A 57,671-nucleotide genomic window follows, 5' to 3' on the forward strand; every position below is an offset into this window, starting at 1 on the left:
TAGCGGTACATTAAATCTTATGGATAATTTATAGAAAGTATCTCCAGCCTTTATGGTATAAGGAAATGTCCCCGTTGGGCAACTTTTTTGCTTTTCATAATTCTCCAATATACTAACCACCTTTCTTTATATATTTACTTCAATATATTTTATGCATATAGGTATTTAAGTGTTAAAAAAATAGACATATTCTCTAAGAAATATGTCTATTTTGATCTTTATTTTATGCTCATCTTGGTATACAAATTACTTGACCTATCTGAAGTCTGTTTGGATCTATCCCTGGATTTGCTGCTATTAATTGTTGTAGTGGAATATTGTATCGTTGAGCTATCAAATATAATGTATCTCCACTTCTTATAGTATAGTAAAATCCCCCTGGGCATGATGGAGTTGGAGGTGCTGCCATAGGGATGCAAATTACTTGGCCTATTTGAAGTCTATTTGGATCTACTCCTGGATTTGCCCTTATCAATGCATCTACAGAAATATTATATTGAAGTGCTATTCTATAAAATGTGTCACCAGGTCTGATTGTATAGTAAAATCCGCCTGGACATGAAGGTACTGGAGGTGCTGCAGTTGGAACACATATTATTTGACCTACTCGCAAATTATTTGGGTTTATTCCTGGATTTATAGCCATTATAGCTCCTACAGTAGTTCTATTTGCAATAGCTATATTATATAATGTATCCCCAGCTTTTATGGTATAAGGAAAACTTCCCAATGGGCACGCTTGCTGAGTTCTATTCTCATTCATGATTTTAATCACCTTCCTATATTTGAATTCAATATATATTATGCAAATATAGGTTCAAGTGTTAATGAAGGTTTTGTATTAAGTTTATTTAAAAATTCCATTATATCCTATAAAAGCAGCAGCTAAATAAGCAACCGTCTTTGGAATCATAAGTAATCCTATGGTTGGATTATATCTAGCAAATAATATTACTGGAATATAGAAAGCATAGGATATAAAAATCATAATGCTAAACCATCTGAACGTATTATCCCTTGAATCTTTTGAATCTTTAAATATAAGTATAGCTGCTCCTAATCCTAATACCATAAGAGGAATATTTCTATACATTTCAAAATTCATAGGTGCAATCTGACTGCCCCATTGATTTCCCGGCAAAAATAGTATTATAAGCCTTGCTATTCCACAGAGTAACAAAATAATAGTAACAATATTATGTTCTTTGTCAAATCGAGCTCTCCAAACTTCCACCAACAACATATAAAATATAGTCACTGTGAGGGAAGTAAACATCTTCCCCATACCTAAGAGATAAGCATTTTGGGTAAGTCCTCCTTTTAAATATGCAAGTACTCTAAATCCAACATGGCCAGTATCTCCTAGTGCAAGAAGAAGAAAAGCCAAAACTAACAATTTACCTGTTTTTCTATCCTTAGAATTTAAACTATCTATATTTTTATACATCTTAATAGCCAAATACCATATGGCAACCAAATAAAATACATTAAATATTATTTCCATTACATCTTTCATTTCCATAATTCAAAAATTCTCCTTTCTATTATCTATCTACTATATTTTTTAGTATTTGAAGTCCTGTAATTATAGTTTCTAATTCTTCCTCTGAAGAATTGGAAAACAAATCATGAAAATAATTATCAATGACATTTTTAAAACCTTTTGCAATATTGTACCCATCTTCTGTAAGAGCTATATAGACAACCCTCCTGTCTCTTTCACTTCTAGTTCTAGAAACTAGTTTTTGTTTTTCTAATCTATCGATGATACCAGAAACTGTCCCATTAGTGATATACATTTCTTCACTTATATCACTAACTTTCATACTTCCATTTTTATACAGCATACTCATGATTGTAATCTGCGGAACCGTCAATCCAATATCTTCAAACTTTGCTTTTATGCTATTGTTTAACTTAAAATAAACTTCCTTTATAAGATAAGCAATGATTATGCCTTTGTCTGTACTAGAAATTTTTATCCCACCTCTCAATTTACTTTGCATGCTAATATTTTGCATCCAAACTAATTATAGTTTAATACTAAAATAAAGAAATGTAAAGAAAAAAACCTTATTTAAATAAGGTTTTTTAATCAAATAGAGTTATTTCAGTTACATATTTGTTATAACAGTCGACTTTTATGAATGCACCACTGTTTTCGTTGTCTTTTTCATTGTATTGAAATACATAGTATTCAATATTGTTTGAATTTTTTTCGACTTCATATTCTGTATTAGTAAGGGCTAATTCATCTTTTATACCTTTTAATTTTTCATTGATGAAATTCAAGCTTAATTTTTCTGCTGCTTTTTCATCCAATAATTTGCCGTCATGATTTTCTGGCAACATCTGCTGTAAATAAAATGCCTTTTCTTCACCTTTTCCTACTCTTATATCAAAAGTATTGGAATCATTCCAAAATAGATATTGATAATATCTACTATCATTCCCATAGTCGAAATAATTTACCTTCAAGTCATAGGAATCATCTATATCTATTCCAAAATAATGTTTTATCTCATTTATTGCAATTTTCTTTCCTTTTTCTTCAATATCTTTGTCAACATTTTGATTTGCTTCTTTTCCCATTTCAGATGCTACCACAGTTTCTTTTTGTTGTGATGTATTCGCCTTTGAGCCACATCCCGAAAGCCCTGCAACTACTAAAATACACATTAAAATTAAGAATATCTTCTTCTTATTCATACTCTCACTCCCTATACATTACTTTCTTTTTCACAATTTCTATATTTTAATTATATATAGCTTTATAAATAAAGTAGTTACAAAGGGTTTACAAAAGTATGTCAATATTTATTTAAGAAACACTCTTAGTTCTACTAGTTTTACTAATAATTTTTATGAATATCATATTTATTATAGGTATGAAATAAATGTAAAACGCATAGGGCAAATATTTAAGACTACTGACACCCAATGTCATAGCAGGTATAACACCAGATATATTCCACGGTACCATGGGAGATAATACAACTGCTGTATTTTCAATGTTTACAGCAAATTGGTATTTATCTATCTCCATTTTGTCATAAAAATCTTTCATTATTTGAATAGTAAGAACTATAGCTATTGATTGATTGCCCCCAAAAGCTGCTGTTAAAACACTTATTATAGCGGTAGCTATAAATAACCTGCATCTCGAATTTACTCCATCAAACAAACTATGAATACCTTTCAAAAATCCTGCACTATCCAATAATCCCGCAAGAGAACAAGATACAAAAGTCATAAATATTGCTTTAAGCATAGATATAACTCCTCCTCCTTTTATTATGGAGGAAAGAAAAATTTCTTTAGGAATACTGTATCCAAAGAAAAGATATTTCATAAAATCTTGAATTTTTATTCCCTGATAAAAACAACTTATAAAAAAGGCTAAAACTATGCTCAAACTCATAGATATTTTTACATTTACTTTAAATACACTCAATGCAAGTATTAAAATTGCAGGTAGTAGTACCAAAAAACTTATGTTGAAATTTTTAATTATTTCTTCATTTATTTTATTTTGTGTAAAATTTAAAGGATACTTAGTAGAAATAAATATATATATAAATAAAGAAATTCCATAAGGAATAATTGCAGTTTTAAACATATTTTTTATATTCTCATAGAGATCAGTCTCGGTTAAATTAGCTATTAAGTGAGCACTGGAAGACATAGGGGAACATCTATCCCCAAAATATGCCCCTGCTACAATAGCTCCTGCAGCTATATTTGAATTAAGACCTCCGCTTTTAGCCATAACCATAAGGCTAAGACCTACCGTGCCTACAGTACCAAAGGCTGTTCCCAATATAAATGAAATTACAGTACATATCATAAAAGCATAGACCACAAAATATCTTGGGTTCATAAATTCTATACCATAATAAACCATGCCTTGAACAGTGCCAGAAGCCATCCATGATGCTGTAATCATTCCAATGAGTATTAGCACTTCTGACACAATAAAAGATTTCTTTCCACCTTCGTAGGACATTTTCATTATTTCTTTAAAAGAATATCCTCTTTTATAAGCAATAAAACAAAAAATAAAAAAACATATAGTCAAAGGAATTCCTATGAACATGTCTCTATAAATAGAATAAATAAGTAAAATAGAAGATATTACAAATCCTAGTATTAAATCCATATTTTCTCTCCCTTATGATTGCCACTATAGTGAATTGATATGAAACCACAAATATTATAACATAAAAAAGTTCTTTTCTACTCTCTCAGAAAAGAACTTTTACCACTAATTTTAATGTCTTGGATTTGCTATTTCAATATTTATTTTTTTACCCTTTATTTTGTGGTTTTTAAGTCCCGCAAGAACTTCTTTTACATATTCCTTTGGAACTTCTACGAACGTAAACTTATCATATATATCAACTTTTCCTATACTCTTTCTTGGAAGACTTGTTTCCCCTGTTATTGCTCCAACAATATGTCTTGGGCTTATGTTTTCTCTTCTTCCAATATTTACAAACAATCTTACCATTCCAGCTTCTGCACCAGTATTTACTGCATCTAAGTCTAAATCCTCATGACCATCCTTTTTGTTTTCATCCATATACATTTTAAGTATTGCTGAAGCTATGTCTATAGAATTGTAATCTTCCTCCAACAAAGTATCTATAATATTTTGATACTTTGAAATTTCTTCATTATCTAGTTCATGTCTTATTTTATCCAATAGAATATCAATTTTCTTTTCCTCTACATCACCTAATGTAGGTAAATCTTTTCTCATTATCTTGGTCTTTGTATATTTTTGAATATCTTTTAACTTATATATATCCCTACCTACTACAAAACTAAAAGCCGTACCTTCCCTTCCTGCCCTTGCAGTTCTTCCTATTCTATGAACATAGTATTCTTCATCTTGTGGAATATCATAATTAAATACTATATCCACATCATCTACATCAATACCTCTAGCTGCTACATCTGTTGCAACAAGAATGTCTATATTTCCACTTCTAAATGTAGACATGACCTTATCCCTTTGAGTTTGTTTTAAATCTCCATGAAGTCCATCTGCAAAATATCCTCTTCCTTGAAGTTCCAATACAAGTTCATCTACTTTTCTCTTTGTATTGCAAAAAACAAGAGAAAGCTTTGGGTTATATATATCTATAAGCCTACATAATATCTCTGTTTTCATATTTGGCTTTAACTCAAAATAATATTGTTCTACCTTAGGTACTGTAAGTTCCTTATGAACCACTTTTATGATCTCAGGGTTTTTTTGAAATTTTTTTGCAAAACTCATTATTTCTTGTGGCATTGTTGCTGAGAAAAATACAGTTTGTCTATCCTCAGGCATTTTACCTAGTATAAGTTCAATATCATCTCTAAATCCCATATCAAACATTTCATCTGCTTCATCAAGAACTACCATATTTATATTTCCAGGTTTCAAAGTATGCCTATTTAAATGATCTATAACTCTTCCTGGTGTTCCGATGACAATTTGTACTCCCTTTTTCAGCGCTTTTATCTGTCTTTCAATTGGTTGCCCACCATATACAGGCAATATATATACGTTTTTTTTGTATTTTGCCAATTTACTTATTTCTTCTGCCACTTGTATGCATAGTTCTCTAGTAGGACACAGTACAATTGCTTGCAGTTGTCTGTTCTCCTCGTCACACATTTCTAAAATAGGTACACCAAAAGCTGCAGTTTTTCCTGTTCCCGTTTGAGCTTGACCTATTACATCTTTACCTTCAAGTATATATGGTATAGCTTGTGATTGAATAGGAGACGCTTCTTCAAATCCCATATCTGAAACAGCTTTTTTTATCTCCTGTGAAAACTCCATGTCTTCAAATTTTAATTTTTTCATATAAATTTAAATCTTCCTTCCATAATTTATTAGCGTTTTAAGTATATCTTTATTGTTCCAAAAATGCAACTTAAATATTATAATTCTTTCCTTGAAAACTATCACGTCTTTTCAATTCCATATCTATGCCTGACAGTACCCTTAACTTATCAAGGCTCCAACGTGGTTCTACCAAAAGTTCCTTTTTCCCATCTCCCGTAAGGCGATGAATGACCATATTTTCTGGCAAGAGTTCAATAGCATCACAGACGAGATTTATATACTCATCCTTGGACAAGATATGAAAAGGATTTTTTTTGTAGTATTCATACAAATCCGTGCCTTTTTGTACATATAAAAGATGAAACTTAACTCCCCAAGTATTAGTTTTGGCCACATATCTTACAGAGTCAAGAATATCTTTTGTAGATTCTTTTGGAAGTCCAAATATAAGATGAGTAACAACTCGTATATTTCTCTTTTTTAGTTCTCTCACTGCATTTTCATATACTGACAAGTCATATCCTCTTCTTATAAATTTAGCTGTATCTTCATGAATAGTTTGAAGCCCCAGTTCAACCCACAAAAAAGTTTTCATATTAAATTCTTCAAGCAAATCCAATATATCTAAATTCAAGCAATCTGGTCTAGTAGCTATTGAAAGACCTGATACATCATCTAATGAAATAGCCTCTTCGTATTTTTGTCTTAAGTCTTCGCATGTAGAATAAGTATTGGTGAAATTTTGAAAGTAAGCTATATACTTTCCTTCAGGCCATTTCTTTGATAAAAACTCTTTTTGATTTCCAATCTGTTCACTAATAGATAAGCATCTTTCGGCAGCAAATTCTCCTGAACCTTCTTCACCGCAAAATATACATCCCCTATTCCCTACTGTACCATCTCTATTAGGGCAAGTAAATCCACCGTCAAGGGAAAGCTTTATGGTCTTTCTACCAAATACCTTTCTCAATTCATAATCTAATGAGTGGTACCTTTTATCTTTCCACACAATTTATCACCTTTCAACAAATTAATAAGTCAGGGGCAACCCCTGACTTGTTCTAGTTAAATTTCCATAGTATCAACTACAATTATATCATCACCAAATTGAATATCAAATTCAATCAACATATCTTCTCTTGTAGCACCATAAGATTTAGGCATTTCAATTATATCTAGTACATAATCTTCATTTAATTTTTCACGAATTTTTTCTTCAAAAGATTCCAAATAGATGTATATTCTCTCGTTAAGACTAAATGTTCTTCCTGAACTTACATGTTCATTTAAAACTTTCAAATCATCTTTATTATCTACATGATATACAGAGTACTTTGTCAAAATATCTACTACATTTTCATCTAGATTTTTATAAGCCACTAAATAAACTTTATACTTGACAGTTACTTCTTTTTTCCTCATTATTTTCCCTCCTTTTATTTCATCTAATCACATAACAAATACTTTATTAAAAGTTCAGTAGTATTATTTATAGATGATATATGAGTCCTTTCATAATGATGAGAAGCATCTACTGCGGGGCCTAAGCTAGCAAAATTTATATCTTTTCCTTGACCAGCAACATGAGTAGAATCTGAACTATAAAAATTATATAGATCTACTTTATATCTAATATTGTTTTCTTCAGCTATATCCACAAGTTTATTCCTAAATTCAAAATTGTAAGGGCTTCTCCTATCCATAGCTGCAATGCTGACACTATATTCATCTGAATGTTGTCCTTCTCCTACAATTCCTATATCCACAGCTATCATCTCTGCTACTTTTTCAGGTTCTCCTGCTACTCCATGACCTATCTCTTCATAATTGCTAATGAAAAAATGTGTTGTATACTTAGGCTTTAATTTGTTTTCACTGAAATATCTAGCAATTTCAACTAATATTGCAACAGCCAATTTATCATCTAAATATCTAGATTTGACAAATCCTGAATCTGTTATTTCTGTTCTAGTATCCATACAAATAAAATCTCCAATGTTGATTCCTAAATCTAGTACATCTTCTTTAGAAGCAACAATCTCATCAATTCTAACCCTCATACTTTCCTCGCTTCTAGGATCATTTTTAGCCTCGCCATATATATGAGCAGAAGCCATTGTAGGAATAATAGACCCACGAATTTTTTTACCTTTTCTGGTGATTATGTAACAATTCTCTCCTTCAATCGAACTCCAACTACTTCCTCCAACTTTTTTGTACTTCAATTTGCCATCACTAGTGATATCATTAACCATACAACCTAATGTATCAATATGTGCTGTAATCATTACATGTTTCTCATCATTTTCTCCTTTTAATGTACCAATCAAGGCTCCTTTGTTTGTCAATTTTGTTTTTACTTTAAACTTTTCAAAATCTTTTTTTACCTCTAATATAGCCTCTCTTGTATATCCTCCCGGACTAGGAATTTGAAGATACTTTTTCATAGCTTTCAAAATAAATTCTGTATTTATTTCCATGTCCTTTCCTCCTCATGTATGTAGAAAATATTTTATTATATATTTATTATACCAAATATTCGTTAAATATTTAATTTGTAGAAATATTATTTAAGAAATTTTTCAAATTCTTCTGATGAGACAGGCTTGCTATAATAATATCCTTGGACCTTGTCACAATTGTTTTCCTTTAAAAACTGTATATGTTCTTCTGTTTCTGCTCCTTCAGCTGTAACCTCTAAATTTAACTCATGAGCTAAATGTATTATAGCTTTCACTATTGACATATTTTTAGTATTAGTGTTTACATCCATGATAAAAGTTCTATCAATTTTCAATTCATCAACACTCATCTCTTTTAAATAGCTAAAACTTGAATAACCCGTACCAAAATCATCTATCGATATATATACACCTAAACTTTTCAATTTTTTAAGAACTTCAATAGTGTATTTTATATCAATCATTGCTATACTTTCTGTAATCTCAAGTTCTAAATATTGAGATTCAATCCCCGTATCTTCCAGTACATTTTTTACAATATCAACAAAATCTTTCTGTTGAAATTGCATACCAGAAATATTAACTGAAACCCTTATAGGTTGATACCCTTTATCCAGCCATTCCTTATTTTGTCTACATGCTTCTCTCAATACCCATTCACCTATAGGTAGTATAAGTCCCATTTCTTCTGCTATAGGTATGAACTTATTTGGCCCTATAAGTCCTTCATCAGGATTATTCCATCTAATTAAGGCTTCCATACCATGAACTTTTCCTAAATTCATATCAATTTTTGGTTGATAATACAATTCAAATTCATTTCTTTCTACTGCTCTTCTTAACTGACTTATAGTTTTTACTTTGTTTATCTCAATATCACTCAATTCTTTGTTGTAAACATAAAAATTATTTCCTCCACCTTTTTTAGCCCTATACATAGCCATATCTGCATTTTTAACTAATGTTGTAAGATCTTTTCCCCCTTCTGGATAAATACTGACCCCTACACTAGCCGTTAAGAAATGTTTATATCTGTTCATTAAAAAAGGTTGACTCATTTTATCTAAAACTTGTTTGGCAAATTCTACTACTTCGTTCTCATCTTCTATATCTTTCATGAGTATGAGAAATTCATCCCCTCCAAATCTAGCTAATATATCTCCATCTTTAATTATATTTTCTATCCTTTTACCTACTAAATTTAATATATGGTCTCCAGTATCATGACCTAATGTATCATTTATATCTTTAAATCTATCAATATCAAAATAAAGCACTGCTAATTTATTTCCCTTTTTTTTAGTTTCCTCTAAAGTATCTGTAAAAATTTTTGCCAAATATAATCTATTTGGTAAATCAGTTATTGCATCATAATAGGCCAATTTATATATTTGTTCTTGATGAGAAATAAGATTTTTATTCGCCTCTTCTAACTCACTAGTTCTCTTTTCAACTTCCGTTGCTAGTTGTTTGTTCCACCCCGACAATATAAAAAACACCAGCAATATAACAAAAACTATAACCACTATTTGTTTTTTATACACTTTAAATAGATCTTTCTTTCCATAGTATTCTTCCCCAAACCATTTTTGATATATTTTATCATAGGTTCCATTCCTTTTTATTTCTTTTATACCTCTATTCAATATATCTGCAACCTCTTGCTTGTCTTTAGTAGTCACAGGTCCATATTCTACTTCTCCCATTGGTTCTCCAACTATTTTGACCATATCAGCCTTTTTCATTTTCTGTAAATAATACAGTCCCGTCTGTCTATTTCCTAGAAAAGCTTCTACTTCCCCATTTAACAAGGCTTCCATCCCATCTTTTTGATTGTCTTTAGGCCTTAAAATAACTTCAGAAATCTCATTTAATAATTCTTCATTTATGTCACTTTTTTGAAAAGCTACCTTGATTCCGTTTAAATCCTCTATCCCTGAAATATAATTTGTATTTTTAAGCACAAATATAGCTTGTGAATTTTTGACTACAGGAACTGTAAATAAAAATTTGCTCTCCCTTGTTGGTGTTTTAGACATGCCTTGGATAGCATCTACTTTTTCAGCTCCAAGCGAATACATTGCTTGATTCCAAGGCATGGGAATTATTTCTATTTCTATTCCCTCTTCAATAGCTATAGCTCTCATGATATCTATATTGAAACCTTTATAATTTCCTTTTTCATCTACAAATTCATAAGGAGGGTGATTGTTGTCTCCTGCTACTCGAAGAACCTTTATTTCTTCTGCAAAAACAGGTTTACAAGTCATTATAAATATAATTGAAATGAATAAAACTGAAACTATAGACCTGCTCCTTTTACATTTCATGACAATCATCCTTCCTTTCAATTTAATACATGTATATATGTTTATTCTACATAAATTGACTATTTCCTCCTAATAAAGACATTTTAATAAAATATTTGTCTAAAAAATAAAACCTTATGAGAATTTCCTCTCATAAGGTTTATAATCTACAACTATCTTCTAAATCTTCTATCGTTATTTCTTTCTTTTCTCTTCTTTCTACAATCTGGACATCTTTGAGGTTCATTTTCAAATCCTTTTTCTTTATAAAAAGCTTGTTCACCTTCAGTAAAAATAAATTCTTTTCCACAATCTTTGCAAACAATAGTCTTATCTGCCATTTCAACATTCCTCCTTTACCTTGATTTTAGATTTAAAACAGATTCACATGGGATTCCCAAAAGAGGAATGCTGTTAATCTTTTAAATCTTTAAATTCATAATTAGCATATCATTTTTATAATCAATATGCAATAAAAATTTTAACTATATTTACTTATTATTATATTGCTAAAATGAGCAAAATTATACATTGATTTATACTTATTTGAAATATTTTTTTAGTTCTGATAAATATATGAACTCTATACCTCTTTTCTTCATTTCCTTGGATTTTTTATTTATTGCAGCAACAGTTGTTTTCCCTCCTTGCCCTCCTATATGACCTATTCCAATTGAATATCCTCTATTAAAGGCTATGTCAGCAAGCTTATCCATTGAACCTTCTATATCTTCAATATTTTTAGAATTATCTAAAAACACATCTCTAGCAAAATATACCACACCTAAATTCGATGTTATTTCTTCTGCAACAGAATATTCTCCCGTCTTGCTATCTAAAAAAAACAACTCTTTTTCTTTGGCTATTTTTAAAACCTCTGTCACAATTCTCTCATCCTTCATGACCTTTGAACCCATATGATTATTTATACCTTTAGCCCATTTCACTTCCTCAAGACCATCTTCAACAATCTCTCTAACTTCTTCATTGGATTTATTGCAAGTTATAGGTCGTGGTCCAAGCCAGCTAAGAAGCCCTTTTTCAGGTTCCATAGGTAAATGCAATATGACTTCAAATCCTGCTTCATGACTTCTATTTGCATCTTCTTGTGTATACTCCAAAAAAGGCATCACTGCAACAGTTATTGGAATATCCAGTTTCATAAGTTCATCTATCCCATCCCCATGATTTCCCAAGTCATCTATTACCAATGCTACATATGCTTTTGGACAAGAACTAGTACAAGTAGTTTTAGGTTTAATAAACAAATTAAATAAGCCCAATCCAATAAAAATAAGTATAACAATTAAAATCATCAATGTCTTTTTATTGAAGTGAATATACATAAATTACTCCTCCACAATTTTTGCTTTTATATTCTACTTATGATTATGAAAATAAAAAGTATATTATTACATTTATATTTGGATAAGATATGATATAAGAACAGCAATTCTATATTTAATTCTATTTAATTTATAAATATATATTATAAGCAAAAGTGGGAATATTAAATTCCCACTTTTTCATTAACTATTCATCTAGCATATTATCTCTAAAAAATTTAATCAATCCATATTGTGCAAGTATGTCCATGAACTGATCATAAGTAGAACCCTCCACGCCTTTAATCATGGAATTGTCTTTATACCTCTGTTCATTTGCTTTTATTTCTTTTCTAAATATTTCATAGTACTCTTCCTTAGTATTGCAATCTTTTAAAATTTCTACATATCTGTCATAATCCTTTGAAAGCTCCTCCATAAAAAAATTATCCAATTCAGAATATCTACTTACATATTCTTTAAGTACCTCTTCCTTTTTTCTCAATTTTATCATATTCTCACCCTCTTCTTATATTGTCAAAATAATAAAATTGTTTATATATATATATTACCACATTCTTGGTATAATTGCGAATTTTCTAAAAACTTTTTTTAATAAATATTGACATCTCAGCATTAGCTAAGATGTCAATATTTATTAATTTCCCTTTTTAAATAAATTCTTTAGCCAATTAAAGAATCCACCTTCATTTTTCTTGTTGTTGTTTGTCTCTACTTCTACTTCTTCTTTTTCTACTTTTAACTCTTCAGTTTTCATAACAAATTTTACGCTTCCATCCATTTCATCAGCTATTCCAGTAAAACTCTTATAATCATTTGATAAATCTAGTATTTTATCTTTTGTGTCCATTATATCATCTATATTGAAATCACTATCTTGAACTTTATTGCTCATCTCAAGAATTCCTTCTTCATAGAATTTTTTCATTCCTTCATCTAATTCTTTTGAGCCATCAGTCAATTTTTGTGAACCTTCTTTCAATGCTCCACCAGCAGTTGAAAGTTGATTGGTCCCATTCGCTAATTCATTTGCCCCTTTATTTAAATCATTAGCTCCTACATTTAATTGTCCTAATCCATTTGTCAATTTTCCAGTTCCTTGTACAAGCGTATTAGAGCCTTCACTAAATCCTTTAACTCCTTCATTAGCTTGTTTTGCACCTTCATTCAATTGGTTAGCTCCAGCCATAAGTCCTTCACTACCAGCTACTAATCTTTTTGATGCATCTTCTAATCCACTAGTTCCCTTAGCAAGTTCGCCTAATCCATACGCTACTTTCTTTTGTCCTTCATTTACTTTCCCAAGATTTTCACCAAGTTGTGAACTAGCCATCTGTGCTTGTTTTATTCCTTCTTCTACTTGATTTAATCCAGATATCAATTGATTACTTGACTGTTGCAATCCTTCTAGCGCCATCTTTTGTTTTCCAAATCCCTCAAGCATTTTAGCTGCTATTCCATCAGCTCCTGGTACTTTTGCAAGTCCATTTGCTGCAGCTTCTAATCCTTCAACACCTTTTAACAACGCATTTACGACTCCTAATTCTTTTTCTTTGCCTTTCTTTATTTGCTCAATAGCATCTAAACTGTTCTTCAATCCTTCAGTCAACTGTTCTTGCCCATTTTGTATCTTTTCTGTTCCTTGAACTAACTCATTCATGCCACCGCTCATCATTTGAGTTTTTTCAGGAATTTGGCTCACTCCATTGGCTACCTGTTCAGCACCTTTTGAAAACTCTTGAGCTTTTGAACTAAATTCCATAGAACCTTGACCTAATCCAGTAAATCCTTGCCCTAATTTGTTTGCACCATCATTTAGTGCCTTAACTCCATTGTTAATTTCTTTGCTTCCTTCATAAGAAGCATTCACTCCATCCTTTAATTTAGCTGAGCCATCTTTTAATACATTGGCTCCTACATTTACCTTATCCACACCATTTACAAATTCATTTATACCATTATTTAATGTAGTTTGACCTTCATATAACTTTCCAGTAGCATCACTTAATTTTTCACTAGCATCCTTTATCTTTTCAATTCCATCGATCAATTCATCAAAATCTCCTGCATTTTCAAAATCGTTAACTTCTGGCAATTCAGAAGTTACAGTTAAAATCACTGAACCCATTTCAAATTCTTCCACATCTGCTGTAACAACTAAAGTCTCTGGAATATCTATAATATTTGTATCTAAATCTAAACTTTGCTTTAATCCAGGAAGTGCAACATAAGTTACTATTTGATTGTTGCCATCTGAAACAAGCTTCCCACTATTTATTTTCACATTGCTAAATATATCTATTGGCAAATTCATAACTACAACACTACTAAATGGTGTATACACATCTTTTTCTTTTCCACTATCTAATTTAATAATATGACTATCTTTGTTAACTACGGAAACATTTATTTTAACCTTTCCCGATTTTCCCAACATATCTTTTGGATCCATTCTTTTACCATCTAAATAATATTGAATTCTAAGTTCTACTGGCAATTCTTTATCTGTAATTCCTTGATAAAATATATCCTTTTTATCTGTATTCCAAGTAATATTGTCTTCTTTTATTTCTGGTACTTCATCACCTTTTACATTTTTTATATCTTTTAATGAAGTCTTATCCTCAATTTTCCCAAGAGATGAATCAGAATGTAACCATATACTTGATATTTTTTCAACAGGAGCTCCCTCTGGATCCAAATTCACAAAAACTGTTTCGTCTTTACTTACAACTCCTTCAGCAAATGCTGCAGTTGACATTACCATCATCAAAACTAACAATAAACTCAATGCTCTCATAAGTTTTCTATTTGTTTTCATATATAATCTTTCCTCCCTTTATTTTGTCAACAATACTTTTGTTCCAGTTTTTTGAAGTCGCTTTAATAAATCCTTCAAAGGCAAGCAATACTCCTGGTAGTATAAATAGTATAACACCAGTACTTACTAATGCTCCTCTTGCTATCATGACACTCATAGATTTAATGATTTCTATCTTCGATATAACACCTACTCCAACAGTTGCTGCAAAAAAAGTAAATCCACTTGTAACTATTGATTTTGCTGATTCTCTTACAGCTATTTCCATAGCTTCAAATTTGTCATGACCATTTCTTATCTCTTCTCTAAATCTTGTAGTCAAAAGAATCGCATAGTCAACCGTTGCTCCTAACTGTATAGAACCTATAATTATTGAGGCTATAAAAGGTATTGAATTTCCTGCATAAAATGGTACGCACATATTTATAAATATTGCCAATTCAATAACCAATATTAAGAAAATTGGTATTGATATTGATGTAAACACAAACATTACAATAACAAATATAGCTAGAGTAGATATTATATTTACTTTTTTAAAATCTGTATCTGTAATCTTTATCAAATCTTTTGTAAGTACTCCTTCTCCAGTCAATATAGCTTTGTCATCATACTTTTTTACAATAGCACTTATTGCATCTATTTGAGCATTTTCTTCATCTGTTGCTGCTTTAAAGTTCGAGTTTACAAGTATCAATTTATATCCACTCTGTTGAAATTTATCCTTTACCTCTTGTGGTATGAAAGTTTCTGGGACACTAGGTCCTACAAATTTTTCATAACTTACAGCTCTTTCTACACCATCGAGTTTCTCAATTTCATCTATCATCTGTTTCATTTCAAAATTGGGTACTTCTTCAGAAACTAAAACCATATGAGTAGTTATCATATTGTATTCATTTTTTAACTTTCTAAAAGCAATTACTGATTCTATATCATCTGGCAATGATTCGTCTATATTGTAGTAGACTTCATTGTGACTTTGCCCATAAAATGCTGGCAAGAATATAAGTATTGCTATAACTATGAAAGCTTTGTAGTGTTTTGTAACCAATTTAGCTAATCCATCAAATTCAGGCAATATTGTCTTGTGACTAAATCTATGAATTAACTTATCAAACAACAACATGAAAGCTGGCAATGTAGTTATTACAGAAATAAGCCCTAATAGCACTCCCTTTGCCATTACGATTCCTATATCCTTGCCTATAGTCAATTCCATAAAACATATAGCCAAGAAACCTGCAATTGTAGTAAGTGAACTTCCAACAATTGAAGCAGCAGTTTTTTGGATTGCATTTGCCATAGCTTGGTTTTTATCATCTAGTTTTTCGCTTTCTTCATCATACCTATGAAGAAGGAATATTGAATAGTCCATTGTAACTCCAAGTTGCAATACTGCAGCTAAGGATTTAGTTACATAGGAAATCTCTCCAAAAAATATATTGGTTCCAAAGTTGTACATTATGGCATAAGCCATACTTAAAAGTATAATAAAAGGAATAAATGTTGATTCAAGAGTTAAAGCCAACACTACAATTGCAAATATTACAGCCATAAATACATATATTGGAGTTTGTTTATCTGCTATATCTATAGTATCTCTCATCGCTGAAGCTGTACCGCTTAAAAAACATTGTTTGTTCAACAATTTTCTTATACCCACTACAGCCTCTTGAGTAGTATCTGAAGAAACTTTATCACTAAATTGAATCATCATAAGTGTAGAGTTTTCTCTATAAAAAGCATCTTTTAAATCCTTTGGAAGTATCTCTTCAGGTATTCCAGTATCCACAAAATCATCTACCCAAATTACCTTTTCAACACCCTCTACATTTGTAATCTTTTCTTTTAATTTTGCAACATCTTTAGACTCCATATTTTCTACAATTAAAAAACTAAGACCAGAGTTTTTAAAATCATCACTTAATATTCTTTGACCTTTTACTGAATCCAATTTTTCAGGTAAATAAGTCAATATATCATAGTTTATTCTAGTCTTTGCCATCCCATAAAATGATGGCAACAACAAGAGTGTGGCCACTATTATCACTAGCACTCTATTCTTTGCTATGAAATAACCAAATTTATTCATATAATCATCTCCTATATAATTTTCTTTATAATTTCAAATAATATTGGTTTCATTTCATCTATATTTGTAGGTTCCCTCAATACTATACAACTATAGCAAACTGACCCAACCAATTCTAAAATAATGAATATAATTTTTTCAATATCACCTTCTTTCAAATCATGGTCCTTAAGACCCTCCTCAAACATATAGTAGATCTCATTTATTCCTTTATAGTCCTTATAAGCCTTTCTAACCACTCCCCAAGAAAGATTTTTATAAATAAGCTTAAGTAGTAGTTTGTTTTCTTTCAAATACTCTATTATGGAATCTATAAAATACAATAACTTTTCTTCAAAACTATCGAATTCCTTTATATTGGTATTTTCAATAGCTTCAACAAGTATTTCAGAACTTTTATCTAAAATTATCTTGTCAAGTACGTCATATTTGTCTTTGAAGTATAGATAGAAAGTTCCTTTTGCCACTCCTGCTTTTTTAACTATATCGCTAATTGCCGTATTATGTATACCCTGTGTGGTAAATAATTCATAAGCAGCAGCATATAGAGAATCTTCCTTTTGCCTTTTATTTATTTCAACCTTTGACATGTGTTTCATATTTCACCTCCAAATATGACCATCGGTCAGTACAAAAGATATTATACCCTTATAATGACCATTAGTCAACTTTTTATGAGAATTTTTTTATTATTTTTTTGGCATAGGCCATTGATATAATCTACATTGCAAAAATTGTTAAAAAAAATTAACGGAATGAAATTTCATTCCGTTAATTTTTAAATCTACTTTTATATACAATTTTTTACTTATTAAAATACTCCTGTAGTAAATATTATAACCAATGCTACTGGGATAACAAATTTAACTAATATAGCCCACCAATCATATACTTTAAATTTAGCTGCTCCAATATTTGTCTCTTCTTGATATTTATCGAATTTCCAAACAAATAATGTATATAAGGACAATATCAATGCACCTAAAGGCATCATAATATTCCCAGATAAATAATCTGCGAAATCAAAGAAATTTCTTCCTCCAATTTTTATATCTGCCCATGGTCCTTGAGCCATTATAGTTGGAAATCCTATGATGAATATAAGAGCCAAACTCACCCATACAGCTTTTTTCCTATCCATCTTAAATAGTTCTGTTCCAGTTGTAACTATAGGTTCTAAGTATCCTAATGCAGAAGAAAGTGCAGCAAAGAATACCAATAAGAAGAACATTCCACCAAAGAAACTGCCTGCTGGCAAATGTGAAAATAGATTTGACATAGTAACAAATAATAAACTTGCTCCTGCATCTGGCTCAAGTCCTAATGCGAATATTGCTGGGAACATAACTAATCCTGCTATCAATGCCGCCAATGTATCAAATCCTATTATAATAAGTCCGTCTGTTGGTATATCACTATCTTTTTTAAGATAACTACCATATATAAATGCTCCACCACTAGCTATACCTATAGAGAAGAAACATTGACCTAGTGCATCAAGCCAAACCTGTCCATTTATCTTTGAAAAATCAACTCTTAAATACCATTTAAGTCCTTCCATTGCTCCAGGCAAAGTCAATGATCTTATAGCTAATATGATAAGCATTGTGAACAATGTAGGCATCATTATTTTACATGCTTTTTCTATACCTTTCTCTAGCCCCTTAGCTGAAATAAGTCCAACAATTATAACACATGCTAATGTAGCCCCAGCTACTGCACCAGTATTGGATGTAAAATCAGCAAAAGCTTGTGTATATCCTTCTGCCGTAAGACCAGCCAAACTGCCTGAAATCATCTTAAATAAATAAGCTAATATCCATCCCATTATTTGCATATAATAAGTCAAGATAATAAAAGCTGAAAGTACTCCAAACCAGCCAAACAATACCCAAGGACTACCCTTTTTAGTAAGGGATCTCATACCTTCTACTGAACTCATTTGAGTCTTTCTTCCTAAACTCATTTCCATTGTAAACAAAGGAATACCTATCAATACACAAATTATTAAATATACAAATACAAAAGCTCCTCCACCATTGACACCTGTTAAATATGGAAATCTCCATATATTTCCAAGGCCTATAGAAAAACCTGCAGCCGCCATTATAAATCCAAATCTACTTCCCCAACTTTCTCTTTTCTCCATTTTCCTCACTCCTCTATTTTTTTGTATACAAACGTTTACAGAATATTAGAGCATTAATTTCCAACTTGAACCCTCTAAAGAGGGTCCAAGTGTATTAAACTTTTTATTCAAATTGAGTAGGTTCGCTAACTTCTGTTTGTAATGCATCTAATGCCTTTTTAACTAGTTTGCGTCTTAAATCCATTTCTTCTTCATGTGGAAGACTTGGATTCCCTACTGGATGAGGAATTGCAACTGTTGGAACTATTCTATTTGCTCCTACAGATTGAGAAATTGTCGTAATAGTAGCCATATGAACTATAGGTAGACCATATCTTTCAATTTCTTTTACCATTGTTGCACCGCAACGTGTACAAGTGCCTCAGGTAGAAGTTAAGATAACTCCATCTACTCCAGCTTCTTTTAACTCTTTACCAATTTCTGTTCCAAATTTCATAGCATTGCCAACAGATGTTCCTGTACCTGTAGTAGTATAGAAATATTCATAAACCTTTCCTATAACTCCATCTTTTTCATATTGTTTTAACAAATCTAATGGTGCAACCCTGTCAGGTATTTCATTTGCATATACTGGGTCATAACCACCATGAATAGTACAATAATCTGCTCCAAGGCCATCTTTCCCACTTACGTCATATTTGCCCCATTTTTGAGCACTTGCAGATTGAATTCTATCAGGATTTCCTTTTGGTACAATACCTCCACTAGTAACTAATGCTATAGTTGCTTTACTTAAATCCTTTATAGCTTCAGCAGGATTTACTTTGTCAAATACAGGCATTGGAAGTTCAGTTTCAAAAGGCTCATCATTCAAGCGAGCTAAAAGCATTTCTACAGCTCTTTGTGATCCTCTCTTATCTGAAAAAATAGTAAGTCTCTTTCCTTGTGGTATATAACCTTCTTCTTCTGGAAATCCTAATTTTTCACCTTTAACTACCTTCTTAACTATATTTGCCATAACTGGTAATGCTTTTCTCATTCCTGCTGCTGAATCAGATGTACTAGCAATTATTACTTGTCCCTTACAAACATCTACCCCTGGGTTTTCAGCATACATTCCAGTCACTGCAGGAATATTTAATTGTTCTACAATAGCTTTTGCAATTTCCCCACAAGCCATTCCATATCTCCCTGCATTGAAAGCGGGTCCTGTAACTACTATATCTGGATTAGTCTTTTTAACTATGTCAAGAATAAATTTCATAGCTTCTTCTTTGTTTTCATTGAAATAGTTGTCTCCACAAATAATAGTACCTATTACTTCTCCCTCTTCACTTATAAGTCCATTAAATCCTAATGCTGGCCCTACGGTTTCTTCTTTATACATAGGCTCTATTCCTGCCTTATCCTCTCCACCTATTTGACCAAAAAACTGATTTACATAGTATAGTACTTTGTATTTCTCTGCCATATTCTACATCCTCCCTTCCATATGATTAGTACAATTTAACTGTACAATTATGATATCCTATTTCTGAAGTAGCTCCTATTACAGCATTTAGCTCGCACATCAAAGTTCCATCTTCCAATAGAGCTCCATCCCATCCACCTGCTAGAGTAGCTATGCTTTCAGCACTTCCTATTACTTTATCAGCAGGTGGCAATGTAACAACATGGCTTACATTTCCTGTGGATACAACAGCTACCGCTTCACTTGCTGTATCTGTCAAAGGTTGACTCATTCCATCTCTTCCTGAACATTCATCAGTGATTAGAGCAGTTTTTATTCCTGCATTTTCCAATCTCTTACAAATCATAACTAAGTCTGAGTCTGGATTTCCATAACCTTCTTCTGATACGATAACGCCATCTGCTCCAAGAGTCTTACATAATTTTGCCGTATAATCACAAGTTCTAAACTTACCTTCCAAAGTAGTAAGCTCTGGAGTTAATATTACTCCTAAAAAGTTTATTGTCTTTCCATGTTGTGCATATAAATCTAATATTACTGAATTGTTTTGATGTTGATAAGTTGTAATCTTGTCACAAGCCGCTACACAATTTCCACTGATTACAGCACCATCAAGTTCTTCATTTGGATGAATAAGCGTAGGTAATATAAGTTGACTATTTACACCATATATATATCCATCATGAAGCAATCCTTGTGAAATAAGCATTTCTACATATAATACCTTTGGCAAATTTGGATATTTTTTAGTTTCTACAGCATTGCTTTCCATTCCATAAGTTAAAACTTCATCTGGTTCAACTGCTCTTCCTGCTTCACCAATAAATTCTGCTGCCTTAAGACCAGCAAGTCTTACAGTAGCCTCATGAGTATGTGGATCCAATCCTTCAACAGGAGTTATATCTACAACTAGATTATAAGTTTTGGAAAAAGGTGTCCATTTTGCTCCTTCTCCCCACATATCAACAACACCTTCTTGGAAACCTACAATATCTCCAACTGTAACAACAGCTGCACCATATAGTACATTGACTTTTCCATCTCCAAGTTGAGCTATCTTAGTTGATGCTCCAGGGAAACCATTTCCTGCTCCTTCAATTTTTACTCTAGGCTCTATTACGTCTTTTACTGGAATAATTCTTACCTTTTCTCCTGGTCTTGCAATATCAACTTTTACATCTTTGATTCTTTCATCTTCCTTAAGCTTTTCAATTAAATCCTCTTTGTTTACAGTTAGAACCCCATTTTCTACAGCAAGTTTATCCCCAAACTGTATATCTTTTATGTGGATTCTTCTAAGTTCTAATTTCAAGCAAATCACCTCCGAATTTTTTAAATAAAACTTTCATAAGAATTGCTATTTAAACTTTTTATTGTTGATCCCAAAAGTTCATTGTCAATTAATTGGTAGTCTTCCTTGTTGTCCCAGTCCACTTTCCTTTTTTCCATATGTTTTTTATAGCTAATAATGCTGTTTTCAATGATCTCTACACTAAAAATATTGATTTCTTCTACTTTTTCTCCAACTATTATAGAGCGATAAGGAGAAAAAAGCATTCTAATACTTGCGCCAAGTGGATGACTCACCAATACAAAACCTTTATGAACCAAATCTCTAACACTTATCAGTACATCTAGAAATGATCCTTCTACAAAATACACATTCTCATACTTTTCTTTTACGCGTGGATTGTTCGTAACTATTAGAAAATTCGCTTTTCTTCGCCTCCTTTCAAAATAAAATAAAACATTTTGTATTTTACTTGTATACTACAAATATTTGATAAGTATATTATATATATGTTTAAGGAATCCTTCAACCCCTTTTGAGAATTTTGTTAAAAATTCTACATTCTTTTGTTGGAGTTTTTGACAAAAAAAGTCCTAGAATTATTTTAAAATAAAACAATTCTAGGACTTTCCCTAAAAAAATTTTTTTAAAGCATTTCTTGCTTTATTTTTTCCACAAACGCATCAATATGTTCTCTTGCATATTTTTCTGCCATATCCATATCTTTTTCTTTTATAGCTTCCAGGACTTTCCCCAATGTATCAGTAAATATATCCATGGAATCTATATATTGTTCAGAATAATGCCATAATCTTTCAGTGTGTATATGGAGACTATTGAGAACCTCACCTAAACAAGGATTTTCACTGCTTAAAAATATGATGTTGTGAAATCTTTCATCATCATTTATTGCCTCTTGATAATCTTCAACTATATCGTAAGATTCAAGACGATATAGTATGGTTTCCAACTCATGAATATTTTCATCTGAAATCCTTTCTGTAGCTAACCTTGCTGCATAAGGATCTAATATTCTAGTTACTTCAAAAACTGATTTCATATATTTGAAATCAATAGATGTAACCTGAGCTCCAAACCTAGGAATTATATTGAGTAATTTGTCATTGCTCAATTGTTGAAATATTTTCCTTATAGGAGTTCTACTTATATCAAATTCATTAGCCACGTCGATCTCGTTTAATACCTCACCCGGTTCATACTCTAATTCAATTATTCTTCTTTTTAACACTTCATAAATTTTATCTGTATCAATTTTACCCACAGTACATAACCCCTCATGAATTATATTTATAATACTACTCATTATTATATAAATATATAACTTTTTATGCAATGAGTAAAATTAGAGTATCAAAAATTTAAATAATTAGTCTTCTAACATAAGTTTTTCTAATTTTAATGGTTCTATATACTTACCGTTTTTATATGCCCTCATATTCCCACCTGATATTTCATCTATTAGAGCAATTTCATCCTTTTGACCTATTCTACCAAATTCAAATTTTATATCATATAATTCAATACCTTTTTTAGCCAACTCTTCCTTTACAATATCTCCTATTTTCTGTGTTAAATTTTTTAATACTTTGTATTCATCTTTAGATAATATTCCCAGCATATCAAGTGCATCTTCAGTAATAGGAGGATCTTGACGAAGATCATCTTTAAGAGTCACTTCAACAAAAGCATCTAGAGGCTGACCTTCTTCTGTATACATGCCATATCTGCGTAAAAAACTTCCCACTGCTCTATAACGGCATATTACTTCAATGCCATTTCCAAACACTTTAGCTGGTTTTACTGTCATAGTTGATTCTTCGATATTTGCATCTATATAGTGAGTAGGTATTCCTTTTTCATTTAGCAATTCAAAAAAATGTTTTGTAAGTCTAAGTCCAGCTTTACCTGCTCCTTCCATAGTAAGCCCAACTGTATTTGCCCCTGGATCAAATACACCATTTTCACCTGTCACATCATCTTTAAACTTAAGTAAATAATTTCCGTCTTCTAAAGAATATACATCTTTTGTCTTACCTTCGTAAACAATGTTCATGGCTATTAGCTCCTTTTTTAAAATTTTTATCTATAATGTTTTATATGTTATATTATATATCATCTTTTTTCTAAAAATCAATTACAATATATTTAAAATATTATTTTAGTTTTATCCCTTTTCAAAATAAATATGTAAATATATGATATAATATTGTCAAAACAAGGTAATATCTAGTTATAAAATAAAAGGTGGGTAATATGAATATTAGAAAAATATCGCTAATCCTCATCATCTCTTTGATTGCAATATGTATTGTTAGTTGTAACACAAGGGATGCCAATTCAAAAGAGACATCTGTATGTAAATGTAATGAATGTATATCCTTTTTTGTAGCAACAGATATTCATTATTTAGCTCCTGAATTAACTGATAAAGGAGAAGCTTTTCAAAAATTCATGAGATATGGGGATGGAAAGCAATTAAATTATATTGATGAAATAGTAGAAGCCTTTATATATGATATAAAGGTAAAGAAACCAGATATTCTAATCATAAGTGGCGACTTGACAAATAACGGTGAAAAAGAAAGTCATATAGAACTTGCAAAAAAACTTAAAAGGATTGAAAAGGCTGGTACTTCTGTATATGTGATCCCAGGAAATCACGATTTAAAAAACCCTTGGGCCAGAAGTTTTAAAGGCAATGAAAATTTTAAAGTAGATACCATAACTAAAAGAGATTTTGTCAAAATATATGGAGACTTTGGCTATGATGAAGCTATTTCAAGAGATAAAGGCTCTTTAAGCTATCTTGCCTCTCCTACAAAACATCTATGGATATTGATGTTAGACACTACTAAATATAAAGATAATATGATATTAGGTTTCCCTGAAACATGTGGATATTTAAGTGAAGAAACCTTTGAATGGATAGAAGAATGCAGCAATATGGCAAAAAAAGAAAACGCAAAACTCATAGCTGTGATGCATCATAGCCTGTTAGACCATTGCCAAATCATAACCAAAGGATTTACATTGGAAAATAACTCAACGGCAGTAGAAGTATTTCAAAATTGTGATATAGATTTAGTCTTGACAGGACATATACATATACAAGACATTTCCACTTATGAAAAAGATGAAAAAAGTATTTACGACATTGCTACAAGTGCCTTATGTGTATATCCTCAACAATATGGAGTTCTTAATTATTCTCTAAAAAATGGATATGACTACAATACATGTAGAGTAGATATAGAAAACTGGGCAAATAAAAAAGGTATACAAGATGAAAATCTCTTAAATTTTAAAAGCTACTCTAAAGAAGCTTTTATGGAACAGTCCTATCACAATTTTTATGATAAATTGTTGCAGATGGGAAAATATACCGATGAAGAAATGCAAAAAATATCCAAAACCCTTGCTATGCTCAATTTAAATTATTATAGTGGTGTAAAAAACACAAATGTTGATGAAATTAAAAATACAGAAGGATATAAATTGCTAAAAAAAGCGTCTCCAAGCCTGTTGAAAGATTATGGCATACACATGTTATGTGAAAAGAAAACAGATAACAATAAACTCCACATTCCAAATCATCAAAAATAAAAGGTCAACAAATTGCTGACCTTTTATTTTATCTCAAGGACTACAGGGCAATGATCGCTACCCATAATATCTGAATGAATATCTGCACCTATGAATCTATCTTTAAGCTCTTTAGATGCAAGAAAATAATCAATTCTCCAACCAGCATTTCTTTCTCTGGCTTTTGTAATATATGACCACCAAGTATAGGCATCTTCCTTGTCAGGGTAAAAGTATCTAAATGTATCTATAAAACCAGAATCTAAAAGCTCCGTCATTTTTCCTCTTTCTTCATCAGTAAAACCTGCATTTTTCCTATTTGAACTTGGATTTTTTAAGTCTATTTCCTTATGGGCTACATTCAAATCCCCACATATAATGACAGGCTTTTTGGAATCTAATTCTAATAAATAATTTCTAAACATATCTTCCCAATCCATTCTATATTCAAGTCTTGCCAGTTCTCTCTGACTATTTGGTGTATATACATTGACTAGATAAAAATCTTCATATTCCAATGTTATAACTCTTCCTTCTTTGTCATGTTCTTCAATACCTACTCCATATTTAACAGATAAAGGCCTGTCCTTTGTGAATACGGCTGTACCCGAATAGCCTTTTTTCTCTGCATAGTTCCAATAGTCATAGTATCCTTTTAAATCTAGCTCTATCTGACCCTCTTGCAATTTCGTCTCTTGAATACAAAAAATATCTGCATCTACTTCTTCAAAGTAGTCTAAAAATCCTTTTTTCACGCAAGCTCTTATTCCATTTACATTCCAAGAAATAAGTTTCATACTCTGCCCTCCTTTTTCCTATAGGTATGCTTTATTTTATTATAACATAATATTTTAAAACTAATATCAGCTAATATGATAGAATATACTTATATGATATTAGCAATCTAAAAGGAGGTTTGCTTATGTTCAATTTCCCAAAAGATCTATATACAGATGTGCGCATAGAAGATGTATATGAAACAAAAATTATCTACGCTATGGGAGAAATTGAAGAATCTAAAATCAGAAGTTATAAAGCAGCTTTTATAAGGATATTTGATGGAGAAAGATGGTATTATAGTTCTACATCAAATATAGAAAATATCCAAAAAGAAATAGATTCTCTATCTTCCTATGCAAAGCCCAATGAAAAAATAAACGAAAATCCCATTGTTGCAAAATTTCAAACAAATGTAGAAAATTTAATTAAATTTAAAGATAATGATGTAGCTAAAATTGGAATTGATGAAAAACAAAATTTACTAAAAGAATACTTCCCAATACTAAAAGAAAATGAACTCATTAAACTTTGGAAGACCATCTATGTAGATAAAAAAACAAACAAAGAATTCTATTCCAGCAAAGGTGCAAAGGTTCTATATGATACACAAGTTGTTGGTCTCTCCATAAAGATGCAATTTGTTCAAGATGAAAAAAGATTTTCAGAGAGTTTTCAAAAGTCTTCCAACAACTTTGATGATATAAAAAGCAAAACAGAAGAATGTAAATCCTATATCAAAAAATGTAAAGATTTTCTATTGAATTCTCAAGCTGTTGAACCAGGAAAATATACAGTCATACTATCTCCATTAGCTGCAGGAGTATTTGCCCATGAAAGCTTTGGACATAAAAGTGAATCTGACTTTATGATAGGCGATGAAACCATGAAAAAAGAATGGGCTATAGGAAAAAAGGTAGGAAGCAATATACTCTCTATTGTAGATGATGGCAATGTAAGCGGAAGTGGATATATACCTTTTGATGATGAAGGGACAAAGGCAGAAAAAACCTATCTCATAAAAGATGGTATACTTAGTGGACGACTTCACAGTGGCACTACAGCTTATTATTTAGAAGAAGAATTGACGGGAAATGCTAGGGCAATAAATTTTGAGTATGAGCCTATAGTTAGGATGACAACCACATATATAGAAACTGGAAATAAAACAAAAGATGAATTGTTCTCTGAAGTCAAAGATGGAATATATATCGAAACCATCAAACACGGTTCTGGAATGTCAACTTTCACAATAGCACCATCCCTTGCCTATTATATAAAGAATGGAAAAATTGCAGAGCCAGTGAATATTTCAGTAGTCACTGGAAATGTAATGGAAACTTTAAATGAAATAGACGGACTTTCTGATGAAGTTGAAATACTTTGCTTTATATTGGGCGGATGTGGAAAAATGGAACAATTCCCTCTACCAGTAGGCTTTGGCGGACCTTTCGTCAGAGTTAAAAATCTAAATGTTCAATAGGAGGTGGAAATAAGTGGTGAAAGAAAAATATATAAGTAGAGTTAAAGAAGTATCAATCAATGTCAATCAAACCAGAATAGATTCTATTAGACACAAAGATATTGAAAAAACAGGACTTAGAATATACGACAATGGATATATCGGATATGCAGGTGCTATTGGAAATTATGAAGAAACCGAATTGGAAAAAAGGGCAAAAGCTACCCTTGACAATAAAATCCCTTATGAATATGAACCTGAAGAAAACAAAATAAAAAATGAAGATTTTTCTTTAAGAATAATCGAAGAAGATAAATTGGTAGAAGAACTTGAAGAACTGTTGAGTGTACTTAGAAAAGAGCAATCTGACTTCTATTTCTCTCATAAATTTAATCTCAATGAATATAATATTAAACTCATAAATGACAAGGGCCTTAATTTAGCATACAAAGATAAAATCATATCTTTAGAATTGTTATTTAAAGAAAAAAAATCTGTAAACATAATGGATGGCTTTGTAGGTTTCTGGGGAAGAAAATATGATCGCTCTTTGGCATTAAAAGATATCAACCATGTATGTAATGCTTACAAAAACAAAGTGGATCTTCCAAAAAAAGAAATATTCCCTGTTGTATTTGCTACAGATGAAACTTTGCCTATTAAAAAACTTGTTCAGGATTTAGATGGAAATAACTTTGGCAGCAATAGTTCATTGTTAAGCGTCAAAAAAGGAAAAAAGGTATTCAATGAAAACTTTACATTATATCAAAACAACAATCCTTTAGACACCTTCCTTCCATTCTTTGATGCAGAAGGAGTTATAAATAAAGACTATAGATATACTCTAATTGAAAATGGTGTTGTTGTGACACCCTATACAGATAAAAAAACAGCTAAAAAATATAATCTAGATTTAACCGGAGCTGCAACTAGCGAATATGACGGAGTACCTACATTGGGAATTCCAGAATTGAAAATTAAAGAATCAGAAAAAACTGCCAAGGAATTGTTGGGCGGTGAAATGGGAATCTTCGTACTAATGGCCTCAGGTGGAGACTTTACCCCTGAAGGGAATTTTGGGACTCCTGTGCAATTGGCCTTTTTGTTTGATGGAGAAAAATTTGTAGGAAGACTTCCTGAACTAAATGTATCTTCAAATGTCTTTGATATGTTTGGAAATTCTTTTAGAGGTGTAAGCAAAAACACTATAAGTCCTGTTTTAAATAGCAGATTCTTAATAATGGATATGAAAGTATCGGAAATATAAGCTGTCTTTTAAAAAAATATCTTAGTGCAAAGCACTAAGATATTTTTTTATTTATGGTATCCCATATGTTTTCTCCAAACTTATTTTATAGATTCTGCAATCCTTATTAATTCTGCTCTAGTGATTTCCCCTCTACCTAATATATTATAAAGTACACCATTAGCTTCCCAAGCAATATCCCTATCATCAGATATAATAGTATCTACACCATTAATTTTTACTTCTTCAACCTTATTTGCACCTGTTACATACCCAGTTTCTTCATCAGCAAATCTCTGTTGCATAAAAATATACTTTCCTGTTTTCTCATTTGTAAAATATAAATCAATATACTTACTATTTTCAACAGTACCATCTTCATCCTTATACAATTCTGCTCTATCAAATGTAAAACCATCTGGTAAATAGCTTGGAAGTATAACATTAAAACAAGTATAGTCATTTAATTCATTAGAATCTTTAACTACTAAATACTCTTCTTCCCTCATCTTCTCGTCTTCAGCTACAGTTATTATCTCTCCATTTGAACCAATATAAGCAATTTCTTCACCATCAACAGTATATATTTTCTGTAGCTTATCTACTGAAAGCTCTTCTACTGGCTTTCCATCTTTATCAAATATCTTACCTTTCAATTCAGCTGGAACAGGGCATGATTTTACATCTGAAGGCTCTTCTTGCACTATTGTTATATGCCCAAGAGATATTGTCTTTACTATTTTATTTACAAAATCCTGTGCAAAGGATGTTTGCATTATAGAAAAACCTAATATACACACCAATGCAAAAGATGCAACTTTAGCAACATTATGTCTGGTTTTATTTGATTTTTTCACATTATCCTCTCCTCTATACTTATTAATATTTTTTAAAGTTTTATTAAATACTTCTTCTTTGTTGCTATTTTTACTAAAATCATTATCTGTTAATTTTTTACCTAGTTCTAATAGTTCATTGTATTCTTCTGATTGTACTTTTTTTGACCTTTCTATTCCATTAGCATAAGCATCCATCTCTTTAGAAAACATACCTTCAATATTTCTTTTATTCATATATATCCTCTCTTTCCAATTCACTTTTTAACTTTCTCATAGTACGGTAAAGTATCACTCCAACATTACTTTCAGTAAGCTCTAATATCTCTGCAATTTCAATGTTTTTTAAATTCGCACCAAATTTAAGTGCCACAATATTCCTTTCTCTCATATCCAAAGTATTTAAAGCCCTTAAAAGTTTGTCATTTGTTTCTGCTATTTCTAATACATCTTCTGGAGTTTTCCCCTTTGATACCAAATTTTTAATTGTATCAAGAGAAAAAAACTTATGCTTTTTAAAACTTCTATAATAATCATTTACTACGTTCCTAGCTATAGCAAATAGCCATACTTCAAATGGAGATTTATTTTCAGAATATGTGCTTATTTTCATCATTACCTTTTCAAACACCTGACTAGTCAGATCTTCTGTTGTGTATTGACAACCAACCCTATAATATATAAAGTTATAAACTCTTTTGTAGTAGGTTTCAAAAATGTAAGCTAGGTCTTTTTGTTCATATGAATCTTCTCTAGTTTCCTTTTTGTCCAAAGAATTGATCAAAGTAAGCTGCTGCATCTTTTTAAAATCCTCCTTTAAAATCCTCCTTAACTCTCTACTTGGCACCAAGTATTTTAACTTACTCATATGTTAATACGAAAATTTTTAGGTTTCATTACATATATTATGAATAAAAAAAGATTTCAAGTTTGACCTTGAAATCTTTTTTTATTCACTATGCTCTTTTAACAAATTCTCCTTCTTTCATTATAACTTCCATTTTTTCAACAGCAATATTATGAATGTCTTCTAATGGATTCCCATCAAGAACAAGTAAATCAGCAAACTTACCATTTTCAAGAGTTCCTGTTATATCATCTATTTTAAGCATTTCAGCACCATTTTTAGTTGCAGCCATTATAGTTTCCATTTCTGTTAGTCCTGATTTGTTAAGTGTATATATTTCAGTAATAGCATATTTGCCATATGGGGTCAAACTACTACAGAAAGAATCAGAACCTACTGTGATTCTAATACCCTTTTTATTGGCATTTTGCAAATTGTCAATAATGCGATTTAGTTCTTTTTCAGCAGTAGTTTTCCCTGGATACTTGTCATGAATTGGTCTATATGGTGGTTCATATACAGTAAACCATTCATAGAAGAATTGAAGAGTCGGACAAAATGTAATATCTTTTTCTTTCATTATTTGGAGACATTCTTCATTTAGTTCTTGACCATGAATGATAGCTGATACTCCAGCCTTACAAGAATTTAGTGCTCCTTCATACCCTTCGGCATGAGACCATACAGGTAGTCCTACCATATTAGCTTCATCAACAACTGCTTGAATTTCTTCCATACAATAATGAGGATCAGCCTTTGCGTCGTGCCTCCATATTCCTCCACCTGTTGACCAAATTTTGATAGCATCTGGATTTTCACGAATTCTTCTTCTCACAGCTTTTCTAAGTTCCCAAGGACCATCTACACGTTCAGCCCAAGGATGAGAAGCATCATTGTATTCTAGTGGCAATCTATGAGAATCTCCATGTCCTGCTGTTCTGCAAAATCCAAGTCCAGAAGTAACTACTCTTGGTCCAGGAATAACACCTGCTTCAATCATATTTCGAATATGTATACCCGAACGAGAAATTTCTCCTACAGATGTAAGTCCATGCTCTAGTGCTTCACGAGCTTGCGCTACAGCAACTATTGTCTTTTGGATAACTGGTTCAAGAACCCAGTCTGAATCATCATCAGTTAGATTTCCACTAAAATGAAGATGAGTATCAATAAGACCTGGCATAATAGTTTTTCCAGTAATATCTATTTTCTCATAATCTTCTCCAAATTCCACCATCGGTCCAGCATATTGAATTTTTTTGTCTTCAACAAGTACCAATGAATTTTTAACTGGTTCTCTTCCAGTACCATCTATCAGTAAACCACCTAAAAATGCAACCTTCTTCATTTTTCTCCCTCCTGCTGTTTCTTGATTTCATTCCAATTTATATTGTACTCTATTTAAGAGTCCTTATCAATAACCTTGTATAGGTATTAAAAGTTAGAAGAAGATGGCATATACCATCTTCTTCTAGTTTCCTGCTACTGTTAAACTATTTAGTTTTATAGAGGGGGAGCCAAAATAGTTCATCATTGGGAAAGAAAATTTAGTATCATTCCCTATAGCAGTTATATTAACTAACAATTTATAGAAATTTCCTGCAATAGTTATTTGGCAAATTGGTTTAGAAATTTGACCTTTCTCTATTAAAAATCCGCTAGAAGACAGTGAAAAATCTCCTGATGTTGGATTGATTCCTGCATGTAGTCCTTGTATGTCTGTAATCATAATTCCCATATCCATAGAATCTATCATATCTTCTAGAGTAGAATCTCCTTTTTCAATATACATATTGGTTGGTAAAACTCCTATAGATCCTTTATGAGAAATTCTAAATCCATTTCCCGTTGATTCTAATCCTTCTTTTTCAGCGGTTTTTGTATTGTGAAGAAAAGTCTTAAGTATTCCCTTCTCAATTATATATTTAGAAAATGTAGGATTGCCTTCATCATCAAAGGTTCTAGAAATCATTCCATTATTAAGTAGAGGATCTTCCACTATATTTAGTAAATCACTACCTACTTTTTCTCCAATCTTGCCTTTCATCATAGATAAATTTCTTTGTACTACATCCCCAAGAAAAACTCGAGACATAGAATTAAATAAATTAGCCACTACATTGTTTCTAAGTATTATTTCATAGTTTCCCGATGCTATAGTTGTAGCTTTAAGCATATTTATACCATCATTTACAGCATCTCTTACTAAAGTATTTTTATATTCATCTGACAAATCATCAATAACCATATATGAATAGCCTGTTTGAACATCTTCTCCATCTTTAGCTACAACAGAAAGATTTAAAATTCCAATACTATATTTATCTTCTAATTCTAATCCCTTTGTATTTTTTATAAATACAGAATTTGTATATTCTTCATAGCTACAATTTTCAACTATGCTTATCCTTTTGTCAAAATTAAGAGCTTCTTTTTCAATAGATTTTAGAAAATCTATTTTTTCTTCTTCTGTATACTTGCTCAATTTATCATTTTTTTCTTTTGCATCTTTGTATTGTTCTTTTGGTTCCGCCAATACTTCAATATATTCTTTTTCATTGCTTTCTGCATATTGAATCAAATTCCCAAGAAGCTCTTCTATAGAATCCTCTTCTATCTTTTCAGTGTAGGAATATCCCATTTTGCCTTTATATATTCCTCTTATAGACAAAGCATTTTCTTCCGCTATGCTGTAACCTTCTAAATTTCCTTCATATATATTTATGTTCATAGAAGAATTCTTCACCATATAAACTTCCATGTCTTCAATTCCACATTCTTTGCCTCTATCAAATATCAATTGGATATCCACTTATGCGTCCTCCCTTCCACCTACAGTCATTGATTTAACTCTGATGGTAGGTTGTCCCGCTCCTATGAATATTGCTCCACTAGCTGCAAAACAATAGCCTTGACCTATTTCTAAATTGTTTCCTACCATATCTACATCTTGGAGAATCTTGCTTCCATTTCCAATGAGAGTAGCACCTCTCACAGGCTTAGTTATCTTGCCATTTTCAATCAGATAGGCCTCTGAAAGGGAAAAATTAAAATCTCCTGTAGCAGGATTTACAGATCCGGCATTTATATATTTTGCAAATAATCCATATTCAGTGCTCTCTATGATTTCCTCTCTCGTACTACTTCCATTATCTATATAGGTATTTGTCATTCTTGAAGTTGGTGCAAATCTATAAGATTGTCTTCTTCCTGAAGCTGTAGACTCCATGCCCATTCTTCTTCCATTTAATTTATCAATCATATAACTTTTTAGGATTCCATTTTGAATAAGAACATTTTTTTGGGTTTTCTTGCCCTCATCATCTACACCAAGAGATCCCCAGGAGTTTTCAATGGAACCATCATCCACCAATGTAACAACATTAGAAGCTATTGGCTCTCCTATTTTATTTGAAAAAACAGATATTCCTTTCGATACAGATGAAGCTTCTAAACTATGACCACAAGCTTCATGAAACATTAGACCACCAAAACCATTATCTACTACAACAGGCATCACTCCTGCAGGACAATAGTCTGCGTGTACCATAGTTTTAGCAGTCCTGGCTGCTTCTCTTGCATAGTCTTCAATATCTATAGTGTCGTAAAACTCCAATCCCATCAAAGCTCCAGGACCTACATAACCAGTTTCCATTTGCCCATTGTACTCCGCTGTCACCAATATCAAAGCCCTTGTTCTGACTCTTTTATCTTCTACAAAAATTCCTTCCGTATTAGCTATAAGCACATTTTGCTCTTGATCCAGATAATTAACTGTCACTTGAGATATTTCATCATCATAATTTTTTGCCGCAGAAGTAGCTCTTTTCATAAGCTCTACCTTATGCTTCATTTTTACATCGCTAGGAAGTATTTTGTACTTGTGAACATTGGGCTCTACCACTTTGTCAAAGTTCACAATCAAGTCTCTCTTATTTCCTTTAATTGCTTTTGACGCTTTTTCCGTAATTTTCATAAGATTGTCCTTTGATAGATCATTTGTATAAACATAAACGCTATTGAGCCCACTAAAAATTCTAATGCCTATACCATAATCTCTGCCACTCATTCCATTTTCAATACAACCTCCAACAGTGGCAATTTCTGTAGTAGCATTGTCTTCTATAAAGACTTCTGCAAAATCACCACCATTGGAAAGTGCCATATAAAAAATATCGTCTATAATAGATTTATTTAACATTTATATCTCTCCTAATCTGTCCGTCCCTAAAAAAGATGACAAGCAACAAAATGATTTTTTTCTATTTCTTTTAGCTCCGGAGTTATTTTCCCGCATATTTCTTTTGCATGAACGCATCTTTTCATAAACTTGCAACCTTCGGGAGTATTGATAGGGCTTGGAACTTCTCCTTCAAGTTTTATCCTATTTCTCTTATCCTCTATCACTGGATCTGGTATAGGAATTGCCGATATCAACGCTTGAGTATAAGGATGCAATGGTTTTTCATACAAATCATGATTGCTGGCTAATTCTACAATTGAGCCAAGATACATTACCCCTACTCTATCAGAAATATGTTTTACCATTGACAAGTCATGAGATATAAACAAATATGTCAAACCTAATTCTCTTTGCAATTTAATCAATAAATTAACTATTTGAGCTTGAATAGATACATCTAATGCAGAAATAGGTTCATCGCATACTATAAACTCTGGTTCCACCGCCAAAGCTCTAGCAATGCCTATCCTCTGTCTTTGACCACCGGAAAGCTCGTGGGGAAATCTAGCACTGTGCTCACTAGTTAAACCAACCTTTCCCAACAAGTTGTCAATCTTTCCTTGTCTTTCCTTGTGGCTTAATTTTATATGAACATCCATACCTTCACCTATAATATCTCCTATAGTCATTCTAGGGTCTAATGAAGCATAGGGATCTTGAAAAATCATTTGAGCACTTTTCTTGAACTTAAGTTTTTCTTCTCTATTCATAGCATGGACATCCATTCCATTGTAATATACATGACCAGCTGTTGCTTGATAAATACCCAATACTGTTCTTCCACAAGTAGTCTTGCCACAACCAGATTCTCCTACCAGTCCAAGAGTTTCACCTTTTTTGATACTAAAACTAACATTGTCTACAGCCTTTAAGGTTCTATCTTTCCCTACAGAAAAATACTTTTTTAAATCTACTACTTCTATTAAATTTTCATTATTCATTTCTTTCACCTCTCAATACCTCTGGCCTTTCTGTTTTAGGAGCATAGGGGTGTTGTAACCAACAAGATAAACTATGAGTATCAGATAATTTTGTTATCTCTGGCTTTTCTTCTAAACATATTTCCATACAATGTTCACATCTTGAACTAAAAGGACAACCTTTTAGAGGAAGTATCAAATCTGGTGGGGTTCCTCCTAATGCGTAAAGTTCTTCTTTACCTTTAGTATCTAATCGTGGAACAGAACTCAACAATGCCCAAGTATAAGGATGCATACTATTTTGAAAAATTTCATCCCTAGTCCCTCTTTCCACAACTTGACCTGCATACATGACTTGAATTTTATCTGCAAAGTTGGCAACAACCCCTAAATCATGGGTTACAAGTATTATAGCCGTTTCAAAATCTTTCTTTAATTCTTTCAACAAATCTAATATTTGTGCTTGTATAGTCACATCTAAAGCTGTTGTAGGTTCATCGGCTATTAATATTTTAGGATTGCAAGATAGGGCAATAGCTATCATAACCCTTTGCCTCATTCCACCTGAAAGTTGATGAGGAAAACTCTTTATCCTTTCACTTGCATTTGGTATATTTACCAATTCCAAAAGCCTTATAGCCTCTTTTTCCGCTTCTTTTTTATTCAACTTTTTATGAATCCTTAAACTTTCCATAATTTGATTACCTATAGTCATAGTTGGATTTAAAGAAGTCATCGGGTCTTGAAAAATCATACTTACATCTTCTCCTCTAAAGGAGCTAAGTCTTTTTTTAGACATCTTTAAAACATCTTCACCATTAAATATAATTTCTGACCCCTTCTTAATTTCAGCTGGAGGAACTTTTAACAATCTCATTATGGCTTTTGCCGTTACAGTTTTCCCACAACCAGATTCACCAACCAATGCCAAAGTTTCACCTTTATCTAAATCAAAATCAACACCTCTTACAGCTCTAACTTCTCCTGCATAGGTATGAAAAGAAATTTTCAAATTTTTCACTTCTAAAACTTTTTCCACTATTATCCCTCCTTGTTATTGACGTAATTTTGGATCTAGTGCATCTCTAAGTCCATCACCTAAAAGTGTAAATGACAACATAGTTAAAGCAATCATTAAAGAAGGGAAAAACATCTGATGAGGATAGAAGATAAAGTTCTGTTGTGCCGCTGAAGCTAATGCACCCCAAGAAGTATTTGGAGGCTGTACTCCGAGCCCTATATATGACAAAAATGTTTCAGCAAAAATATATCCTGGAATATCGAAAGTTATAGCAACTATAACAATTCCAAGAACATTAGGTATAAGATGTCTAGTGATTATCTTCCAAGGACTAACTCCCAATGTTTCTGCTGCCATTATATATTCTTGTTGTTTTACTTGTAGCATTTGACCTCTAACCAATCTTGCCATGCCACACCATCCAGTCAAAGTTAAAGATAAAATCATAGTTCCTAAACTTCTAGATTCAGTCACTATTGAAATAAGAATGACTACAATTAAATAAGGAATACTAATGAGTATTTCTACAATTCTCATCATAATATTATCTACTTTCCCACCAAAATAAGCTGCAATTCCTCCATATATGCAACCAATTACAGTATCTATAATTGCACCTAAAATACCAATAACCATGGAAATTCTACCTGCCTGCCAAACTCTTGAAAAAACGTCCCTTCCCAATTCATCAGTACCAAACCAATGTTCACTATTAGGCTTCATATTCACCTTTGAAGGATCTACCGTTTTGTAAGAATATCCATTTAAATGAGGTCCTATTACTGTCATTACCACTAAAGTCAATAAAATAATAATTGATAACATAGCCACTTTATTTGTCTTAAGTCTTCTCCATGCATCTTGCCAATATCCCATTCTAGGTCTTGCCATTTTATCTCCCCTAGAAACATCCATTGGCACTTTTTTAAATTTATCCTTAGAAATTTCTTCCATACATCTATCCTCCTACTTATCATTTGAAACTCTTATTCTTGGATCTACTACTCCATACAATAAATCAACCACTAATTGTGAAAATACAAATAATGCTGCAAAGAAAATTGTAGTACCTATTATCATAGTATAGTCTCTATCATTGATAGCGCTTACATAATAAAATCCAAGTCCTGGAATTCCAAATATTTTCTCTATAACAAAAGAACCTGTAAAAATTCCAGCTATTTGGGGTCCTAAGATAGTAATAGCAGGTAAAATAGCATTTCTAAATACATGCTTTCTAACCACATTAAAAGGACTAACTCCTTTAGCTTGAGCCGTAAGAATATAATCTTGATTGATTACTTCAAGTACATTAGAACGCATATATCTAGCATAAGTTGCTATAGACCCAAAACACATAGCAATTGTAGGAAGTATCGTATATTTAAACTCTCCCCAACCAAATGTCGGCAACAACTCAAGCTTTACAGTAAATACATACTGAAGTAATGCAGCTATAATAAACACTGGCACCGTAACTCCAACTATAGCAACAAACATAACTAAATAATCTGGCCATCTATTCCTGTTTAAAGCTGCAACTATACCTAAAACAATTCCTATCATAACTCCTATAAATAACGCCTGAAAACCCAATTTTCCTGATATTCTCGCATGTTTCAATATAGTATCCGTAACAGGTCTACCAGGATATCTTAAAGACTCACCGAAATCTCCTTTTGTAAAAACATTTTTTAAAAACTTTCCATATTGAACTACAACTGGTTTGTCTAATCCATATTTCTCATAATAATTGAGTCTAATTTGTTCTGGCAATTTTTTAGCCATATGTGCTAATGGATCCCCAGGTATACTATGCATTAAAAAAAACGTCAATGTCATAATGATAAATAGGGTAAGAAACATATAGCCAATTCTCTTTACAATATATTTACCCATTGCAATTCTCCTTCCTGTTTGCTATAAGATAGCAGTTTGTAAACTAAATTCACAAACTGCTATCCATTTTCCAAACTATTATCTTCCTTGAGTATATCCGTATTTATATCCTGAAGTACCAAATGGAGTAACTCCTAAACCATTAACATATTTATATTTAAATACATTAGATCTTGGATATACTGTTGGTGCCAATACAGATTCATCGTATAACAATATTTTTTCAGCTTCAGTATAATATTCTAAGCGTTTTTCAGCATCCATTTCCTTAGACGCTAAACTTATAAGTTCATCATATCTAGCATTGGACCAACCTGTTTGAATTGCTCCTGAATCAGATTTCAACAAGCTAAGCAATGATATAGGATCATTGAACTCTGCTCCCCAAGCCATATAGCCAATTTGGAATTCACCTTTTTCTACCATGGATGAAAATACTGGCCATTCAACAAATTCTACTTCAAAGTTAATTCCAAGATTTTCATTGTACATTTGTTGTACATATTCTCCATAAGTTCTAAACCATTGATCAGTTGAACCTAGAGTCATCTTCACAGTAAGTTTAGATGTATCCGTATCCATTCCTAGCTCCTCTAGACCTTTAACTAAAAGAGCTTTGGGATCTTTGTTTTCTTCCGCTAATTTCTTTAGTGGTTCTTCAACTAAAGTTCTATACTCATTATCTTCAACTGATATACTTGGAGATACCCAACCATATGCTGGAACATTGATTCCATGGAATATAACATCTGCCAATTCTTCTCTATCTATAGCTAGAGAAAAGGCCTTTCTCACATTGGCATTTTTGAATAACTCATCTTGAGTATTAAAAAACATAAAAAATGTGCTTGGATTAATTACTTCAAGTTGTTCTAAATCCTTATTTCCTTTAAATCTCTCTATCCATTCTGGTTTGCCAACACCTGTTGAATCTATAGAACCATTTGCTAAAGAATTGTAAATAGCATTTTCATCAGAAAGTATTTTAACATTTATATTGTTCAATTTAACTTTATCTGCATCCCAGTAATTTTCATTTTTTGCTAAAACCATTTCACTATTGTGTGCCCAATTTGATATAATGAATGGTCCATTATATACTAAAGTATCAATTTCTGAACCATATTTATCTCCATGTTTTTCTACCATATCTTGCCTTTGTGGCAACATAACTCTTTGATAAGTTAATTGCAAGAAATATGGTGTAGGAGATTCAAGGGTTATCTCAAGAGTTTTGTCATCAAGAGATTTTACCCCTAATTCTTCTACTGGCAATTCTCCACTATTTACTTTTGCCGCATTTTTTATAGGAGCCAATAAATAAGCATATGGTGCAGCTGTATCTGGTTTTAATGTTCTTTTGATGCCATATTCATAATCTTGAGCTCTAACTGGTTCTCCATCAGACCATTTTGCGTCTCTTATTTTGAAAGTCCATACAGTACCATCTTCATTGTGTTCCCAGCCTTCAGCACCTGCTGGAGCTAAAACGTTTTTTAAATCCTTGTCCTCTTCTAATCTAGTAAGTGGTTCAAGTACATTGTTTAAAATTCCATTTGAATAGGAATCCGCACCTTTAGAAGCGTCCAATGTACTAGGTTCAGCACTCATGATAAGATTTAAGTATTGTTCACTGTCAATTTCTTGTTCTACTGCCTGTCCTTCATCTTTTCTACCTTTATCAACGGTTTTAGACTCTTTTCCACAACCCACAAGAGTTGTTAGAAGCAATGCTAACACAACAACTAAAGATATATACTTCTTAGTTTTCATACATAAAACCTCCTAATTTTTTATAAAATTATAAAACTGTAAAACTACGAAAAATAACATCTTAAACCTTGATGCTTAGTCCTCTAACTCCACTTTGTTAGACTTTTAACTATAGATATTATTTATAGTCCATGATTATAGTATAGAAAATCTTCTAATATTAGTCAATAATTTTCTAACTAAACATTAGAAAATTATCTAATACTTATATTTAAATTATTCACTTATGGATTTCTTTGTGCTAGTATATATGTAAAGAATGGGGGTAGATGTTTTGGACTATGAAATAGAATACAACAAAGCCATCGAATTTATAAATGCCATATTTAAATATTCAAGTAGCAAGCAACAACAATCTGTGTGGAATAGTAAGACTTTGCAAAATGACCCAGCAAAAGGGCTTCTGGATTTTTCTCCTAGCAAAGAAGTAAAAAGTTGGCTTAAATATGTGGATGTTCATATTTCACCTTTTTTAAGAAATGACATCGTTTTTATAGCAGGAAAAACTATCAATTTGTTAGATGTTTGCTTTGAATTAATCATAAAAAGCGATCTAAAAGAACCCTGTGAATTAATTGAAACATTGAAAAAATTAAATAGTTCAACCCTTGTTGAACTGATCTATGAAAAATATGATTCCAATGTAAGTATAGAAAGTGATGATAGGATAATAAAAAATGCTCTAACCGAGATTTCCGATGAGGAAATGTCTTCTATTTTCATACAAGTAAAAAATCATTCCGAAGAATACAAGGCAAAAGTAATAAAAATATTTGAAGAATTTTATAAATTGTATTACAAACCTTTTGAAGATAAAGTATATGTTTTTATGGAAGAAAGATGCAAAAAACACAACAAGATATTTAAAAAAGATCCTGTAAATTTTTTAAATACTATTGGATTAGGAGATTATTCAAAGTTAATAATCGAAAAAAAGAAATTTAGGATTTTGGTTAGCTTTTATATTGACTTAGGAGTATTTCATTTCAATGTTGATAACAATTTTATTATGCTATTTGGACATACTGTAGAACATAGATTTGACAACAAGCTTACTCGTGAAAAATGTAAAGCTTTATTTAAAGCTCTTTCTGATGAAACAAGATTAGATATAATAAAAATCACCAGTCAACGTCCTTGGTATAATAAAGAGTTGGCAGATTACTTTGATTTATCTACAGCTACTTTATCCTATCATTTGAATTTACTACTTGATCTAGGAATACTTAATTTCGAGCCTAGCGTCAACAATAGATATTATTACACAACAGATAAGGAAAATTTAAAAGCATTGTTCGATATGGCTTTAAATGAAATAATTGAGTAAATATAAAAGGGAATCCCTTTAAGATTCCCTTTATTCCATCAATTCATAGTGACTATTCATGATTGGATATTTCAAAGTATCTAATACTCTTTCTAAAAGCACTCCCTCTCTTTCAGAATATCCAAATCCATAGCTTGCTCTGATTGCACTTGTAATGAATTGAGCCGCTCTATCCAAAGCCATAGGCAAGCTATCTCCTGTGAGTAAGCTCCCAACTAATACTGATGTAAATGCATCTCCTGTACCTGGATATTTGACAGGAATATACTTACAGCTCACTTTCCAAAACTTATTATTTGTATTATCATAAGCTATAACATCAGTATTGTTTTCTTTATACTCATCTGGAACAGATGTTATAACAACTATCTCTGGTCCCATGTCTGACAATTCAACCAACCATTCTTTTATTTCATCTTCTCTAACACTACTCACATTAGACTTACCCAACAAATATGCCGCTTCTGTGAAATTGGGAGTTATAATATCTGCTTTTTTTATCAACTGTCTCATCTTTTCTACCATATTCATATCCATGGTTGTATATAAATCTCCATTATCCCCCATGACAGGATCTACTACCATTAGATTGGAAGGACTTTTAAAACTTTCAATAAACTTAAATATTGTATCTATTTGTCTTGGTGAACCTAAAAACCCACTGTATATGCAATCAAAATCTATATTTTCTCTCTTCCAATGATTCATATAGCTTTCCATATGATCAGTTAAATCTACAAATGTAAAATCTTCAAATCCATCAGTTTGAGTAGATAATATTGCCGTTGGAAAAGGGCATACTTGAATACCCATTGTTGAAAGTATAGGCATTATTGTAGTTAAAGATGCTCTGCCAAATCCAGACAAATCATGAATAGCAGCAACTCTTTTCACTGGACTTTTCATTAAAAATTCATCCCCTTAGTAAAAATAGCTCTTTTATTTAATTATAATACATTTTATATTATATCCATAGCCTTTGATCTAAATATAACTTAAAACCAGTAGAAATATTTCTACTGGTTTTTTAAGGTAAATCTTTATAGCAAAGATACCAATCTACACAACATAGACCTTCTTCGCCTTCTACTCTTCTTAAAAGTTCTTCATATGTTTGTGGCGCAGGTACAACAACTGGTTGACCAGGATACCAATTAGCTGGTGTTGCAACTTTTGCCATATCGGAGGTCTGCAGAGCAATTAAAAGTCGAAGCATTTCATTGGTATTTCTGCCATTAGTCAATGGATAGATGAGTATCGCCCTAATTATTTGGTTCGGGTCTATAAAAAATACATTTCTTACTGTTGTTGTAGACCCAGTAACGGGAGAAAACATACCATACATTCTTGATATACTGCCATCTCTATCTGAAATTATTGGAAAAGGTATTTGAACTCCTGTATTTTGATAGATATTATAAACCCATGCCAAGTGAGAAGAATTGCTATCTATACTAAGTCCCAAGAGTACAGCATTCCTGTCCATAAAACAATTATATTGCTTTGCCAAAGCAATAAATTCAGTAGTTCAGACAGGAGTAAAATCCCCCGGATGAGAAAACAAAACTACCCATTTGCCTTTAAAGTCTGAAAGTTTTATTGGTCCAAAGGTTGTTTGGGCTGAAAAGTCAGGAGCTTTCATCCCTATCTTTAAACAATTATCTCCATTCATTAAATTCACCACCATAAAATATTTTATAATCTATCACTATATAATATGTTTGTCATCATCGGGCGGTGAAATATTGATGTTTACTCTCTCCTTAACTGTTCTACCCTATCCTTGATATTGTATGGAACCAAGGTTTTTTGTGCATAGGTAAGACCATCGTATTCACTGATTATTTCCGTTACCTCGAATATATCATCCTCTGCAACCTCATCAACTTTATTGCTTAATTGCAAAGCCTTGTACAAATCCTCTTGTGATGGTACTGCTGTTTTATATAAATCGTTTAAATAATCTCTTACAATTGAAATACCATAGTCTCTATTTGGAGCCCAAAGTCCTCCTAAGTCTTCTACATACTGTATTGTTCCTGCCCATTTTACCGTATTAGTTTTGTACCATCTAGGATGAGGTTCTCCTATTGGAGCAACTCCACAGTAAATACCCATATGGTTGAAATGTCCTCTCACGCCGTCCTCTGGTGTAAGAAAAATTTCATGATCTTCAGTTCTATCGCCTATTGGGTTGAGTATTTTTATTCCAGCCCAATTATTCATCTCTGGTCTCACTGCCCCAGTATATTTCCCAAAATTAGTTTCTTTGGCTGCTTGTATATATAATATTTCTGGATTCATTCCAGTCAACTCTCCATATTGCCAATAGATAGGAGCTGCATCTACAAATCTCTTATGAGCACCTTTTTTTATAGCCCATGCTTGTCCCTGTTCTACAGTTGCTTTAGTTCTTGACTTGATTGGAATCTTTAAGGATTGAATTTTTCCTTCAACCTTTAAGAGTTTATCAATATCTCCTTGAGGCACATTAACTTTTTCCACATCTGATAAACCGTCAAATAACTTTCTTGCATTTTCAGTCTTTGTTTTAGTTTCTACTGTAATTTCATTGATTTCACTTAGATTTGGTAGTTCTTTAATCAGTTTTATAAATTCTTCATCTTTTGAAATTTGTTTTACTGGTTCAACATAATACCACTCAATATTTGTATTATCTTCTGGTTTAATTTCTGGAGTTTGTATCATATTTTTACTGATATTGGCAAGTATTTTTGCACTTTCTGCTCTTGTTATCTGTTTTTTAGGGCCAAATGTTCCATCTGGATATCCTGTCATATAACCCACATTTTTTATAGCTCCAACATAGCCAAGTGATAAATTATCTATCTCTGAATGGTCCAAAAAATACGATGCAGAAAATATATCTTCCTCTAATCCACAGGTAATTCCTACAATTCTAGCTACCTCTTCACGCGTAATATATGTATTAGGCAAAATATTTTGACCTTCTTTTTCTAGAATATATCCAGCCTTAACTCCTTTGGCTACTTCATCATAGAACCAATTGCCTTTATTTACATCTAAAAAATTTATTTCTGCAGTTTCCGAATATCCCATTATTCCATTGATGATTTTATAAAATTCCGCTTTTTTTATATAATTGTTCGGTTTAAAAGTTCCATCTGGATAACCTTTCATGATATCTTTTTGACTTAAATATAGTATGTCCGCTTTTGCCCAATGATTCACTATATCTGAAGCACCTGCAAAAGAAGTAGTACCATTAGAAAATATCATCAATGACATAAACAGAATAGATAGTATTTTCTTCGTCCTATTTTTCATCAGTTTATTCCCCCATTCGATTTTTGCATTAATATATTTAGATTTTATATCAATTTAAAATAAATTACTATCTAAATGCCTATATTGTCATAATCTTTTAATATATTATTTTCTCCCTATGCTCTTTAGCTCTTCTTCTGTTAAATACCTCCATTTCCCTATTGACAAATCCTTTAGCCTTATATTCATGATTCGAATTCGTTTTAAACTTATGACCTTATAGCCGAGTTGACTGCACATTCTTCGAATTTGCCGATTTAATCCTTGAGACAAAATGATTTTAAAAGTTCGGTCATTTATCTTAAATACTTTGCAACTCTTTGTGATTGTGTATTCATTTTTAACTGGATTGTAAACTTTAACTCCTCTAGACATATTTCTCATAAATGAAGAAGTAATTTTTTTATTAACCGTCACAATATATTCTTTTTCATGATTATTTTCTTCTCTTAAAATTTCATTTACAACACTGCCATCACTTGTAAGAAGAATCAAACCTTCTGAATCCTTGTCGAGTCTTCCGATTGGGAAAATTCTTTCAGGATAATTTACAAAATCTATGATATTTCCCTTCACATGTCTTTCAGTTGTACAAATGATACCCACTGGTTTGTTCAGAGCAATATATACATAGTCTTTCTTTTCCTCTAACAGTTTCCCATTCACTTCAACTTTATCATCTGGTTTCACTATATATCCAAGCTCTGCAATTTGGCCATTAACGTTCACCTTTTTTTGCTTAATTAATTCATCAGCTTCTCTCCTAGAACAAAGCCCCGTTGAACTAATAAAATTGTTCAGTCTCATACTATCTCCTTTCCAATAAATCAACAAATTTTTCTGAAGCAGGAGAAAGAGATACACTTTTCAAAGAACAAACTCCTATACTTCTCTTTGGTATCTCTTCAATTGTTTGCACTTCATACAATACTCCCGCTTGTAGATATTCTTGTGAAAATTCTCGTATGACACATGATACGCCTAAATTAATTTTTGCAAATTCTAACAACAATTCATGAGAACCAAGTTCAATTTCTGGTTTAATTCTAATACCTTTAGATAAAATATATTTTTCTACATATTGTCTTGAATTTGACTTAGGTTCAAGTAGTATAAGTGGAAATTTTGCTATCTCCTCCAGTGTCAAAGGTGTAGATAAATTTTTCTTATATTTTTCCCCATATACAAAGACATCATGAATTTCTATCAATTCTTTTACTTCTAAAGAAGAATCCTTAATAGGTAAATTGCATATTGCAATATCAACTTCTCCAGATTTTAAAAGTGTACAAAGTTCGAGCGTTGTACGATTCACGACTTTTAGCTTAATATTTGGATATCCATTGTGAAACTTTTCCAAATAAGGTAACAAAAAATAGCGTGAAATAGTATCTCCAACACCTATTTTCAATTCACCCACCATTAAATTTTTAGATTCCTGTACCTTTTTTTCTCCTACACTTATTAAGTTCATAGCTGAATTTGCATATTCAAACAATATTTGACCTTCATTTGTAAGTATAACACCCTTAGGAGTTCTGGTGAAAAGCCGCATTCCAAGTTCTTCTTCAAGTTGCATGATTGCCTGACTGACAGCTGGTTGAGTCATAAAAAGCACTTTTGCAGCTTTTGAAAAACTTTCACATTTGGCTACCTCACAAAAAATTTTATATAAATCCAATCTAACAGACATATAAGCACTCCTTATATTTAGCATTCTTCTAATTTATTTTACTTATATCATAAGATATTATATATTTCAAGCAATATTACATATGTCCCCCAAAATAATCAAAATATAAATTCATGAATAAATTTTTTCAAATCTACTAAATACTATGCTTATATAATATAAAAACAAGGAGGTTTTTTTCATGACAAGATTTACATTACCTAGGGATTTATATTTTGGAAGTGGTGCTTTAAATGAATTAAAAAATCTTAAAGATCATAAAAAAGCCATTGTTGTTTCTGGCGGTTCTTCTATGGAAAAATTCGGATTCTTATCTAAAGTCGAAAATATATTAAAAAAAAATAGATTAGAAGTAATGTTTTTTAAAGGTATAGAACCAGATCCTTCTGTAGATACAGTCATGAAAGGTGCTGAAAAATTTAAAGAATTTGAACCTGATGTCATAATTGCCATAGGTGGAGGCTCAACTATAGATGCAGCTAAAGCCATGTGGGTATTTTATGAACATCCAGAAAAGACTTTTGATGATATAAAGGATCCTTTTACTATTCCAAAACTTAGAAATAAAGCGATCTTTGTAGCTATTCCATCAACCAGCGGTACAGCTACTGAAGTTACAGCCTTTTCTGTCATTACTGACTATTCCACAAAAATAAAGTATCCTCTTGCAGACTTTGAAATAACTCCTGATATCGCTATATTGGATACTGACATTCCTCAGACCATGACTCCTAAATTAGTGGCATTCACTGGTATGGATGCACTCACTCACGCTATAGAAGCCTATGTAGCCTCTAACAGATCAAACTTCTCCGATCCATTGGCTAGGGAAGCTATTCTAATGATCTATGACAATATTGTAGATTCTTACAATGGAAACGTAGAGGCAAGAGGAGAAATGCATATTGCTCAATGTTTAGCAGGCATGGCTTTTAGCAACGCACTTTTAGGTATCACTCACAGTTTAGCTCACAAAATAGGAGCTCAATATAATATACCTCATGGAGGATGCAATGCTATATTGCTACCCTATGTAATACAATTTAATTCAAAAATTTCATCAAATCGTTATGCAGATTTAGCATATATGTTGGGATTGCAGGGAAAATCAGAAAAACAATTAACACATTCACTAGTAGAATCCATAAACTACTTAAATACAAATTTAAATATTCCATCTACATTAAAAGAAATGGGTGTAAAAGAAGAAATATTTAAAACTACATTGGACTATATATCTGAAAATGCAGTATTAGACCCATGTACATCTTCAAATCCCAGAAAAACATCAAAAGAAGAAATGAAAAAAATATTGGAGTGCGCTTATTATGGAAAACAAGTAACTTTCTAATTCATATATACTTAGCGCTTCCATAAAAATAGCTAGTAGATATTGATATCTACTAGCTATTTTTATTATTCCAAAGTTTCTACTTTCATTAAAATTTAAGCTTTTTTAGAGCATCTGCAAGATCTGTATTTATTGCTTCATTTTTAAATTTATTTTGCTCTTTTAAGTACTTTGATACTTCTTTTTTAGAAACTGAATTTTTCTCTTTTTTTCTCCTCTCATTGAAAGAAGATAGTTTTTCTCTATATCCACAGCTACATACAAATATTTGTCCTTCTCCTTCTCCACGCAATTCTAGCTTTTTATGACAATTAGGACATCTGGCATTAGTCACTTTAGATATATTTTTTCTATAACCACATTCTCTATCTTGACAAACAAGCATCTTGCCTTTTTTCCCTTTCACTTCAAGCATATACTTTCCGCATTGTGGACATTTAACCCTTGATATATTGTCATGTCTAAAAGTTTCATCGCTATTTTTTATTTCATTTGTAATATCTTTTGAATAAATTTCCATTTCTTCTATGAAAGTATTCTTTCTGAGTTTCCCTTTTGCAATAGCTTCCAATTTTTGCTCCCATTCTGCTGTTAAAGCTGGAGACTTCAAGTCTTCAGGAACCAACCCAAGAAGTTGCTTTCCCTTTCCAGTAATATAAATATCCTTCCCTCTCTTTTCAATTAAGAAGTTGTTAAACAATTTTTCAATAATGTCTGCTCTTGTAGCTACTGTACCAATTCCTCCAGTTTCTCCAATTATTTTAATCAAATCTTTGCTTTCATTTGCCATGTATTTTGATGGGTTCTCCATAGCAGACAAAAGTGTTCCTTCAGTGAATGGTGCTGGCGGTTTGGTATGTCCCTTAGTCTTTATAATAGAATTCACCTTCAAAACATCGCCTTTATTTATATTAGGTAAAAGTTGTTCCGGTGTATCTTCTTGAACATCATCATCCTCATAATTGTTCGCGTATACTTCTTTCCACCCTTGAGCTAATACTCTTTTCCCTTTTGCGAAAAAATTCTCATCTCCGATTTTAGCCTTAATAGTTGTTTGCTCAAATTCAAAAGGAGGATATAGTACTGCCATAAAACGCTTCACAACTAAATCATATATTTTTCTTTCCCTTTCATTCAATTTACTGAGCGGTACTCTCTCTTCTGTTGGTATGATAGCATGATGATCTGATACCTTGCTGTCATCAACAAAAGACTTATTTGCAACAATAGGTTTCTTTAAAATCCTTGAAGCCATTGACTGATATGGTCCAATTCCACAAGCTTTAATTCTTTCACCTAAAGTATCCACTATGTCTGAAGTTAAATATCTAGAATCTGTCCTTGGATATGTGAGTATTTTATGAGTTTCATAGAGCCTTTGCATTACAGACAAAGTTTCTTTTGCAGAATATCCAAAAATTTTATTCGCATCTCTCTGAAGCTCTGTCAAATCATACAATCTAGGAGAATAACTTTTTTTATAAGTTTTCTCTACATCATAAACCTGTGCATCTTTTTTCTCAATTGAAGCAAGTATTTTATCACATTTTTTCTCATCAAATGTTCTTATATCTTTTGTGTGGTTATCTTGCCATACTAATTTTAAATCCTTAGTCGTAGCAACAATACCATAAAACTCTTTTTCTTTAAAGTTCTTAATTTCCTCTTCTCTTTTGGCAACCATGAAAAGAGTGGGCGTTTGAACTCTACCACAAGAAAGTTGAGCATTGTACTTGCAAGTCAAAGCACGAGTAGCATTTATCCCTACAATCCAATCTGCCTCAGCTCGAGCTACAGCTGATGCATAAAGATTTTCATATTCTTTCCCATCTCTCAGTTTGTTAAATCCATCTCTAATAGCTTTGTCTGTAACAGAAGAAATCCAAAGTCTTTTGATAGGTTTCCTTATATTAGCTTTTTCAATGATCCACCTTGCAACAAGTTCCCCTTCTCTACCTGCATCAGTTGCAATAACAATTTGTGATACATCTTTCCTGTTCATTTGCTCTTTAACAATATAAAACTGCTTTTGGGTTTGTTTAATGACGACTAATTTCATATGAGATGGAAGTATTGGCAAATCTTCAATTCTCCATGATTTATAACTTTTGTTGTATTCTTCAGGGTCTGCAAGTGTGACTAAATGACCCAATGCCCAAGTAACAATATATTTATCTCCTTCTAGGTATCCATTACCTTTTTTGTTGCATTTCAATACTCTGGCTATATCTCTCCCAACAGATGGCTTTTCCGCTAATACTAATATTTTATTCATTTCTTCATCCTTTCAAATATCTATATTTATTTTTTAATTTTTTTGTTCCTCTATCTTTTCAACCAATTCATTCAAATAAACCCATCTTTCCATCTTTTTATCTAATTCAGAATTTAAATTGTCCTTTTCTTCAAGCAACTCTTGTAAAAGTAAATAGTCCGTAGAAGCTCCTTCTATTTTTTCATCAATTTCACGAATTTTATCTTCAAGTTCTAAAATGATTCCATCTATTTCCTCGTACTCTCTCTGTTCTTTATAGGATAATTTTAAAGGCTTGTTCTCCGCCTTTAGTTTTTCTTTTTTAGGAACTTTTTTAGTCTCCTTGTTGATTTCTTGTTTCTTGTCCTTAACATTTTGTTTGAGACTCCAGTAGTTTCCTGTGTATTGAACTATTTTCCCATCTCCTTCAAACACAAAAATTTTATCTACTACTTTATCTAGAAAATATCTATCATGAGAAACTACAACAACTGCTCCTGAAAATTCTTCAAGATAATCCTCTAAAATAGTGAGGGTTTCTATATCCAAATCATTCGTTGGCTCATCTAGCAACAATACATTTGGCGCTTCCATGAGAACTCTAAGCAAATGGAGTCTTCTTTTTTCTCCTCCAGATAGTTTTCCTATTAGAGTCCATTGTACTGCCGGTGGAAACAAGAATTTCTCCAACATTTGAGAAGCACTGATTTTAGCCCCATCTGATGTTGTTATATAATCTGAACCTTCCTTGACATAATCTATAACTCTCATATTGTCATCTATATGATAAGTTTCTTGGGAATACAATCCTATCTTTACCGTATCCCCCACATCTACTTTTCCCATATCAGGATCAAGTTTCTTTGCCATAATATTTATAAGGGTAGACTTACCGCCACCATTTGGCCCTAATATTCCAATCCTGTCATTTTTCAATAAAATATAATCAAAATCATCTATTACTTTTTTATCATCAAAAGATTTACTTATATGATCAATTTCTATTACTTTTTTGCCAAGCCGTCTACTTCCTACTGATATTTCAAGCTTTTCATCAGGTAAATCCCCTACTTTTTCATTTAGTTCATTAAAACGCCCTATTCTAGCTTTTTGCTTTGTAGAACGGGCCTTTGCACCTTGTTTCATCCAAGCTAACTCTTTTCTGAGTAAACTTTGTCTTTTTTTCTCACTGGCAACTTTCATCTCTTCTCTTTCCAGCTTCTTCTCAAGATAATTGTTATAATTTCCTTCATAGGAATAAAGATTGCCATTATCAAGCTCAATAATTTTGTTAACTACCATATCCAAAAAATATCTATCATGAGTTATCATGAGTAGTGCACCTTTCCTTTTGCCAAGGTATTCCTCTAGCCATTCTATTGTATCATTGTCAAGATGATTTGTTGGCTCGTCCAGTATAAGTAACTCTGACGGATTTATCAAAGCACTGGCCAGTGCAATTCTCTTTTTTTGTCCTCCTGATAAACATTCTACTTTCGCCTTAAAATCTGATATACCAAGCTTTGTCAATACAGCTTTTGCCTCATTTTCTAAATTCCAAAGATTCATTGCATCCATTTCATTGGTAAGCTTAAGTAGTTCTTCACTTGATGTATTGGTACTACTTATAGCCTCATGATATTGCCTAATCAATATCATGTTTTTAGAATTACCTTTAAAAACTTGTTCTTCTACAGTAGCATTGGGATCAAAAGAAATTTTTTGAGGAAGATATTCTATTCTAACCGAACTCCCTTTGACAACTGCGCCTTCATCTGCTTCTTCCATCCCTGCAATTATCTTCAAAAGCGTAGTTTTACCAGTACCATTTATACCTATGAGACCAATTTTATCTCCCTCATTTATCCCTAAATTTATATTTTTAAACAATTGTTTCTCATTATAGCTTTTTGAAATGTTTTCTACATTTAATAAATTCATGTTTTTCCCCTTCTATAATCTTTCTTTAATTACAACAAATATTATAACACATTAGCATATTTCTTAGCATTAACTGGTTTTTAATGTCCCTATCCATTTATACATTTTTTCACTAATATATGGCTATTATAACTTATATAAATAACAGTTTTATTATATAATCGTTGCAAATAAATTGGTATAAGTGCAGCTTATATTAAGTATTATATCTATTTATTTTACTTATACCCTGAAATAGCATATATTATAATTGAAAGATGATTCTTGAGTTTAAAATAAAACTTTAAGGAGTGATTTAAATGGAAAGAATGGTTGGAACTGTTGCTAGGGGGCTTCGTGCTCCAATTGTAAAAAAAGGAGATAATATAGTCGATGTAGTTGTAGATACTGTATTGAAAGCTTCAGAAGCAGAAAATTTTTCTATAGATGATAAGGACATAGTTGCTGTAACTGAATCTGTAGTTGCTCGTACTCAGGGAAACTATGCAAATATAGATGATATTGCAAAAGATATACATGAAAAATTTGGTGAAGATTCTATTGGCATTATATTTCCTATTTTAAGTCGTAACCGTTTTGCCATTTGTCTTCGTGGAATTGCAAAAGGAACTAAAAAAATCGTATTAATGCTTAGCTATCCATCTGATGAAGTAGGAAATCATTTAGTTGATATGGATTCACTTGATAAAAGAGGAGTAAACCCTTGGACAGATGTCTTAACAGAAAGCCAATTTCGAGAACTTTTTGGATACAATAAACATCCCTTTACTGGTGTAGACTATATTGAATATTATAAATCTCTAATCGAAGAACATGGAACCGAATGCCAAATTGTCTTCTCAAACAATCCAAAGACTATTTTAAATTACACAAAAAATGTTCTTACCTGTGATATCCATTCAAGATTTAGAACCAAAAGAATATTAAAAGAGAACGGTGGAGAAAAAATTTATAGCCTTGATGAAATCCTAACGACATCTATTGATGGAAGTGGATATAATGAAAAATATGGACTTTTAGGTTCAAATAAAGCAACAGAAGAAAGTATCAAACTTTTCCCAAGAGATTGCCAACCTATTGTAGATAATATTCAAGCTATCCTTAAAGAAAAAACAGGAAAAAATGTTGAAGTTATGATTTATGGTGATGGTGCATTTAAAGACCCTGTAGGAAAGATTTGGGAACTAGCTGATCCTATTGTATCCCCTGCTTATACAGTTGGTTTGGAAGGAACTCCTAATGAAATAAAGATAAAATATCTTGCAGATAACAATTTTCCTAATTTAAAGGGCGAAGAACTTAAACGTGCTATCTCCCAATATATTGAAAACAAAGAATCAAATTTAGTAGGCAATATGGAATCTCAAGGAACTACTCCTAGAAGGCTTACTGACCTTATAGGTTCTCTTTGTGATTTAACTTCAGGAAGTGGAGATAAAGGTACACCTATTGTATATATCAAGGGCTATTTTGACAATTATACAAAATAAATTAGGGCGACTAAAAATCGCCCTAATTTATTTTTCCTTTAAACTATTTTGCTATAGGATATATTACTTTCATAGTAAAATATTCAACCCAATCAGTTGAAACTACTATCTTATATTTTCCAATTGCTGAAGCATCATAGGAAATTGAATTGGTCCCTTTGGCAACCATATTTCCAGATGAATCATATAGTTTCATAGATAAATCTGATCCAAAGTACATATCTGACAATTCAACTGTTATTTTACCAGTTGCAGTAACATCAATATCTTTTTCATATGAACCCCACCAAGAAGCAGAGCCAGAATAAGTTTCTGTAACATATTCAGTTCCTGGTTCCTCAACTTCATTTTCGACAACAACTGATATTTCTTCAGATATTCCTACATTTCCTGCTGCATCATATGCTTTCACTTGAATTTTATGAGTACCATTTGATACTTTTGTTGTATCCCAATTCATACTATATGGAACCCTTGTACTTGTCCCAATATTTTCTCCATCAACATAAAATTCAACTTTAATTATTCCAATATTGTCATTAGCATCTGCAGTTATGGATACATTGCCATTTACAGTTGCTCCGTTTGATGGAGAGGTTATATTACATATTGGTGCTTCTACGTCTCCGCTTGCTGTTCCAAAATCTCCTGATGCAAACAATGCAAATGACTGAGGCCCTTGGGGTACATTATATGCTATTACCTCAACCTTGTAATTTCCTAATTCCGGATTTTCTATAAATATATTTTCAACATTGTTTAAACGATCAATTTCACTATCAAATGGTTTTGTAAAATCATTGCCATAATAAACAACTCCTGATGGAGAAGTTATTTTTAAATCTAAATCATTCACAAGAGCTTTTGAAGCTGAAGTGGACCCTGGATAATCAGTCCAAACAAGAGAAGCCTTTAAAGGAGTTTTATCAGATTTAATTGAATAAGTGTAATTTACAACTTGTCCAGTGGACAAGCTCCTTTCTTGATCACTATATTCATATTGTTTTGATTTCAATGAATCTACAAGATTTATACGTCCCCATCCTTGATCACGACTTGGATATCCATATCCCATATCAGTAGCACCATTTACCACCGCAGCCTTCATCATTGCAGAACTTGGAGTATGGTTCCATTCTTTCATCATATACTCTCTCGCAATTGCAACAGCACCTGCTGTAAGAGGAGTAGCCATTGAAGTTCCACCCATATAGGCATAATAATCATTGTATTCTCCCCAGAAATTACTTGTTGGTGCCTTTGAGGATTTTGTTGAAAGAATCCATGTTCCTGGAGCTACTATATCAGGTTTTACTCTTCCATCCTTGCAAGTACCACGACTAGAAAATGAGGCAATTTCATTTGGATTGTCGCCAAGTTGTCCTTTTTCTGGCCTATAATTTTCTGAAGCACCAACAGTTATACAGTTTTTTGCAGTGCCTGGAGACCCTATTGAATTATATACTGTAGTACCACTAATTTTTGAGTATCCCTCATTTCCTGCTGCAAAAAGTATAATCATATTGTTGTTTCCCCAAAGGTATTCATCAACTTGTCTTGAATTCGTATTATAAACTCCAGAGCCAGAGGCACCCCACGAATTGGTGTGAATTCGTGCACCTTCATTCCATGATTGTCTAAATAAGTCATTTAAATCATTTGGAAGACCGCCAAGACCATTTCGCGAATCCAATACTGATTGAAATACAAGATGTGCTCTAGGAGCCATTCCCTTAATTTGACCATTAGATCTTGAACCATCGCCCAATACTGAACCTGCAACATGAGTTCCATGCCCATGAGGATCATCTGCTGTACTCCTTCCCAATGGGATAATTCTATCTATTCTTCCCTGAAAGTCCCTATGCATACTACTATCATTTTTCCCTGTATCAAGTCCTGTATCAGCAATACCTACGACTTGTCCTTCGCCCGTGTATCCCAAATTCCATATACCTTCTGTACCCATATATTCTTTAGCTACATCATTAAATAATTGAAATTCAGGAACTGGTTCAATAAACTTAACAGAGTTTAAATTTGCGAGTTTCATTATTTCTTCGCTATCTATCAATGCAATTATACTATCTGGATCATTTTCCATTTCTTTTATGTTAAATGATTGTATTTGATTTTCTGCATTAGTATCATCAAATGTAAGAATTCTAACCTTTATTTCTCCCATGTCCTTTATATTACCAAAATCATCTACAAAATCTGGATCTATTTTAAATAAAGGCTCATAAACAATAACATCCTTGACATATGAAATTTTACTTACACTTTCAGCAACTTCAGGAGTCATCATCACTAAAAATGAAAAATCTGGAATATACTCTTCTATTATAGCTCCTGAATTCTCAATTTCTGTTTTCATATAATCATACACTGGTCCATCAAAACTAACTACATAAGGTCCTGTTTCTCCGTTGTCATAAATCTTATTAGTGAGGGTGCTTGAAACACTAGGTTTCGCTTTTGTATTGTTCTCCATTCCTTTTAAATAAATAGTTGGAGAATTAGGATTTTCCTCTGCACTAACTGGCAGTGATGCTGAAAAGATAGAAAGTAAAAGCACAGCTGTCAAAATCAGACTTATATTGCGCTTAAAAAACTTTCTCACATTAAACCCTCCTTATTTTATTTTATTATCAAATACAATCTCTTCTCGGTACTTTTTCATCACCTCCTGTTTATTTATTAAAGAGAATTGTAATTAATAATCATAGGTTTTGACAACATTAGCGTTAGTTTTTTGATAATCTTGTTGACTTATGTATTATTTGGTAATATCGTGTATTATATTACTTTTATGTATTTTTTTACTATATATTTATATAATACCTCATATTTACCAAAAAAAATATTACAATTTGGTTACAATTTATTTTTCTTATTCTTTTTAAATCAGCATCTAAAAACAAAAAAGCTTCCAAAGGAAGCCTTTTTGTTTGTTAAAAAACTATTTAGTTATTTGTTTAACTGTATATCCTCTCTCTTTCATGGAATTTATTATACCAGTATCTCCAACTAAATGACCTGCTCCTACTACTACAAAATAAGTTTTACCATCTTCACTATTTAAAAACTCTTCTACTTTGTTGGACATATTTTCATTTCTTTTGTTAAAGAGCATATTGTTGAACTCTTGATTACCTTCTTGGTTGGTTTTTTCCATGAACTTTTCAAACTCTACCATATCACCTTTTTTCCAAGCATCTAGTATATACTTTATAACTTCTCCTTGAACATTTACACTTTCATCATTTTCTTTGACTTCAACTAATGAAGATTCTAGTAAGCTTATTTGAAGTTCTTTTGACATTGAATCAAATAAGTCTGCTTGAAACTTAATTCCTTCAATTTCTAATATCTCCTTATTTGCAAACATAGCTTTAGTCATCAAGTTAAAATCTATTCCCATAGTTGCATCAAGAGAAGCACTTTGCATATCTAGTCCTTGAACTAATAACCCTGCATACCAAGGTTTTATCTTTTCAAAGTCTTTTGGATCAAGACCTGCTGCACTTATCTTATCTACAAAAGCTTTATAAATTTCTTCAGGAACATTTTTTTCTAAAGTATTGTCATCAGTATATATAGCCTTTTCCATCATATATTGAAGTCCTTCTTGATCTCCAACAATATTAGCTTCTACTGCCAATACATCAGATTTATTGAAAGTTTCAATTATGCTTTGACTAAAAGGATATATACTTGAATCTGCCACATGGACTGACCCCAATACATATACACTATTTTTCCCATTGGAAACTTCCCACAAAAATCCTTTGGAATCTCTGCCAGTTTTATGTATAACAAAATCATACGCTCTTGCAAATAAAACTAATACTTCTTCTCTTGTACAAATATGTTCTAATGCCAATTTGTCCGGTCCCTTGCCATCCATTATGTCATTAGAAACTAAAACACTTACCTTATCTAAATTAGCC

Annotated in this window: 48 protein-coding genes (1 of these 48 running past the window's edge); 6 read left to right on the forward strand and 42 right to left on the reverse strand. The window is 31.9% G+C overall.

Annotated features, from left to right (window positions below; genetic code table 11):
- Positions 1-229: 229 nt before the first annotated feature.
- The 22 genes from BUA21_RS11170 to BUA21_RS11280 form a co-directional block, all read right to left on the reverse strand.
- Positions 230-763 carry a LysM peptidoglycan-binding domain-containing protein gene (locus BUA21_RS11170; protein WP_072744920.1) on the reverse strand — a complete coding sequence of 178 codons (534 nt, stop codon included), beginning with the start codon at positions 761-763 and terminating at the stop codon, positions 230-232.
- An 84-nt stretch (positions 764-847) separates the two neighbouring features.
- On the reverse strand, positions 848-1,522 hold the full coding sequence (locus tag BUA21_RS11175) for a hypothetical protein (protein WP_084604272.1): 675 nt from the start codon (positions 1,520-1,522) through the stop codon (positions 848-850).
- A 22-nt stretch (positions 1,523-1,544) separates the two neighbouring features.
- Positions 1,545-2,006 carry a MarR family winged helix-turn-helix transcriptional regulator gene (locus BUA21_RS11180; RefSeq protein WP_072744921.1) on the reverse strand — a complete coding sequence of 154 codons (462 nt, stop codon included), beginning with the start codon at positions 2,004-2,006 and terminating at the stop codon, positions 1,545-1,547.
- An 85-nt stretch (positions 2,007-2,091) separates the two neighbouring features.
- A complete protein-coding gene (locus BUA21_RS11185; RefSeq protein ID WP_072744922.1) occupies positions 2,092-2,709 on the reverse strand; it encodes a hypothetical protein in 618 nt (205 codons plus the stop codon).
- 112 nt (positions 2,710-2,821) lie between these two features.
- A complete protein-coding gene (locus BUA21_RS11190) occupies positions 2,822-4,159 on the reverse strand; it encodes a Na+/H+ antiporter NhaC family protein (protein ID WP_072744923.1) in 1,338 nt (445 codons plus the stop codon).
- 111 nt (positions 4,160-4,270) lie between these two features.
- On the reverse strand, positions 4,271-5,860 hold the full coding sequence (locus BUA21_RS11195; protein ID WP_072744924.1) for a DEAD/DEAH box helicase: 1,590 nt from the start codon (positions 5,858-5,860) through the stop codon (positions 4,271-4,273).
- A 70-nt stretch (positions 5,861-5,930) separates the two neighbouring features.
- Positions 5,931-6,851 carry a TIGR01212 family radical SAM protein gene (locus BUA21_RS11200; RefSeq protein ID WP_072744925.1) on the reverse strand — a complete coding sequence of 307 codons (921 nt, stop codon included), beginning with the start codon at positions 6,849-6,851 and terminating at the stop codon, positions 5,931-5,933.
- 56 nt (positions 6,852-6,907) lie between these two features.
- Positions 6,908-7,264 (reverse strand): hypothetical protein, encoded by a 357-nt coding sequence (locus tag BUA21_RS11205; RefSeq protein ID WP_072744926.1) that lies wholly within the window; start codon positions 7,262-7,264, stop codon positions 6,908-6,910.
- Positions 7,265-7,287: 23 nt separating this feature from the next.
- Positions 7,288-8,322, reverse strand: coding sequence for a M42 family metallopeptidase (locus tag BUA21_RS11210; RefSeq protein WP_072744927.1), 1,035 nt, complete (start codon positions 8,320-8,322; stop codon positions 7,288-7,290).
- A gap of 86 nt (positions 8,323-8,408) precedes the next feature.
- Positions 8,409-10,634, reverse strand: coding sequence for an EAL domain-containing protein (locus tag BUA21_RS11215; RefSeq protein WP_072744928.1), 2,226 nt, complete (start codon positions 10,632-10,634; stop codon positions 8,409-8,411).
- 152 nt (positions 10,635-10,786) lie between these two features.
- Complete coding sequence (locus BUA21_RS11220) at positions 10,787-10,954, reverse strand: zinc-ribbon domain-containing protein (RefSeq protein WP_072744929.1); 168 nt, start codon at positions 10,952-10,954, stop codon at positions 10,787-10,789.
- Positions 10,955-11,155: 201 nt separating this feature from the next.
- The gene (locus BUA21_RS11225) at positions 11,156-11,959 is read right to left on the reverse strand and encodes a divergent polysaccharide deacetylase family protein (RefSeq protein WP_072744930.1); all 804 of its coding nucleotides are present in this window, start codon (positions 11,957-11,959) and stop codon (positions 11,156-11,158) included.
- A 187-nt stretch (positions 11,960-12,146) separates the two neighbouring features.
- Positions 12,147-12,452 (reverse strand): VIT1/CCC1 transporter family protein, encoded by a 306-nt coding sequence (locus tag BUA21_RS11230; protein WP_072744931.1) that lies wholly within the window; start codon positions 12,450-12,452, stop codon positions 12,147-12,149.
- Between the two features lie 144 nt (positions 12,453-12,596).
- Entirely contained in the window at positions 12,597-14,780 is a 2,184-nt protein-coding gene (locus tag BUA21_RS11235) for a methyl-accepting chemotaxis protein (RefSeq protein ID WP_072744932.1), read from the reverse strand.
- A complete protein-coding gene (locus BUA21_RS11240; RefSeq protein ID WP_072744933.1) occupies positions 14,767-16,875 on the reverse strand; it encodes an efflux RND transporter permease subunit in 2,109 nt (702 codons plus the stop codon). Before BUA21_RS11240 ends, BUA21_RS11235 begins: the two co-directional genes overlap by 14 nt.
- A gap of 11 nt (positions 16,876-16,886) precedes the next feature.
- Positions 16,887-17,474, reverse strand: coding sequence for a TetR/AcrR family transcriptional regulator (locus BUA21_RS11245; protein ID WP_072744934.1), 588 nt, complete (start codon positions 17,472-17,474; stop codon positions 16,887-16,889).
- Positions 17,475-17,686: 212 nt separating this feature from the next.
- A complete protein-coding gene (locus BUA21_RS11250) occupies positions 17,687-19,024 on the reverse strand; it encodes a sodium-dependent transporter (RefSeq protein ID WP_072744935.1) in 1,338 nt (445 codons plus the stop codon).
- A gap of 103 nt (positions 19,025-19,127) precedes the next feature.
- Positions 19,128-20,435: a glycine reductase complex selenoprotein B gene (gene grdB / locus BUA21_RS11260; RefSeq protein ID WP_084604275.1), complete on the reverse strand. Its 1,308-nt coding sequence runs from the start codon at positions 20,433-20,435 to the stop codon at positions 19,128-19,130.
- A 25-nt stretch (positions 20,436-20,460) separates the two neighbouring features.
- A complete protein-coding gene (locus BUA21_RS11265; RefSeq protein ID WP_072744938.1) occupies positions 20,461-21,747 on the reverse strand; it encodes a glycine/sarcosine/betaine reductase component B subunit in 1,287 nt (428 codons plus the stop codon).
- 20 nt (positions 21,748-21,767) lie between these two features.
- The gene (locus BUA21_RS11270) at positions 21,768-22,193 is read right to left on the reverse strand and encodes a GrdX family protein (protein WP_072744939.1); all 426 of its coding nucleotides are present in this window, start codon (positions 22,191-22,193) and stop codon (positions 21,768-21,770) included.
- A 179-nt stretch (positions 22,194-22,372) separates the two neighbouring features.
- Positions 22,373-23,008 carry a GntR family transcriptional regulator gene (locus BUA21_RS11275; protein ID WP_072744940.1) on the reverse strand — a complete coding sequence of 212 codons (636 nt, stop codon included), beginning with the start codon at positions 23,006-23,008 and terminating at the stop codon, positions 22,373-22,375.
- 105 nt (positions 23,009-23,113) lie between these two features.
- On the reverse strand, positions 23,114-23,800 hold the full coding sequence (locus tag BUA21_RS11280) for a phosphoribosylaminoimidazolesuccinocarboxamide synthase (protein WP_072744941.1): 687 nt from the start codon (positions 23,798-23,800) through the stop codon (positions 23,114-23,116).
- A gap of 200 nt (positions 23,801-24,000) precedes the next feature.
- Between BUA21_RS11280 and BUA21_RS11285 the strand changes: the two genes are divergently transcribed.
- Entirely contained in the window at positions 24,001-25,350 is a 1,350-nt protein-coding gene (locus tag BUA21_RS11285; protein ID WP_072744942.1) for a metallophosphoesterase, read from the forward strand.
- A 23-nt stretch (positions 25,351-25,373) separates the two neighbouring features.
- On the opposite strand, the gene BUA21_RS11290 is transcribed toward BUA21_RS11285, so the two are convergent.
- Positions 25,374-26,126, reverse strand: coding sequence for an exodeoxyribonuclease III (locus BUA21_RS11290; RefSeq protein WP_072744943.1), 753 nt, complete (start codon positions 26,124-26,126; stop codon positions 25,374-25,376).
- Between the two features lie 125 nt (positions 26,127-26,251).
- Between BUA21_RS11290 and BUA21_RS11295 the strand changes: the two genes are divergently transcribed.
- Together BUA21_RS11295 and BUA21_RS11300 are read left to right on the forward strand one after the other, a co-directional pair.
- On the forward strand, positions 26,252-27,589 hold the full coding sequence (locus tag BUA21_RS11295; RefSeq protein ID WP_072744944.1) for a TldD/PmbA family protein: 1,338 nt from the start codon (positions 26,252-26,254) through the stop codon (positions 27,587-27,589).
- A 13-nt stretch (positions 27,590-27,602) separates the two neighbouring features.
- Positions 27,603-28,835, forward strand: a complete 1,233-nt coding sequence (locus tag BUA21_RS11300; RefSeq protein ID WP_072744945.1) for a metallopeptidase TldD-related protein — start codon at positions 27,603-27,605, stop codon at positions 28,833-28,835.
- Between the two features lie 80 nt (positions 28,836-28,915).
- Here BUA21_RS11300 and BUA21_RS11305 read toward each other — a convergent pair whose 3' ends face one another.
- The 10 genes from BUA21_RS11305 to BUA21_RS11350 form a co-directional block, all read right to left on the reverse strand.
- A complete protein-coding gene (locus tag BUA21_RS11305) occupies positions 28,916-29,887 on the reverse strand; it encodes a DUF4367 domain-containing protein (protein WP_072744946.1) in 972 nt (323 codons plus the stop codon).
- Positions 29,880-30,518 (reverse strand): sigma-70 family RNA polymerase sigma factor, encoded by a 639-nt coding sequence (locus tag BUA21_RS11310; RefSeq protein WP_234973712.1) that lies wholly within the window; start codon positions 30,516-30,518, stop codon positions 29,880-29,882. Before BUA21_RS11310 ends, BUA21_RS11305 begins: the two co-directional genes overlap by 8 nt.
- An 88-nt stretch (positions 30,519-30,606) precedes the next feature.
- Positions 30,607-31,845, reverse strand: coding sequence for a metal-dependent hydrolase family protein (locus BUA21_RS11315; RefSeq protein WP_072744948.1), 1,239 nt, complete (start codon positions 31,843-31,845; stop codon positions 30,607-30,609).
- A 123-nt stretch (positions 31,846-31,968) separates the two neighbouring features.
- The gene (locus tag BUA21_RS11320; protein ID WP_072744949.1) at positions 31,969-33,309 is read right to left on the reverse strand and encodes a TldD/PmbA family protein; all 1,341 of its coding nucleotides are present in this window, start codon (positions 33,307-33,309) and stop codon (positions 31,969-31,971) included.
- A complete protein-coding gene (locus tag BUA21_RS11325; RefSeq protein WP_072744950.1) occupies positions 33,310-34,698 on the reverse strand; it encodes a TldD/PmbA family protein in 1,389 nt (462 codons plus the stop codon).
- Between the two features lie 26 nt (positions 34,699-34,724).
- Entirely contained in the window at positions 34,725-35,681 is a 957-nt protein-coding gene (locus BUA21_RS11330; protein ID WP_072744951.1) for an ABC transporter ATP-binding protein, read from the reverse strand.
- Positions 35,674-36,702: an ABC transporter ATP-binding protein gene (locus BUA21_RS11335; protein ID WP_352404704.1), complete on the reverse strand. Its 1,029-nt coding sequence runs from the start codon at positions 36,700-36,702 to the stop codon at positions 35,674-35,676. The genes BUA21_RS11330 and BUA21_RS11335 overlap by 8 nt, the downstream gene beginning before the upstream one ends.
- Positions 36,703-36,714: 12 nt before the next feature.
- Positions 36,715-37,635, reverse strand: a complete 921-nt coding sequence (locus BUA21_RS11340; RefSeq protein ID WP_072744953.1) for an ABC transporter permease — start codon at positions 37,633-37,635, stop codon at positions 36,715-36,717.
- Positions 37,636-37,647: 12 nt separating this feature from the next.
- Positions 37,648-38,580 (reverse strand): ABC transporter permease, encoded by a 933-nt coding sequence (locus BUA21_RS11345; RefSeq protein WP_072744954.1) that lies wholly within the window; start codon positions 38,578-38,580, stop codon positions 37,648-37,650.
- A 78-nt stretch (positions 38,581-38,658) separates the two neighbouring features.
- Entirely contained in the window at positions 38,659-40,353 is a 1,695-nt protein-coding gene (locus tag BUA21_RS11350; RefSeq protein WP_072744955.1) for a peptide ABC transporter substrate-binding protein, read from the reverse strand.
- Between the two features lie 274 nt (positions 40,354-40,627).
- Here BUA21_RS11350 and BUA21_RS11355 point away from each other — a divergent pair, with 274 nt between their 5' ends.
- Complete coding sequence (locus BUA21_RS11355) at positions 40,628-41,680, forward strand: ArsR family transcriptional regulator (RefSeq protein WP_072744956.1); 1,053 nt, start codon at positions 40,628-40,630, stop codon at positions 41,678-41,680.
- A 30-nt stretch (positions 41,681-41,710) separates the two neighbouring features.
- On the opposite strand, the gene BUA21_RS11360 is transcribed toward BUA21_RS11355, so the two are convergent.
- The 5 genes from BUA21_RS11360 to BUA21_RS11380 all read right to left on the reverse strand — a co-directional run bounded on the left by BUA21_RS11360 (position 41,711) and on the right by BUA21_RS11380 (position 46,682).
- Positions 41,711-42,586 carry a pyridoxamine kinase gene (locus tag BUA21_RS11360; RefSeq protein WP_072744957.1) on the reverse strand — a complete coding sequence of 292 codons (876 nt, stop codon included), beginning with the start codon at positions 42,584-42,586 and terminating at the stop codon, positions 41,711-41,713.
- A 121-nt stretch (positions 42,587-42,707) separates the two neighbouring features.
- Entirely contained in the window at positions 42,708-43,367 is a 660-nt protein-coding gene (locus BUA21_RS11365; RefSeq protein WP_327198055.1) for a peroxiredoxin, read from the reverse strand.
- 65 nt (positions 43,368-43,432) lie between these two features.
- Positions 43,433-44,989: an S-layer homology domain-containing protein gene (locus tag BUA21_RS11370; RefSeq protein WP_072744958.1), complete on the reverse strand. Its 1,557-nt coding sequence runs from the start codon at positions 44,987-44,989 to the stop codon at positions 43,433-43,435.
- 105 nt (positions 44,990-45,094) lie between these two features.
- A complete protein-coding gene (locus BUA21_RS11375; protein WP_072744959.1) occupies positions 45,095-45,796 on the reverse strand; it encodes a pseudouridine synthase in 702 nt (233 codons plus the stop codon).
- 1 nt (position 45,797) lies between these two features.
- A complete protein-coding gene (locus tag BUA21_RS11380) occupies positions 45,798-46,682 on the reverse strand; it encodes a LysR family transcriptional regulator (RefSeq protein ID WP_072744960.1) in 885 nt (294 codons plus the stop codon).
- A 181-nt stretch (positions 46,683-46,863) separates the two neighbouring features.
- On the opposite strand from BUA21_RS11380, the gene BUA21_RS11385 reads away from it, so the two are divergent.
- Entirely contained in the window at positions 46,864-48,033 is a 1,170-nt protein-coding gene (locus tag BUA21_RS11385) for an iron-containing alcohol dehydrogenase (RefSeq protein WP_072744961.1), read from the forward strand.
- An 88-nt stretch (positions 48,034-48,121) separates the two neighbouring features.
- Here the strand turns inward: BUA21_RS11385 and BUA21_RS11390 are convergent, their stop codons facing one another.
- Entirely contained in the window at positions 48,122-50,308 is a 2,187-nt protein-coding gene (locus BUA21_RS11390) for a DNA topoisomerase III (protein ID WP_072744962.1), read from the reverse strand.
- A 33-nt stretch (positions 50,309-50,341) separates the two neighbouring features.
- Positions 50,342-52,228: an ABC-F family ATP-binding cassette domain-containing protein gene (locus BUA21_RS11395; RefSeq protein ID WP_072744963.1), complete on the reverse strand. Its 1,887-nt coding sequence runs from the start codon at positions 52,226-52,228 to the stop codon at positions 50,342-50,344.
- Between the two features lie 299 nt (positions 52,229-52,527).
- On the opposite strand from BUA21_RS11395, the gene BUA21_RS11400 reads away from it, so the two are divergent.
- Positions 52,528-53,718, forward strand: a complete 1,191-nt coding sequence (locus tag BUA21_RS11400; protein WP_072744964.1) for a coenzyme F420-0:L-glutamate ligase — start codon at positions 52,528-52,530, stop codon at positions 53,716-53,718.
- Between the two features lie 43 nt (positions 53,719-53,761).
- Here the strand turns inward: BUA21_RS11400 and BUA21_RS11405 are convergent, their stop codons facing one another.
- Both BUA21_RS11405 and BUA21_RS11410 read right to left on the reverse strand, forming a co-directional pair.
- Entirely contained in the window at positions 53,762-56,341 is a 2,580-nt protein-coding gene (locus BUA21_RS11405) for a S8 family serine peptidase (RefSeq protein ID WP_072744965.1), read from the reverse strand.
- Between the two features lie 339 nt (positions 56,342-56,680).
- A protein-coding gene (locus BUA21_RS11410) for a TraB/GumN family protein (protein ID WP_072744966.1) crosses the window boundary here: on the reverse strand, positions 56,681-57,671 show its 3' portion. It continues 491 nt past the right edge of the window; only the last 991 of its 1,482 coding nucleotides appear in the window; its start codon lies off the right edge, out of view — the gene reads right to left on this strand; the stop codon is at positions 56,681-56,683.

Origin of the sequence: Sporanaerobacter acetigenes DSM 13106, assembly GCF_900130025.1 — a bacterium.
Classification (GTDB): Bacteria; Bacillota; Clostridia; order Tissierellales; family Sporanaerobacteraceae; genus Sporanaerobacter; species Sporanaerobacter acetigenes.

Bases quoted from the DNA above. Each gene is read 5' to 3' on its own strand.
- BUA21_RS11380 (WP_072744960.1), bottom strand. From the start codon at position 46,682: ATGTCTGTTAGATTGGATTTATATAAAATTTTTTGTGAGGTAGCCAAA.
- BUA21_RS11285 (WP_072744942.1), top strand. From the start codon at position 24,001: ATGAATATTAGAAAAATATCGCTAATCCTCATCATCTCTTTGATTGCA.
- BUA21_RS11215 (WP_072744928.1), bottom strand. From the start codon at position 10,634: ATGAAATGTAAAAGGAGCAGGTCTATAGTTTCAGTTTTATTCATTTCA.
- BUA21_RS11175 (WP_084604272.1), bottom strand. From the start codon at position 1,522: ATGGAAATGAAAGATGTAATGGAAATAATATTTAATGTATTTTATTTG.
- BUA21_RS11240 (WP_072744933.1), bottom strand. From the start codon at position 16,875: ATGAATAAATTTGGTTATTTCATAGCAAAGAATAGAGTGCTAGTGATA.
- BUA21_RS11220 (WP_072744929.1), bottom strand. From the start codon at position 10,954: ATGGCAGATAAGACTATTGTTTGCAAAGATTGTGGAAAAGAATTTATT.
- BUA21_RS11185 (WP_072744922.1), bottom strand. From the start codon at position 2,709: ATGAATAAGAAGAAGATATTCTTAATTTTAATGTGTATTTTAGTAGTT.
- BUA21_RS11375 (WP_072744959.1), bottom strand. From the start codon at position 45,796: ATGAGACTGAACAATTTTATTAGTTCAACGGGGCTTTGTTCTAGGAGA.
- BUA21_RS11190 (WP_072744923.1), bottom strand. From the start codon at position 4,159: ATGGATTTAATACTAGGATTTGTAATATCTTCTATTTTACTTATTTAT.
- BUA21_RS11390 (WP_072744962.1), bottom strand. From the start codon at position 50,308: ATGAATAAAATATTAGTATTAGCGGAAAAGCCATCTGTTGGGAGAGAT.
- BUA21_RS11245 (WP_072744934.1), bottom strand. From the start codon at position 17,474: ATGAAACACATGTCAAAGGTTGAAATAAATAAAAGGCAAAAGGAAGAT.
- BUA21_RS11280 (WP_072744941.1), bottom strand. From the start codon at position 23,800: ATGAACATTGTTTACGAAGGTAAGACAAAAGATGTATATTCTTTAGAA.
- BUA21_RS11180 (WP_072744921.1), bottom strand. From the start codon at position 2,006: ATGCAAAGTAAATTGAGAGGTGGGATAAAAATTTCTAGTACAGACAAA.
- BUA21_RS11170 (WP_072744920.1), bottom strand. From the start codon at position 763: ATGAATGAGAATAGAACTCAGCAAGCGTGCCCATTGGGAAGTTTTCCT.
- BUA21_RS11310 (WP_234973712.1), bottom strand. From the start codon at position 30,518: ATGAGTAAGTTAAAATACTTGGTGCCAAGTAGAGAGTTAAGGAGGATT.
- BUA21_RS11340 (WP_072744953.1), bottom strand. From the start codon at position 37,635: ATGGAAGAAATTTCTAAGGATAAATTTAAAAAAGTGCCAATGGATGTT.
- BUA21_RS11385 (WP_072744961.1), top strand. From the start codon at position 46,864: ATGACAAGATTTACATTACCTAGGGATTTATATTTTGGAAGTGGTGCT.
- BUA21_RS11305 (WP_072744946.1), bottom strand. From the start codon at position 29,887: ATGAATAAAAGAAATATTGAAGGTATGTTTTCTAAAGAGATGGATGCT.
- BUA21_RS11225 (WP_072744930.1), bottom strand. From the start codon at position 11,959: ATGTATATTCACTTCAATAAAAAGACATTGATGATTTTAATTGTTATA.
- BUA21_RS11235 (WP_072744932.1), bottom strand. From the start codon at position 14,780: ATGAAAACAAATAGAAAACTTATGAGAGCATTGAGTTTATTGTTAGTT.
- BUA21_RS11295 (WP_072744944.1), top strand. From the start codon at position 26,252: ATGTTCAATTTCCCAAAAGATCTATATACAGATGTGCGCATAGAAGAT.
- BUA21_RS11350 (WP_072744955.1), bottom strand. From the start codon at position 40,353: ATGAAAACTAAGAAGTATATATCTTTAGTTGTTGTGTTAGCATTGCTT.
- BUA21_RS11195 (WP_072744924.1), bottom strand. From the start codon at position 5,860: ATGAAAAAATTAAAATTTGAAGACATGGAGTTTTCACAGGAGATAAAA.
- BUA21_RS11400 (WP_072744964.1), top strand. From the start codon at position 52,528: ATGGAAAGAATGGTTGGAACTGTTGCTAGGGGGCTTCGTGCTCCAATT.
- BUA21_RS11325 (WP_072744950.1), bottom strand. From the start codon at position 34,698: ATGTTAAATAAATCTATTATAGACGATATTTTTTATATGGCACTTTCC.
- BUA21_RS11330 (WP_072744951.1), bottom strand. From the start codon at position 35,681: ATGAATAATGAAAATTTAATAGAAGTAGTAGATTTAAAAAAGTATTTT.
- BUA21_RS11205 (WP_072744926.1), bottom strand. From the start codon at position 7,264: ATGAGGAAAAAAGAAGTAACTGTCAAGTATAAAGTTTATTTAGTGGCT.
- BUA21_RS11395 (WP_072744963.1), bottom strand. From the start codon at position 52,228: ATGAATTTATTAAATGTAGAAAACATTTCAAAAAGCTATAATGAGAAA.
- BUA21_RS11210 (WP_072744927.1), bottom strand. From the start codon at position 8,322: ATGGAAATAAATACAGAATTTATTTTGAAAGCTATGAAAAAGTATCTT.
- BUA21_RS11315 (WP_072744948.1), bottom strand. From the start codon at position 31,845: ATGAAGAAGGTTGCATTTTTAGGTGGTTTACTGATAGATGGTACTGGA.
- BUA21_RS11250 (WP_072744935.1), bottom strand. From the start codon at position 19,024: ATGGAGAAAAGAGAAAGTTGGGGAAGTAGATTTGGATTTATAATGGCG.
- BUA21_RS11230 (WP_072744931.1), bottom strand. From the start codon at position 12,452: ATGATAAAATTGAGAAAAAAGGAAGAGGTACTTAAAGAATATGTAAGT.
- BUA21_RS11345 (WP_072744954.1), bottom strand. From the start codon at position 38,580: ATGGGTAAATATATTGTAAAGAGAATTGGCTATATGTTTCTTACCCTA.
- BUA21_RS11370 (WP_072744958.1), bottom strand. From the start codon at position 44,989: ATGAAAAATAGGACGAAGAAAATACTATCTATTCTGTTTATGTCATTG.
- BUA21_RS11290 (WP_072744943.1), bottom strand. From the start codon at position 26,126: ATGAAACTTATTTCTTGGAATGTAAATGGAATAAGAGCTTGCGTGAAA.
- BUA21_RS11360 (WP_072744957.1), bottom strand. From the start codon at position 42,586: ATGAAAAGTCCAGTGAAAAGAGTTGCTGCTATTCATGATTTGTCTGGA.